The following is a 52,425-nucleotide window of genomic DNA, read 5'->3' as shown; positions in this document are numbered from 1 at the left end:
CCGACGATGCCGTCCAGCACCAGGTCCGCGCGCGAGAAGTCGGCCAGGCCGACTTCCTGCTCCACCGTCACCCGCCCACGGGCGGCCCGCAGCGCGGCCAGCCCGCCCGGGTGCGCCTTCTCCGGCACCAGCAGCACCGCCGTCACCCGCGCCCCGCGCCGGGCCAGCGCGGCCCCCGCGTACAGGGCGTCACCCCCGTTGTCCCCGCTGCCCGCGAGCACCGTCACCCGACTGCCGTACACCCGCCCCCGACGCCCGGTCAGCAGCCGCGCACAGGTCGCGGCCAGCCCCGCGGCCGCCCGCTGCATCAGCGTGCCCTCCGGCAGCCGCGCCATCAGCTCGGCCTCCGCGGCCCGGACGGTTTCCACAGGGTGTGCATGACGCATGGGGAGAACTCCTTCAGCGGTCGGCTACCGCCGACGCTAGCCCGCGTCACCGCCCCACGGGAGCCGGGCCTGCGGCACACTTTCGAGTGACACCCACTTCGATCCCCCGCCGGCTCCGGTCCGTACGCCTACTTTGTCGCTCGGTACAGACCAGCAGGAGGGAGAAGGGCCATGGTCGCCATGCCGGCAGTCGAGCACCCGCTGGGCGAGGAGAGCCTCCTCCAGGCGTTTCTGGGGCTGGACACCCCGCTGGGAAGCAAGGCCGAGTTCATCGAAGGGGAGATCGTCGTGACACCACCGCCGGACGGCGAACACGAGACCGCGTTCTCCCTGCTGAACAGGCAGTTCATGCGCAAGGCCGAGGCCGAGTTCGATCTGTCCGGGAACAAGGGACTGATCACGCCCAAAGGACGGTTCATCCCCGACGGCACCCTGAGCCCGGTCGGCCATTTCGAGCACGCCGACTCGTGGGCTTCTGCAGAAGGGGTCTTGCTGGTCTTCGAGATCACGTCGATCAACCCGCACAAGGACCGCGAGCCCAAGCGCAGGGGCTACGCCGCTGCGGGGATCCCCTGCTACCTGCTGATCGACCGCGGCGAAGGCATGATCACCCTGTTCACTGAACCCGACGGCGAGGACTACATCACCCAGACCAAGGTCGAGTTCGGCAAGGCGATCGACCTGCCCGCCCCGTTCTCGTTCGCACTCGACACGGCGCCCCTGCGGTAGGACGCAGCCACCGCAGGGGCGCCGTACGGCCGAGCGGCTACTCGACGGTGACCGACTTCGCCAGGTTGCGCGGCTGGTCGACCTCGTGGCCCTTGGCCGTGGCCAGCTCGCAGGCGAAGACCTGCAGCGGGACGGTGGAGACCAGCGGCTGGAGCAGGGTCGGGGTGGCCGGGATGCGGATCAGGTGGTCCGCGTACGGGACGACGGCCTCGTCGCCCTCCTCGGCGATCACGATCGTGCGGGCGCCGCGGGCCCGGATCTCCTGGATGTTGGAGACGATCTTGTCGTGCAGGATCGACCGCCCGCGCGGCGAGGGCACGACCACCACGACCGGCAGCCCCTCCTCGATCAGCGCGATCGGGCCGTGCTTGAGCTCGCCCGCCGCGAAGCCCTCGGCGTGCATGTACGCCAGCTCCTTGAGCTTGAGCGCGCCCTCCAGGGCCACCGGGAAGCCGACGTGGCGGCCGAGGAACAGCACCGAGCGGGCGTCGGCCAGCGAGCGGGCCAGCTCGCGCACCGGCTCCATGGTCTCCAGGACCTGCTCGACCTGCTTCGGCGCGTCGCCGAGCTCCTTGATGACGGCGAAGATCTCGTCGCCCCACTTGGTGCCGCGCACCTGGCCCAGGTACAGGGCGACCAGGTAGCAGGCGACCAGCTGGGTCAGGAACGCCTTGGTGGAGGCGACCGCGACCTCCGGACCGGCGTGGGTGTACAGCACCGCGTCCGACTCGCGCGGGATGGTGGAGCCGTTGGTGTTGCAGATCGCCAGCACCTTGGCGCCCTGCTCGCGGGCGTGCCGCAGGGCCATCAGGGTGTCCATGGTCTCGCCGGACTGCGAGATGGCGATGACCAGCGTGCCCGGGCCCATGATCGGGTCGCGGTAGCGGAACTCGGAGGCGACCTCGACCTCGCAGGGGATGCGGGTCCAGTGCTCGATCGCGTACTTGGCGATCATGCCGGCGTGGAAGGCCGTGCCGCAGGCCACGATGACGACCTTGTCGACCGAGCGCAGGTCGGCGTCGGAGATCCGCAGCTCGTCGAGGGTCAGCCGGCCGTCGGTGCCGATCCGGCCGAGCAGGGTGTCGGCGACCGCCTTCGGCTGCTCGGCGATCTCCTTGAGCATGAAGTAGTCGTAGCCGCCCTTCTCGGCGGCGGAGGCGTCCCAGTCGACGTGGTACTCGCGCACGTCGGCCGGGGTGCCGTCGAAGTTGGTGACGGTCACGCCCTCCCGGCGCAGCTCGACCACCTGGTCCTGGCCCAGCTCGATCGCCTCACGGGTGTGGGCGATGAAGGCGGCGACGTCCGAGGCGAGGAAGTTCTCGCCCTCGCCGCGGCCGACCACCAGCGGCGAGTTGCGGCGGGCGCCGACGACCACGTCCGGCGCGTCCGCGTGCACGGCGACCAGGGTGAAGGCGCCCTCCAGCTGACGGCAGACCGCCCGCATGGCCTCGGCGAGGTCGCCCGTGTAGGCCTCGCCCAGCAGGTGGGCGACGACCTCGGTGTCGGTCTCGGACCGGAGGGTGTGGCCGCGCTCGGCGATCTCGGCGCGCAGCTGGGCGAAGTTCTCGATGATGCCGTTGTGCACCACAGCGACCCGCTCGCGGTCGTCCAGGTGGGGGTGGGCGTTGGCGTCCGTCGGGCCGCCGTGGGTGGCCCAGCGGGTGTGGCCGATGCCGGTGGTGCCGCCGGGCAGAGGGGTCTCGGCGAGCGACTTCTCCAGGTTGGCGAGCTTGCCCGCCCGCTTGTCGGTGGCCAGGCTCCACTGCCCTTCGGAGTCCTGGACCTGCACCGCGACACCGGCCGAGTCGTAGCCCCGGTACTCCAGTCGCTGCAAGCCTGCGATTACTACGTCGAGGGCGGTCTGAGCGCCCACGTATCCAACAATTCCGCACATGCGTGCCAGCATAAGGGCGGTTCTGTGGCCGTTTTCCCGCCGCGCGGGAACACTGCGTGACCGACACCACAGCCACCGTGAACGCCGCGACGGCTCACAATGGAGCATGTGCTGACCGAACTCTGTACGCCGGGCGCCGCCACGCCCGGCCCGTCCCCGTCCCCCTACGTGGACCTCAGCCGGGCCGAGTGGAGCGCGCTGCGCGAGCGTACGCCGCTGCCGCTGACCGCCGAGGAGGTGGAACGGCTGCGCGGCCTCGGGACCGCCCTCGACCTGGACGAGGTCCGCGACGTCTACCTGCCGCTGTCGCGCCTGCTGAACCTGTACATCCACGCCACGCACGAGCTGCGCGGGACGCTGGGCACGTTCCTGGACACCCCGGACACCGAGCGCACCCGCACCCCGTTCATCATCGGCGTGGCCGGCTCCGTCGCGGTCGGCAAGTCCACCACCGCCCGTCTGCTGCAGGCGCTGCTGGCCCGCTGGCCCGAGCACCCCCGGGTCGAACTGGTCACCACCGACGGCTTCCTGCTCCCCAACGCCGAGCTGCGCCGCCGCGGCCTGATGGCCCGCAAGGGCTTCCCGGAGTCGTACGACCGCCGGGCGCTGATGCGCTTCGTCGCGGACGTGAAGGCGGGCAAGGAGCGGGTCAGCGCGCCGGTCTACTCGCACCTGGTGTACGACATCGTGCAGGGCGAGCGGCTGACCGTGGAGCGCCCGGACATCCTGATCGTCGAGGGCCTGAACGTGCTCCAGCCGGCCCTGCCCGGCAGCGACGGCCGCACCCGCCTCGCGGTGGCCGACTACTTCGACTTCTCGATCTACGTCGACGCCCGGACCGACGACATCGAGCACTGGTACCTGGACCGCTTCCGCAAGCTGCGGCAGACCGCCTTCCAGGACCCGAACTCCTACTTCCGCCGCTTCACCGAGGTGCCGGAGGAGGAGGCGATGGAGTACGGCCGGCAGGTCTGGCGCACCATCAACAAGCCCAACCTGCTGGAGAACGTGCTGCCGACCCGCGGCCGGGCCACCCTGATCCTCCAGAAGGGCCAGGACCACAAGGTCCGCCGGGCCCTGCTGCGCAAGCTCTGAGCGCACCCCGACGAGCCCACCCCGACGAGCCCACCCCGAAGAGCCCACCCCGAAGAGCCCACCCCGAGGGGCGCGCCCGGGGAGGCACCTCCGGAGGAGCGCACGACACGAAGGGCCCCCGCGACGCGCGGGGGCCCTTCACCGTGTCTCCGGGGCTCAGCCCAGGTGGGTGCGCACGGCCTCGGCCAGGCGCTGCCCGACCGTCTCGGCCTGTGCCGGGTCGGCGGCCTCGACCATCACCCGGACCAGCGGCTCGGTGCCCGACGGGCGCAGCAGCACCCGGCCGGTGGAGCCCAGCTCGGCCTCGGCCTCGGCGACCGCGGCGGCCAGCTCGGTGCTGGTCCTCACCCGGGACTTGTCGACGCCCTTGACGTTGATCAGCACCTGCGGCAGCCGGGTCATCACGGCGGCCAGGTCGGCCAGCGGCTGCTTGGTGGCGGCCAGCCGGGCGCCCAGCATCAGGCCGGTCAGGGTGCCGTCACCGGTGGTGGCGTGGTCCAGCAGGATCACGTGGCCGGACTGCTCGCCGCCCAGCGCGAAGCCGTGCTCCTTCATCGCCTCCAGCACGTAGCGGTCGCCGACGGCGGTCTCCACCAGCTCGACGCCCTCGCGCTCCATCGCCAGCTTGAAGCCGAGGTTGGACATCACGGTGGCCACGGCGGTGTTGCCGCGCAGGGTGCCGGCCTCCTTCATGGCGATCGCGAGGATGGCGATGATCTGGTCGCCGTCCACCTCGTTGCCCTCGGCGTCGGCGGCCAGGCAGCGGTCGGCGTCCCCGTCCAGGGCGATGCCGAGGTCGGCCCGGTGCTCCTTCATGGCGACGCGCAGCCGGTCCAGGTGGGTGGAGCCGACGCCGTCGTTGATGTTGAGGCCGGTGGGCTCGGCCCCCAGGGTGTGGACCACCTCGGCGCCGGCCCGGGCGAAGGCCTCGGGGGCGACGTAGGCGGCCGCGCCGTGGGCGCCGTCGATGACGACCTTGATGCCGTCCAGGCGGTTGGGCAGCACGCCGATCAGGTGGGCGACGTACTTGTCGAAGCCCTCGGTGTACTCGCGCACCCGGCCGACGGCCGCGCCGGTCGGACGGTTCCAGTCCTCGTCGCCGAGGGTGTGCTTGCGGTAGTGGGTCTCGATCGCGTCCTCGATGCGGTCGTCCAGCTTGTGGCCGCCGCGGGCGAGGAACTTGATGCCGTTGTCCGGCATGGCGTTGTGGCTGGCGGACAGCATCACGCCGAAGTCGGCGCCGAGCGCGCCGGTGAGGTACGCCACGGCCGGGGTGGGCAGGACGCCGACCCGCAGGACGTCGACGCCGGCGCTCGCCAGACCGGCGATGACGGCGGCCTCCAGGAACTCGCCCGAGGCGCGCGGGTCACGGCCGACCACCGCGACCGGCCGGTGGCCGTCGAAGGCGCCGGCCTCGCCGAGCACATGGGCCGCGGCGACCGACAGGCCGAGCGCCAGCTCCGCCGTCAGGCCCTCGTTGGCCACCCCGCGCACGCCGTCCGTACCGAAGAGTCGTCCCACTGTCCCGTCCTCCATCACCACTGCTCGGAACCCAAACCGATGATCCCGGCCGCCGCGCAGTAGCCGGGGAACACGTCGCCCCGGAGTACGCGAGGTACTCCGGGGCGACGGTTTTTCGCGCAACCAGGGGGTGCGCCGCCAGGGCGGACCGCACCCCCGGGGGAGGCGATTAGCGCTTGCTGTACTGCGGCGCCTTGCGGGCCTTCTTCAGACCGGCCTTCTTGCGCTCGACGGCGCGGGCGTCACGGGTCAGGAAGCCGGCCTTCTTCAGCGCGCCGCGGTTGTTGTCCACGTCGGCCTCGTTCAGGGCACGGGCGACGCCGAGGCGCAGCGCGTAGGCCTGGCCGGAGACGCCGCCACCGCTGATGCGGGCGACGACGTCGTAACGGCCGTCCAGCTCGAGGAGCTTGAAGGGCTCGTTCACGGTCTGCTGGTGCACCTTGTTGGGGAAGTAACCCTCGAGGGTGCGACCGTTGATCTTCCACTGGCCGGTGCCGGGGACGATGCGCACGCGGGCGATCGCCTCCTTGCGACGGCCCAGGCCGGCGCCGGGGACGGCCTCGCCGAAGCGGCCGGCCAGCGACTCGGAGGTGTAGCTCTCCTCGGAGGTGTACTCGCCCTCGACGGCCTCAACGGCCTCGTCGAAGTCGACCTCAAGGGTTTCAGTGGTCTCGGCCACGGTGTTCCTCAGCTCTTTTCAGTGTTGGGGGGCTTGGTGGCCGAATTACTGCGCGACCTGGGTGATCTCGAACGGCACCGGCTGCTGGGCAGCGTGGGGGTGCTGGTCGCCCGAGTAGACCTTCAGCTTCGAGAGCATCTGGCGGCCCAGGCTGTTCTTGGGGATCATGCCCTTGATGGCCTTCTCGACGGCCTTCTCCGGGTTGTTCGCCAGCAGGTCGTCGTAGCGCACCGAGCGCAGACCGCCCGGGAAGCCCGAGTGGCGGTAGGCCAGCTTCTGGGTCTTCTTGTTACCGGACAGGTGCACCTTGTCGGCGTTGATGATGATGACGAAGTCACCAGTGTCAACGTGCGGCGCGTAGATCGCCTTGTGCTTGCCCCGGAGGAGGTTGGCGGCCTGGGAGGCCAGGCGGCCGAGCACGACGTCGGTCGCGTCGATGACGTGCCACTGACGCTGGACGTCGCCGGGCTTGGGGCTGTACGTACGCACGGTCGTAGCCTTCGCTTTTCAGTGAGTGAGTCCTGACAGGAGCACCCGGACGGCAGAGCAGCCTGGCCAACCTTGGACGCAATTCAAGGGTGACCGCTGGTCGACGACCTGATGTCTCCGGCGTACCGACCTCTCACGTGAGATAGAGCGAGCCAATACGCACATCAAGCGTCCAGGTTACCGGCCGGATCCGAAGGGGTCAAAAATGGGTCGGCTCCGTCCGGCCGGAGGCCCGGCCCGCGGCCCGGCCGTCACTCAGCGTTCGCGCTCCACGCGGGTCACGTCCCAGACCGGTTCCGGCGACTCGAACACCCGGCCGTCCGCGCCGAACACCAGGAAACGGTCGAAGGTCTTGGCGAACCAGCGGTCGTGGGTGACGCACAGCACGGTGCCGTCGAAGGCCTCCAGACCGGCCTGCAGCGCCTCGGCGCTCTCCAGGTCCAGGTTGTCGGTCGGCTCGTCCAGCAACAGGGCCGTGACACCGGAGAGTTCGAGCTTGAGGATCATCAGCCGGGCCTGCTGCCCGCCGGACAGCGACTCGAACTTCTGCTCCTCCTGGCGGTCCAGCTCGTACCGGCGCAGCGCCCCCATCGCGGCGCCGCGGCTGAGCGCGTGCTCTTCCTCGACGATCGACCGCACGGTGCGGCCGAACAGCTCCGGGTGGGCGTGGGTCTGCCGGAAGTGGCCGGGCACGACCCGGGCGCCGAGCTTCCAGGCGCCGGTGTGCTCGACGGTCTCGTCCCCCGCGAGCAGCCGCAGCAGGTGCGACTTGCCGGCGCCGTTGGCGCCGAGCACCGCGACCCGCTCGCCGTAGAAGACCTCCAGGTCGAAGGGCCGCATCAGGCCGGTGAGCTCCAGCTGCTCCAGGGTGAAGGAGCGCACACCGGTGCGCCCGCCCTTGAGCCGCATGGTGATGCTCTGCTCGCGCGGGGGCTCCTCCGGCCGCCCGGCCTCCTCGAACTTCTTCAGCCGGGTCTGGGCGGCGGCGTAGCGGGTGGCCAGGGCGTGGCTGACGGCGGCGGCCTGGCGCAGGGTGACGACCAGCTTCTTGAGCTTGGCGTGCTCCTCGTCCCAGCGCCGGCCGAGCTCCTCGAACCGCGCGAAGCGGTCCTTGCGGGCCTCGTGGAAGGAGTCGAAGCCGCCGCCGTGCACCCAGACGCTGCTGCCCGCCGCGCCGGACTCCACGGAGATGATCTTGTCGGCGGTCTTGGAGAGCAGCTCGCGGTCGTGCGAGATGAACAGGACGGTCTTCGAGGTGGCCTTGAGGGCCTCCTCCAGCCAGCGCTTCGCCGGGACGTCCAGGTAGTTGTCGGGCTCGTCGAGCAGCAGCACCTCTTCGGGGCCGCGCAGCAGCGCCTCCAGCACCAGCCGCTTCTGCTCGCCGCCGGAGAGGGTGTTCAGGCCGCGCCACTGGGCCTTGTCGAAGGACACCCCGAGGGCCGCCATCGTGCAGACGTCCCAGTCGGTCTCGTAGTCGTAGCCGCCGACGTCGGCCCAGTCCGAGAGCGCCTGGGCGTAGGCCATCTGCGTCTTCTCGTCGTCCTGGGCGATCATCGCCAGCTCGGCGGCGTCCACCGCGCGGGCGGCCTTGGCGATCCGCTCGGGGGCGACGGAGACCAGCAGGTCGCGCACCGAGGCGTCGGCCGGCAGCGCGCCCGGGGTGGACTGCTGGTCCTCGCGGCCGGTGGTGCCGACGAACTGGCGCATCACGCCGAGCCCGCCGCTGATCGTCACCGTGCCGCCGTGCGGCTGGATGTCCCCCGCGATCATCCGGAGCAGGGTGGTCTTGCCGGCGCCGTTGGCGCCGACCAGGGCGACCGCGGCGCCCTCTCCGACCCGGAAGGACGCGTCGTCGAACAACACGCGCCCGTCCGGCAGGTAGTACTCCAGGTGCGAAATCTCGACGTGTCCCATGGGAACGATTCTCCCAAGCGGACGCGCCGGGCCAAAACGGATTAACCGATGGCCGGCTGACCGGGCAGGGTCCGCATCCGCCGGGCCGCCCGGTTGCGCTCGGCCAGCTGGTCGTCCGGCGGGTAGCCGACCTCCTCCAGCGTGAGCCCGTACGGCCGGATCACGTTGACGGCGGAGTTGCGCACCCCGCCGGCCAGCACCTCGCCGGGGAACTCCACCGGCCGGTGCCCGTCGCCGACCAGCAGCATCGCGCCGACCAGCGCCCGGACCATGTTGTGGCAGAAGGCGTCGGCCCGCACGGTGGCGACCGCGAGCGAGCCCTCCTGGGCGGCGTACGGGTCCACCGGGACGCGGTCCCAGTGCAGCTCCAGCAGGGTGCGGATGGTGGTGGCGCCCTCGCGCTTCTTGCAGTACGCGGCGAAGTCGTGCTCGCCGAGCAGCAGCTTCGCGGCGGCGTTCATCTTCTCCACGTCCAGCGGCCGGTCATGCCAGAGCACGTGGCCGCGCAGCAGCGGGTCCACCCCGCCGGGGTGGTCGGAGACCCGGTACGCGTACCGGCGCCAGACGGCCGAGAAGCGGGCGTCGAACCCGGCCGGCGCCTCGCCGACCCGGTAGATCCGGACGTCCCCGGGCAGCCGGCCCGCCAGCCGGCGCAGCAGCTTCTCCCGGTGCTCCGCCCACAGCTCGGCCGGCAGGTCGACGTGGGCGACCTGGCCGCGGGCGTGCACCCCGGCGTCGGTGCGGCCGGCCACGGTCAGCGGGAACGGCTCCGGGCTGCGGGTGACGACCTGCAGCGCGCTCTCGATCTCCTCCTGGACCGTCCGGCGGCCGCCCTTCTGGCGGGCCCAGCCGGAGAACTCGGCACCCTGGTAGGCGAGGTCGAGCCGGACCCGGACGTACCCGTCGGCCGGGCCGTCCTTCACCGGCGGCTGCTCGGCGCACTCGTTGACCACTGCTTCTCTTCTCCCGGGACCTCGAAGAACAAGGAACGGGCCCGCTCCCCCATCACTGGGGAAGCGGGCCCGCAACACACCCAGAGGTGTCAGGCCTGCTCGGCCTCGGCGGCGTCGGCCTTGGTCTCCTCGACCTTGGCGTCGGCCTCCTTGACGGCACGCTTGGTGGCGGCCTCGGCCTCGCCGACGGCGGTCTGCGCGACGGTCAGCGCCTCGACCAGCTCGATCACGGCCATCGGGGCGTTGTCGCCACGACGGGGACCGATCTTGGTGATACGGGTGTAACCACCCGGGCGGTTCTCGTAGCGCGGCGCGATCTCGGTGAAGAGGGTGTGCAGCACCGACACGTCGGTGATGGTCTTGCGCACCAGGCGACGGTTGTGGATGTCGCCCTTCTTCGCCTTGGTGATCAGCTTCTCCGCCAGCGGGCGCATCCGACGGGCCTTGGCCTCGGTCGTGGTGATGCGGCCGTACTGGAACAGCTCCCGGCACAGACCGGCGAGCAGCAGCGGCTCGTGGTGCGGGCCGCCGCCGAGGCGGGCACCCTTGGTGGGACGCGGCATGGATTACTCCTTGGATCTCCGACTACGGCCGTATCAGGTACCGCAGCGGGCGTACGGGCACTGTTGCCCGTACGACTTTCACGACGACGGGGGCGGTTCGTGGAACCGCCCCCGCGGCCAATTCTCTCAGTACTGCTCGGTCTCGGCGAAGTGCGAGTCGTCGAGGTCGTCGGCGCCGAAGGCGTCGGCGGCGGCGGTCGGGTCGAACCCGGGCGGGCTGTCCTTGAGGGCCAGGCCCATGCCGGCCAGCTTCGCCTTGACCTCGTCGATCGACTTCGCACCAAAGTTGCGGATGTCGAGCAGGTCGGCCTCGGAGCGGGCGACGAGCTCACCCACGGTGTGGATGCCCTCGCGCTTGAGGCAGTTGTAGGAGCGGACCGTGAGCTCCAGCTCCTCGATCGGCAGCGCCAGGTCGGCGGCCAGGGCGGCGTCCGTCGGGGACGGGCCCATGTCGATGCCCTCGGCGTCGATGTTCAGCTCGCGGGCGAGGCCGAACAGCTCCACCAGGGTCTTGCCGGCCGAGGCCATGGCGTCGCGCGGACGCATGGCGGGCTTGGTCTCGACGTCGACGATCAGCTTGTCGAAGTCGGTCCGCTGCTCGACACGGGTGGCCTCGACCTTGTAGGTGACCTTCAGCACGGGGCTGTAGATCGAGTCGACCGGGATGCGGCCGATCTCCTGGCCGGAGGCCTTGTTCTGGACGGCGGAGACGTAGCCGCGACCGCGCTCGACGGTCAGCTCCATCTCCAGCTTGCCCTTGCCGTTCAGCGTGGCGAGGACCAGCTCCGGGTTGTGCACCTCGACACCCGCCGGCGGGGCGATGTCGGCGGCGGTGACGACACCCGGGCCCTGCTTGCGCAGGTACATCACGACCGGCTCGTCGTGCTCCGACGAGACGACCAGCTGCTTGATGTTGAGGATGAGGTCGGTCACGTCCTCCTTGACGCCCGGCACGGTGGTGAACTCGTGCAGGACGCCGTCGATGCGGATGCTGGTGACAGCGGCACCCGGGATCGACGACAGGAGCGTGCGGCGCAGGGAGTTGCCGAGGGTGTAGCCGAAGCCCGGCTCCAGCGGCTCGATCACGAACCGCGAGCGGAACTCGTCGACGACCTCTTCGGTCAGCGAGGGGCGCTGAGCGATAAGCATGGGGGGAATCCTCCAGTTGTCTTCGGCACCCACTATTTGATGCCGACAGGACCAAGCGTACGGGCTCCCGTAGGCAGCGACCAATCACTGCGTGGGAGCCCGTACGAGGTTAAAACATCACCCGCGTGCCCGAAGGCGCTGCGTCAGACGCGGCGGCGCTTCGGCGGACGGCAGCCGTTGTGCGGGGTGGGGGTGACGTCCTGGATCGAGCCGACCTCCAGGCCGGTGGCCTGGAGCGAACGGATCGCGGTCTCGCGGCCGGAGCCCGGACCCTTCACGAAGACGTCGACCTTGCGCATGCCGTGCTCCTGCGCGCGACGGGCAGCGGCCTCGGCGGCCATCTGCGCGGCGAACGGGGTCGACTTGCGCGAGCCCTTGAAGCCGACGTGGCCGGCGGAGGCCCAGGAGATCACGTTGCCCGCGGGGTCGGTGATCGAAACGATGGTGTTGTTGAACGTGCTCTTGATGTGCGCGTGGCCGTGAGCGACGTTCTTCTTTTCCTTGCGGCGGATCTTCTTCGCGCCGGCAGCCTGACGACCCTTGGGGGGCATAAGTCTGTTCTCCTACTGAGGTGGTCGGTCCGCTGACCCGCGGGCCGGAGGGATGTCCGGTTACGGGACGGACTACTTCTTGCCCGGCTTCTTCTTACCGGCGATCGCGCGACGCGGGCCCTTGCGGGTACGCGCGTTGGTGTGGGTGCGCTGGCCGCGGACCGGCAGGCCGCGGCGGTGACGCAGACCCTCGTAGCAGCCGATCTCGACCTTGCGGCGGATGTCGGCGGCCACCTCACGGCGGAGGTCACCCTCGACCGTGTAGTTGGCGTCGATGTACTGGCCCAGCTTGACGAGGTCGTCCTCGGAGATGTCGCGAACGCGGACATCCGGGTTGACACCGGTCTCGGCCAGGGTCTGCTGGGCGCGGGTACGGCCGATGCCGTACACGTACGTAAGGGCGATCTCGATCCGCTTCTCACGGGGGAGATCAACGCCGGCGAGGCGTGCCATTCAAGGCTCCTGTGGTTCTTCAGAGGTCTTGCGTGCTACCTACTCCGACACCTCACGGTGAGGGAGCCCCGGCCTCTGACCGGGGGTGGCAGTCCGTCCGGGAACGGACGGATCGGGTAGCCCGCTTATGACGTTTTCGCGTCGCGCGAAGTACTACGAGAAATGCTGAAGAGTGATCAGCCCTGGCGCTGCTTGTGGCGCAGGTTGTCGCAGATCACCATGACCCGGCCGTGGCGGCGGATCACCTTGCACTTGTCGCAGATCTTCTTGACGCTCGGCTTGACCTTCATGTTTCAGGTTCTCCGGGTCTAGATCTGACGTTCTTACTTGTAGCGGTAGACGATCCGCCCGCGCGTGAGGTCGTAGGGGCTGAGCTCCACGACGACCCGGTCGTCCGGCAGGATGCGGATGTAGTGCATGCGCATCTTGCCACTGATGTGCGCGAGGACCTTGTGACCGTTCTGCAGCTCGACCTTGAACATCGCGTTCGGCAGAGACTCGATCACGGTGCCCTCGATCTCAATGGCGCCTTGCTTCTTAGCCATGAACTGCGAGATCCACCTTCCGGGACCGGCTACCGTATGCGGAACGCTCGTGCGAACCTGGGTTCACCCCTTCCCCGGGGGGAAGAGGGCGCGCTGAAGCACGCTACGAGTGAGCCGACGGTCCATCCTACGCCAGCGCGTCCGGTGCACCAAAACGGGGGTCCCGGAAAGCGGTCGCCGTCACATCTGCTACGTCAGGCCTTGCTGAGGACCGTCAGCGGCTCGACGTGGGCGGTGCAGGCCGAGCAGCGGCGGGCGGCCTCGGGGATGTCGGTCAGGCACTCGGGGCACGGGCGCTTCGGCGTCTTCGGCTTCTTCGGCATGTAGCGCGCGGTCGCCTTGGTGATCGGCAGCACCACGCAGAAGTACAGCACCGCGGCGGTCATGAAGAACGCGATCAGCACGTTGAGGAACTGCCCGTACGGGAAGGTCACCCCCGCGATGTGCGCCTTGTACGAGCTGAAGTCGCCGGCGGCGCCGACCACCACACCCACCAGCGGGGTGAGGAAGGCGGACACGAAGCCGGTCACCACCGCAGTGAACGCGGCACCGATGACCACACCGACCGCCATGTCGACGACGTTGCCGCGCATCATGAAGTCGCGGAATCCCTTGAGCACGTGCTCTCTCCTGCATCGCTCGTAACCGGACCGGCCGGAGCCGACCACTGCCAGCGCATAAAAATAGGACAAAAGCCCTGGAGGTCCAAACCTCCAGGGCCCTGATCCCTTGTCAGCAGCGGCAGTTGAGCGCCGTCAGGACTACGCGAGGGGGTCCGGAGCTGCGGTGATGCCCAGCTTGGCCAGCTCCGCCCTGCCGCCGTCGAAGGCGGTCAGCACCAGCGGGCCCTGCTCGGTGACGGCCACCGAGTGCTCCCAGTGCGAGGCCCAGGTGCCGTCGTTGGTGACGACCGTCCAGTCGTCCTCCAGCACGGTGGTGTGCGGGGTGCCGAGCGACACCATCGGCTCGATCGCCAGCACGGTGCCGGGGACGAGCTTCGGGCCCTTGCCGCGGCCGCGCTCGACGTAGTTCAGCACGTGCGGCTCCATGTGCATCGCGGTGCCGATGCCGTGGCCGCCGTAGCCCTCGGTGATGCCCCACTTGCCCTTGGGCGGGAGCGGCTGGCGGCGGATGAAGCCCTCGATCGCCTTGGAGACGTCCACCAGGCGGTTGTTCTTCTTCATCTGGGCGATGCCGGCCCACATCGAGCCCTCGGTCACCCGGCTCAGCATCTCGACCTCCGGGCGGACCTCGCCGACCGCCACGGTGATGGCCGAGTCGCCGTGCCAGCCGTCCAGGATGGCGCCGCAGTCGATCGAGATGATGTCGCCCTCCTGGAGGGCCCGGTCGCCGGGGATGCCGTGCACGACCTCGTTGTTCACCGAGGCGCAGATCACGCCCGGGAACCAGAGCCCGCCGTGGTTGGCCCGGAAGTTCGAGGTGGCGCCGTGGTCGGTGATGACCTTGTCCGCGACGTCGTTGAGCTCCTGGGTGGTCACCCCGGGGGCGACCGCCTCGCGGCAGGCCTTCAGGGCCTCGGCGACGACCAGCCCGGCCGCTCGCATCTTCGCGATCTGCTCGGGGGTCTTGATCTCCACCATCTGGTCACGCCTTCCAAGTCCGGATTACCACTGCTACCACCGTACGACGCCGAAACGGCCGGGCCACCCGCGTGGGGCGGGCGACCCGGCCGTACCGTCGTACGTTCGCCGAGAGACTCAGCTGTCCTGCTTCAGCGCCTCGATCGAGCGGGCGGTGACCTCGTCCACCTTGCCGAGGGCCGAGATGGTCGCCACCAGGCCCTGCTGGACGTAGTAGTCGATGATCGGCTCGGTCTCCGTGTGGTAGACCTCCAGGCGCGTGCGCACCTTGTCCTCGGTGTCGTCCGAGCGCTGGTACAGCTCGCCGCCGCACTCGTCGCAGACGCCGTCGACCTTCGGCGGGTTGTAGTCCACGTGGAAGACGTGGCCACCGTCGTTGCGGCACAGGCGGCGGCCGGCGATCCGGCGGACGACCTCGTCCTCGGGGACCTCCAGGTCCAGCACGCCGTCCAGCTTGATGCCCTGCTCGGCGAGGAACTCGTCCAGCGCCTTGGCCTGCCCCAGGTTGCGGGGGAAGCCGTCGAGCAGGAAGCCGTTGACGGCGTCCGCCTGGAGCATGCGGTCCTTGGCCATCCCGATGGTGACCTCGTCCGGCACCAGGCGCCCCGCGTCCATGTAGGACTTGGCCTCGAGGCCCAGCGGGGTGCCCTGGCTGATGTTCGCACGGAACAGGTCGCCGGTGGAGATGTGGGGGATGGACAGGGTCTTGGCGAGCAGGTGCGCCTGAGTACCCTTCCCGGCCCCGGGAGGACCAACGAGGACGATACGCATCAGCGGAGGAACCCTTCGTAATTGCGCTGCTGGAGCTGGCTCTCGATCTGCTTCACAGTTTCGAGTCCGACGCCGACGACGATGAGCACGCTGGTGCCGCCGAACGGGAAGTTGGTCTGCTGTCCGAAGGCGACCAGGGCGATCATCGGGATCAACGCGATCAGGCCCAGGTAGAGCGAACCCGGCCACGTGATTCGGGTCAGCACGTAGTTCAGGTACTCGGCCGTCGGTCGGCCGGCCCGGATGCCCGGGATGAACCCACCATACTTCTTCATGTTGTCGGCAACTTCTTCGGGGTTGAAGGAGATGGCGACGTAGAAGAAGGCGAAGAAGACGATCAGCAGGAAGTACGTGGCCATGTAGATCGGGTGGTCACCCTTGACGAAGTTCGTCCGGATCCACGTGGCCCAGCCGGCCTGGCTGTTGGTCAGCTGGACCACCAGGGCGGGGATGTACAGCAGCGACGAGGCGAAGATGACCGGGATGACACCGGCCTGGTTCACCTTGAGCGGGATGTAGGTCGAGGTCCCGCCGAACGCGCGGCGGCCGATCATCCGCTTCGCGTACTGGACCGGGATCCGGCGCTGGGCCTGCTCGACGAAGATGACCAGCATCACGACGATGACGCCGACCGCGACCACGGAGAGGAACTCGACCCAGCCGCCGCCGATGGTGCCGGAGGTCTTGATCGCCCACATCGAGGACGGGAACTGCGCCGCGATCGAGGTGAAGATCAGCAGCGACATGCCGTTGCCGATGCCGCGGTCGGTGATCAGCTCACCGAGCCACATGATGACCGTGGTGCCGGCCGTCATCGTGAGCACCATGACGGCGATCCGGAACACGCTGGTGTCCGGGACGATCTGGTTGGCCAGCGGGCAGCCGGAGAACAGCGCGCCGCTGGAGGCCGTCGCCACGATGCCGGTGCCCTGGAGCACGGCGAGCGCGATGGTCAGGTAACGGGTGTACTGGGTGATCTTGGCCTGGCCGGCCTGGCCCTCCTTCTTCAGCATCTCCAGTCGCGGGATCACGACGGTGAGGAGCTGGAGGATGATGCTCGCCGTGATGTACGGCATGATGCCGAGGGCGAAGATCGTCAGTTGGAGGAGCGCGCCGCCGCTGAACAGGTTGACGAGCCCGAAGAGACCGCTGTTCTTGGTCTCCTTCACGCACTCGTTCACGGCCGTGAAGCTCACGCCCGGCATCGGAATGTGCGAGCCCAGGCGGAACAGCACCATGATGCCCAGCGTGAACAGCAGCTTCTTGCGCAGGTCGGGCGTCTGGAACGCCCGCGCGAACGCACTGAGCACGGTGCCTCCTGCGCCTCCCGCGCGTCGTCGGCGGGAGGGTCGGTCCTGAATGGGGAGTTTGCGGTTCGGGCCCCCGTACAGACGGCACAGGCGAGCCTACGCGCAGCCTACAAGGGAACTCCACGGACTCTAACAGTGCGCAGCCACTCGGAAGAAGCGCGTACCGCCCCTCCCCCACTCACGGGGTACGGGATGCCCGGGTTTGCCACACAAAAGAACGAGCGCCTTCCGGCCCGATGTCCCCGGAAACGGCACGAGCCCCGCACCTCCTGGAGGAGGTGCGGGGCTCGAAGGCGGATCTCAGCGGGCTCAGACGAGCTCGGTGACCGTACCGCCGGCGGCCTTGATCTTCTCGGCGGCGGAGCCGGAGACGGCGTCGACCGTCACCTGCAGCGCAACCGAGACCTCGCCGGTGCCGAGCACCTTGACGAGGGAGTTCTTGCGAACCGCGCCCTTGGCGACCAGGTCCTCGACAGTGACCTCGCCACCCTGCGGGTAGAGCTCGGCCAGCTTGTCGAGGTTGACAACCTGGAACGTGATCTTGAACGGGTTCTTGAAGCCCTTCAGCTTCGGCAGGCGCATGTGGAGCGGCATCTGGCCACCCTCGAAGCGCTGCGGAACCTGGTAGCGGGCCTTCGTGCCCTTGGTACCACGACCGGCAGTCTTACCCTTGGAGCCCTCACCACGACCCACGCGGATCTTGTCGGTCTTGGCACCCGGGGCGGGACGCAGGTTGTGGATCTTGATCGGGTTGTCGCCCATGATCAGTCCACCTCCTCAACCGTCACCAGGTGACGGACCGTGTGGGCCATCCCGCGGATCTCGGGACGGTCCTCCTTCACCACGACGTCGTGCATGCGCTTGAGACCAAGCGTACGCAGGGTGTCACGGTGGTTCTGCTTGCTGCCGATGTACGACTTGGTCTGCGTGATCTTCAGGCGAGCCATCAGGCGCTCACCCCAGCAGCACGCGCCCGCAGCAGAGCGGCGGGGGCCACGTCCTCCAGCGGCAGGCCACGACGAGCGGCGATCTCCTCGGGGCGCACGAGGCCCTTCAGAGCAGCCACGGTGGCGTGCACGATGTTGATCGCGTTGTCCGAGCCGAGCGACTTCGACAGGATGTCGTGAATGCCGGCGCACTCCAGGACGGCGCGCACCGGACCACCGGCGATAACACCGGTACCGGGGGCGGCGGGCTTCAGGAGCACGACGCCGGCGGCCTTCTCACCCTGGATCGGGTGCGGGATGGTGCCCTGGATACGGGGGACCTTGAAGAAGTTCTTCTTGGCCTCCTCAACACCCTTGGCGATGGCGGCCGGAACCTCCTTCGCCTTCCCGTAACCGACACCCACGGTGCCGTCACCGTCGCCCACCACGACCAGCGCGGTGAAGCTGAAACGACGACCACCCTTGACAACCTTGGCGACACGGTTGATCGCGACAACGCGCTCGACGTAAGCGGTCTTCTCGACGGCGGGGGCGTTGCCCCGGTCGTCACGCTTACGGTCGCGCCGCTCGCCACCGCCGGTGCCGCCGCCGGCGCCGCTACCGCGGCGCTGGGGTCCAGCCATTGGAATTACCTCTCTCGATTACGTCCGTCGACTGAGCCGACGAGCGGCTTAGAAGTCGAGCCCGGCCTCACGAGCCGCGTCCGCCAGGGCGGCGATGCGGCCGGCGTACCGGTTGCCCGCGCGGTCGAAGACGACCGACTCGATGCCGGCGGCCTTGGCGCGCTCGGCGACCAGGCTCCCGACCTTCTTGGCCAGCTCGGTCTTGTCGCCCTCGGCGCCCTTGATGGACACGTCGAGGGTGGACGCCGACGCCAGGGTGTGACCCTTGGCGTCGTCGATGACCTGGGCGACCATGTGACGGTTCGAACGCGTCACGACGAGGCGCGGACGCACCTCGGTGCCGACGACGCGCTTGCGAACGCGGATCGCGCGGCGCTTGCGAGCGGCGCTCTTGTAGGCGTTGCCCTTGCCGATCTTGACAGAGACACTCATCGCTTACTTACCACTCTTTCCGACCTTGCGGCGGATGACCTCGCCCGCGTACTTGACACCCTTGGCCTTGTACGGGTCCGGCTTGCGCAGCTTGCGGATCTTCGCGGCGACCTCGCCGACCTTCTGCTTGTCGATGCCGTCCACGTGGAACTTGGTGGCCGACTCGACGACGAAGGAGATGCCCTCGGGGGCCTCGACGAGGATCGGGTGGCTGTAGCCCAGCTGGAACTCCATGTTGGAGCCCTTCGCCAGAACTCGGTAGCCGACACCGCTGATCTCCAGCGACTTGCGGTAGCCCGCGGTCACGCCGGTGATCATGTTCGCCACCAGCGTGCGGGAAAGGCCGTGCAGGGCCTTCGACAGACGCTCGTCGTTGGGGCGGGTGACGAGCAGCGTGCCGTCCTCGCCCTTACCGATCTCGATCGGCGCGGCGACAACGTGGGTGAGGGTGCCCTTCGGGCCCTTCACCGAGACCGCCTGGCCATCGATGGTGACGTCCACGCCAGCGGGGACCTGGATGGGCAGCCGTCCAATGCGCGACATTGCTGTACCTCCGTTTCCCGAATTACCAGACGTAGGCGAGAACTTCTCCGCCTACGCCCTTCTTGGCGGCCTGCTTGTCGGTGAGGAGACCCGAAGACGTGGAGATGATCGCCACGCCCAGGCCGCCGAGCACCTTCGGCAGGTTGGTGGACTTTGCGTAAACGCGCAGACCCGGCTTGCTGATGCGCTTGATGCCGGCGATGGAGCGCTCACGGTTGGGGCCGAACTTGAGCTCGATGGTCAGCTTCTTGCCGACCTCGCCCTCGACGGGCTCCTCAACCTTGTAGGAGGAGATGTACCCCTCCTGCTGCAGGATCTCGGCGACGTGCGCCTTGATCTTGCTGGCCGGCATCGCCACGGAGTCGTGGTACGCCGAGTTCGCGTTACGCAGACGCGTGAGCATGTCTGCGATGGGGTCGGTCATGGTCATGATGGCCTCAGGCCTCTCTCGCCGCGGTTTCTCCGCGCCAGGTCCCCCTGCCGCACTCTTGCGAGTTCGTCAGGGGCACAAGCGCAGGGGACCTGCGACGTCGTAAGACTGGGTGCGAGCCCTCCAGAAGGGCCACGGGCGTCCATGGGGAAGCCGTGGCAGGGGGCCCGACCCCACTACCTTACGGGAATCCGTACGGTAGGCCCAAAACGGGCCGGTGTGGGATCGGGCACCTCTGCTTCGCTGTGTGCCTAAAGTGCCTGGTCCCTCTGTTGGGAGAGGACTACCAGGAGCTCTTGGTCACGCCCGGCAGCTCGCCGCGGTGCGCCATCTCACGAAGGCAGACACGGCACAGGCCGAACTTGCGGTACACCGAGTGCGGACGGCCGCAGCGCTGGCACCGGGTGTAGGCCCGGACGCCGAACTTCGGCTTGCGCTCGGACTTCGCGATGAGGGACTTCTTCGCCATGTGTTACGCCTCCTTGAACGGGAAGCCCAGAGCGCGCAGGAGCGCCCGGCCCTCGTCGTCGGTCTGGGCGGTGGTCACGACGGTGATGTCCATACCGCGCTGACGGTCGACCTTGTCCTGGTCGATCTCGTGGAACATGACCTGCTCGGTCAGACCGAAGGTGTAGTTGCCACGGCCGTCGAACTGCTTCGGGGAGAGGCCACGGAAGTCACGGATACGCGGCAGGGCCAGCGACACCAGACGGTCCAGGAACTCCCACATGCGGTCACCACGGAGGGTGACGTGGGTGCCGATCGGCTGGCCCTCGCGCAGCTTGAACTGCGCGATGGACTTGCGAGCCTTGGTCACGGCCGGCTTCTGACCGGTGATCGCGGTCAGGTCGCGGATCGCGCCCTCGATCAGCTTGCTGTCACGGGCGGCCTCGCCGACACCCATGTTGACGACGACCTTGACCAGGCCGGGCGTCAGCATGACGTTCTCGTACGAGAACTGCTCCTGCAGCTGACCCTTGATCTCGGAGTTGTAACGCTCCTTGAGACGGGGGGTCACCTTCTCAACAGTCGTCTCAGACATCAGATGTCCTCACCGGTTCGCTTGGCAACGCGGATCTTGTTGCCCTCGTCATCGAAGCGGTAGCCAACGCGGGTGACGACCTTCTTGCCGTCCTTCTCCACGACCAGCTGGACGTTGGAGACGTGCACCGGGGCCTCGACGGTGACGATGCCACCCTGAGTGCCCGGGCCCGGCTTGGTGTGCTTCTTGACCCGGTTCACACCCTCGACCAGGACCTTGTTCTCGGCGGGCATGGCCTGGATGACCTTGCCCTGCTTGCCGCGGTCCTTGCCGGTGATGACCTGAACCAGGTCACCCTTCTTGATCTTCATGCTGTTCGCCATGAGTTAGAGCACCTCCGGCGCAAGCGAGATGATCTTCATGAACTTCTTGTCACGCAGCTCGCGGCCCACCGGGCCGAAGATGCGGGTACCACGGGGGTCACCATCGGTGTTCTTCAGAACGACCGCGGCGTTCTCGTCGAAGCGGATGTACGAGCCATCCGGACGACGGCGCGACTTCACGGTACGGACGACGACGCACTTGACGACGTCACCCTTCTTCACCGAACCGCCGGGGATCGCGTCCTTGACGGTCGCGACGATGACGTCCCCGATACCGGCGTAGCGGCGACCGGAACCACCGAGAACGCGGATGCAAAGGATTTCCTTCGCGCCCGTGTTGTCGGCGACACGCAGTCGCGACTCCTGCTGGATCACAGCTTTCTCCTGATCGTCAACGAGAGCTGACGGGCCGGCCGCTGCTCACACCAGCGCCCGCGAGGGACCTGGTGCACATACGGCCGTACCGCATCAACTTCGTTACTTGGCCTTCTCGAGGATCTCGACGACGCGCCAGCGCTTCGTCGCGGACAGCGGGCGGGTCTCCGCGAGGAGGACCCGGTCGCCGATGCCGCAGGCGTTCGCCTCGTCGTGCGCCTTCAGCTTGTTCGTACGGCGGATGACCTTGCCGTACAGAGCGTGCTTGACGCGGTCCTCGACGGCGACGACGACGGTCTTGTCCATCTTGTCGCTGACGACGAGACCCTCACGGGTCTTGCGGAAACCGCGCGTCTCGTTGGTGTTCTCAGTCATCAGGCGCTCTCCACCGTCTCGATGCCCAGCTCGCGCTCGCGCATCAGGGTGTAGATCCGCGCGATGTCCTTACGGACGAGCTTGAGCCGTCCGTGGTTGTCGAGCTGCCCGGTCGCCGCCTGGAAGCGGAGGTTGAACAGCTCCTCCTTGGCCTCACGGAGCTTGGCAACGAGACCCTCGTTGTCCAGCTCGCGGAGGTCAGCAGCCTTGGTGCCGGCCGACATCAGCTCTCACCTGCCTCGCGCCGGATGATCCGGCACTTCATCGGGAGCTTGTGAGCTGCGCGGGTCAGCGCCTCACGAGCCACCTTCTCGTTGGGGTACGACAGCTCGAACATGACCCGACCCGGGTGCACGTTCGCGATCCACCACTCGGGCGAACCCTTACCGGAACCCATGCGGGTCTCGGCCGGCTTCTTGGTGAGCGGACGGTCCGGGTAGATGTTGATCCAGACCTTGCCGCCACGCTTGATGTGACGGGTGACGGCGATACGAGCGGACTCGATCTGCCGGTTCGTCACGTAGGCCGGGGTGACGGCCTGGATGCCGTACTCGCCGAAGGCGAGCTCGGTGCCACCCTTGGCAGCGCCACGACGCTTCGGGTGGTGCTGCTTGCGGTGCTTGACCCGACGGGGGATCAGCATGGGAGTCAGGCCTCCGTTCCGGTGTTCTCGGCAGCCGGCGCCTCAGCGGCCGGGGCCGCGGGGGCCTCGGCAGCGGCGGGACGACGGCCACGGCCACCGCGCTCGCCACCACGGCGGTCGCCACCGCGGGCGGGACGACCACCCTCGGGACGGGCCGGGCGGTTGCCCGAGCGGGCAGCGGCGTTCTCAGCGCGGACCTCGGCGATGTTCTTGACGTCGCCCTTGTAGATCCAGACCTTCACGCCGATGCGGCCGAAGGTGGTCTTGGCCTCGAAGAAGCCGTAGTCGACGTTCGCACGCAGGGTGTGCAGCGGCACACGACCCTCGCGGTAGAACTCCGACCGGCTCATCTCGGCGCCGCCGAGACGACCGGAGCACTGGACCTTGATGCCCTTGGCGCCGGACTTCATGGTGCCCTGCATCGACTTGCGCATGGCACGGCGGAAGGAGACGCGGGAGGACAGCTGCTCCGCGACGCCCTGAGCCACGAGCTGGGCGTCCAGCTCGGGGTTCTTGACCTCGAGGATGTTCAGCTGGACCTGCTTGCCGGTCAGCTTCTCGAGGTCGCCGCGGATGCGGTCGGCCTCGGTGCCACGGCGACCGATGACGATGCCGGGGCGGGCGGTGTGGATGTCGACGCGGACGCGGTCGCGGGTGCGCTCGATCTCAACCTTCGAGATGCCGGCGCGCTCCATGCCCTTCGTCATCATGCGACGAATGGCAACGTCTTCCTTGACGTAGTCCTTGTACAGCTTGTCGGCGTACCAGCGGGACTTGAAGTCCGTGCTGATGCCGAGGCGGAACCCGTGCGGGTTAACCTTCTGGCCCATTACCGGGTCCCTTCCTTGCTGCTGACGACCACGGTGATGTGGCTGGTCCGCTTGCGGATCCGGTAGGCGCGGCCCTGGGCACGCGGGCGGAACCGCTTCAGGGTCGGACCCTCGTCAACGTACGCCTCGCTGATGACGAGGTCGTCCACGTTGGAGTGGTTGTAGTTGTGCGCGGCGTTGGCAATGGCGCTGTCGAGCACCTTGCCGACCGGCACGGTGGCGGCCTGCGGAGCGAAACGCAGGACGGCCTGGGCCTCCGTGGCCGGCAGGCCACGGATGAGGTCCACCACGCGGCGGGCCTTCATGGGCGTGACGCGGATGTACCGCGCCTGGGCCCTGGCTTCCATGGTTGTCCCCTTAATGGAGTAAGTCATTGAGTCGTTCTGGCGGTGAAGCTCAGGCGACTAGCGACGCTTCGACTTGCGGTCGTCCTTGACGTGGCCGCGGAAGGTGCGGGTCGGAGCGAACTCGCCCAGCTTGTGGCCGACCATCGACTCGGTGACGAACACCGGGACGTGCTTGCGACCATCGTGAACCGCGATCGTGTGGCCGAGCATGGCCGGGAAGATCACGGAGCGGCGGGACCAGGTCTTGATGACGTTCTGGGTACCCGCCTCGTTCTGCGCGTCCACCTTCTTGAGAAGGTGGCCGTCGATGAAGGGGCCCTTCTTGAGACTGCGCGGCATCTGACCTGCTCCTAGCGCTTCTTGTTGGTCTTGCGGCGGCGCACGATGAGAGCGTCCGACGCCTTCTTCGGGCGACGGGTACGACCCTCCTTCTGGCCCCACGGCGAGACCGGGTGGCGACCACCAGAGGTCTTACCCTCACCACCACCGTGCGGGTGGTCGATCGGGTTCATGGCGACACCACGCACGGTCGGGCGAACGCCCTTCCAGCGCATGCGGCCGGCCTTGCCCCAGTTGATGTTCGACTGCTCGGCGTTGCCGACCTCGCCGACGGTGGCGCGGCAGCGCGCGTCGACCAGGCGGATCTCGCCGGAGGGCATGCGCAGGTGCGCCATCTTGCCCTCACGCGCCAGCAGCTGGATGCCGGAGCCGGCCGAGCGGGCCAGCTTGGCACCGCCGCCGGGACGCAGCTCCACCGCGTGGATGGTGGTACCGACCGGGATGTTGCGCAGCGGCAGGTTGTTGCCCGGCTTGATGTCGGCGCCAGCGCCGTTCTCGATCCGGTCGCCCTGCGTGATGCCGCGCGGCGCGATGATGTAGCGCTTCTCGCCGTCCGCGTAGTGCAGCAGCGCGATGCGCGCGGTGCGGTTCGGGTCGTACTCGATGTGCGCGACCTTCGCCGGCACGCCGTCCTTGTCGTGACGACGGAAGTCGATCACGCGGTAGGCGCGCTTGTGACCGCCACCCTGGTGGCGAACGGTGATCCGACCGGCGTTGTTACGGCCGCCCTTGCTGTGCAGGGGGCGAACCAGCGACTTCTCCGGGGTGGACCGCGTGATCTCTACGAAGTCGGCCACGCTGGAGCCACGACGGCCCGGCGTAGTCGGCTTGTACTTGCGGATGCCCATTTGGCTCTCTCGTCCTCGTCCTTATCGACGATCACGATCTCCGTTAGGAGACCGGACCACCGAAGATGTCGATGCGGTTGCCCTCGGCCAGCGTCACGATGGCGCGCTTGGTGTCCTTGCGCTTGCCAAAGCCCGTCTTGGAGCGCTTGCGCTTGCCCTGACGGTTGATCGTGTTGACAGCCTCGACCTTGACCGAGAAGACCGCCTCGACGGCCTGCTTGATCTGGGTCTTGTTGGCGCCCGGCGACACGATGAACGTGTACTTGTTCTCGTCGAGAAGGCTGTAGCTCTTCTCGGAGATGACCGGCTTCACCAGGACGTCACGGGGGTCCGTGAACGTCTTGCTCGTAACGTCGCTCATCAGGCGGCGCTCCCTTCGAGCTCGCCCTCAGCGGCAACGGCCTTGGCGGACGCGGCCGGACCGGCCACGAAACGCTCGAAGGCGGCCTGGGTGAAGACCACATCGTCGGAGACGAGCACGTCGTAGGTGTTCAGCTGACCGGCGTCCAGGATGTGCACGTGCGGCAGGTTGCGAGCGGACTTCAGGCCCAGCTCGTCCTCGCGCTCGACGACCAGGAGGACGTTCTTGCGCTCGGTGATCTTGCCGAACAGGCTCTTGGCGGCCTTGGTCGACGGCACCTCGGCCGCGACCACGTCGGTGACGACGTGGATGCGGTTGTGGCGGGCCCGGTCGGTGAGCGCACCGCGCAGAGCGGCGGCGATCATCTTCTTCGGGGTCCGCTGCGAGTAGTCGCGCGGCACGGGACCGTGCACGACGCCACCGCCGGCGAACTGCGGCGCACGGGTCGAGCCCTGACGGGCGCGGCCGGTGCCCTTCTGGCGGTACGGCTTCTTGCCGCCACCGCGGACCTCGCCACGAGTCTTGGTCTTGTGGGTGCCCTGACGGGCCGCAGCGAGCTGCGCCACGACGACCTGGTGCATCAGCGGAACGCTGACCTTCGCGTCGAAGATCTCGGCCGGAAGCTCGAGGCTGCCGGTCTTGTCGCCCGAGGGCGACAGGATGTCAATGGTGCTCATATCCTCACAGCCCCTTCGCCGCGGTGCGGACGAGGACGAGGCCGCCGTTCGGGCCCGGGATTGCGCCCTTGATCAGGAGCAGCCCCTTCTCCGCGTCAACGGCATGGATGGTCAGGTTCTGGGTGGTCACACGCTCGTGGCCCATCCGGCCGGCCATCCGTACGCCCTTGAACACGCGACCCGGGGTGGCGCAGCCACCGATCGAGCCGGGCGAGCGGTGCTTGCGCTGCACACCGTGACCGGCGCCGAGGCCCCGGAAGTTGTGGCGCTTCATGACACCGGCGAAGCCCTTGCCCTTGGAGGTGCCGGTCACGTCGACCTTGACACCCGCCTCGAACAGCTCGGCGGTGATCTCCTGGCCCAGGGTGTACTCGGAGGCGTCCGAGGTACGGAGCTCGACCAGGTGGCGGCGCGGGGTGACACCGGCCTTGGCGAAGTGGCCCGCGAGGGGCTTGTTCACCTTGCGGGGGTCGATCTCGCCGAAGCCGATCTGGACGGCGTCGTAGCCGGCCGGGCTGTCGGCGGTGTGGACCTGGGTCACGACATTGGGCCCAGCCTTGACGACGGTCACCGGGACGACCCGGTTGTTCTCGTCCCAGACCTGGGTCATGCCGAGCTTCTCGCCCAGGATGCCCTTAATCTGCTTAGCCATCTTCGGTGCGCCTCTCAGAGCTTGATCTCGATGTCGACGCCAGCCGGCAGGTCGAGACGCATGAGCGAGTCAACCGTCTTCGGCGTGGGGTCGAGGATGTCGATCAGACGCTTGTGAGTACGCATCTCGAAGTGCTCGCGCGAGTCCTTGTACTTGTGCGGCGAGCGGATGACGCAGTACACGTTCTTCTCAGTGGGCAGCGGCACCGGGCCCGCGACCTGCGCACCAGTACGAATCACCGTCTCGACGATCTTCTTCGCCGAGGAGTCGATGACCTCGTGGTCGTAGGCCTTGAGCCGGATGCGGATCTTCTGTCCCGCCATGGCTACTCAGTAGTCCTTTGTCCTTAGTCACTTCGCGACTCCCCCTCCGACCCCCGCGCTCGGGCGTGTCGCACTCGCGCTTGCAAAAAACCGGCGAAGTAATTCGTCGGTTTAAAACTTTCGGGGTGAGGGGTGCCGGGTCGAGGCCCCGCACACGCTTCCCGGAAGATTCCCGTACTTTCGCCCCGCAGCTGCCGTGGCGTAGAACTCACGCTTGACGGCCATCACGGGAACGACGAGTACATGGGACTCGCTTCCGGTCCTCCCGGCGGGAGGCGCGCAGCATCGGCACTCAACCGAGCAACTTGGACATACTGCCACATGGAGCAGCCCGGATGCCAATCGGGGCCGGTGAGGCGCTCCTCACCGGCCCCGATGGGGTGACGTCCCCGCTCAGTCCTTGCGCCAGAGCACCCAGCCCCGGTCCTTGTTGAACTTCGCGACGTGCCAGCCGGGCCGCGCGTCCGGCCAGCTGGTCTGCGGCAGGTCGCCCTTGCTCCAGCCGGCCAGGTACGCGGTGGCCGCCTCCGGCGGGGCGGAGCCGTCCTTCAGGTCGTCCGACCAGACCCGGCCCCAGTAGACCTCGTAGGCCATCGACATCCGGGTGTCCCAGTCGAGGTCCATGTCCAGGACGACGTTGTCGCCCTTGCGCAGGCCCGCCTCCTTGGCCACGCCCACCGCCTGGTACTTGCGGGCCTTGGCGTGCGGCTCGGAGACGTTGTCGGTGACGGCGACCGTCGCGTAGGCGGCGAACAGCGTCACGCACCCCACCACCGCGGCCACCACCCGGCGCCCGCCGGCCACCCGCAGCAGCAGGCAGGCGCCCAGCACCGCCAGCGCGCCGAAGCTCGTCCGGACCATGTGCAGGTCGTCCCAGGTCGAGGCCAGGAACATCGCGTCCGGCACCGTCCACGGACTGACCCAGAGCTTGAGCGCGGCGCCCGCGTACGCGCCGACCGACAGCTGGATGATCCCGATCGCCGCCACGCCGGCCAGCGCCGTCCACAGCAGCGCGCGGACCCCGGCCCGCCACAGCGCGGCCAGGCCGACCACCATGAACATCGGCACCAGCACCGCGCAGTACCGGGCGTACACCCAGTTGTCGGTCCGGTCGTTGTCCGCCAGCCCGGCCGCCGAGGCCAGCGCGGTGCCGAACAGCAGGGCCACCATGGTGAAGGCCACCACCCGCTCGGCCACCGTGTACCGGCGCCGGAACACGACCACCACGCACAGCACCAGGGCGACCGCCCCGAAGCCGTACGTCGAGGTCATGAAGTACCAGAGCTGCCCGAAGGTGCGGGCGATGATCGTGCCGATGTACTTGCTGTCCCCGAGGTTCTCGAAGACCTTGTTGCCGACGGTGCTCGGCGGCACGTCCTTGAACTGGTTCTCGACGAAGCGCGCCAGCAGCTTCGCGCCCAGGTACGACAGCCCGAGCCCGCCGACGCCGGCCAGCGAGGCGAGCCGCGGCGCCCAGCCGACGGCCAGCACCACCACCAGGACCAGCGCGGTCAGCGCCACGACCACGCCGCCGCGGTCGTGGGTGGCCATCGAGAAGCCGGCCGCCAGGCCCGTCCCGGCCGCGTACAGCGCGCGCCGGCGCGTCGTGCCGGGCGAGAGCCAGCCGTGCATCGCGAGCAGCCAGGCCAGCAGGATCACCGGCAGCACGGTGTCCGACATCACGAACTGGGAGTAGAAGACCACCGGCGGCACCAGCGCCACGGCGGCGCCCACCAGGTACGCGTGCGGCCGGGACAGGCCCACCCGGCGCGCCGCCGCCACGGCGAGCGGGAACACCAGCGCGTTGAGCAGCGCGTTGATGCCCATGATCAGGTGGTACGCGGCGGCCGGGGTGTCGGCGATCCGCAGCGCCGGCGAGATCAGCAGCGGGTACCCGCCGGGGATCACCACGCCGACCGGCATCTCGGTGGTCGGCCGCCCGGCCAGCACCCGCGCGATCACCAGGTAGGAGTCCTCGTCGGCGTGCACCGACGGGAAGTAGTTGTGGATCGACAGCACCAGGCGGAACGCCACCTGGCCGCCGTACCCGAGCAGCAGGACCACCGGCCAGAACCAGCGGTGGGCGGCCAGCGCCCGCAGCCGGGGCGGCACGGCCAGGGCCCGGGTGGCGGGCGCGCTCCCGCCGCCTTCCTCACCCCGGCCCGGCCCGTCGGACGTGTGGGCAGAGTCGATCAGCGGCTGCACCGAGACACTTCCCTACTTGTATGAGTTGACGATCTCGTCATGGCCGGCTCCGGACGGCGCGCCACGGTTCCCACCACTCGTCGAAGCGCATCGGCAGTGTGCCACGCGGTGATCGGCCGGAGCCAACGCGCGCCTCCCCCGTTGACGACAACGGCCCGTACGGGAACGGTGGTTCGGCCCGTGCGGATCCCCCGACCGAGGTGCTGGCAGAATCGCGGTGTCCGGCCACCGAAACCACACACCCCCCCCGCATCCGAACCGCTGCGGGAGAGCAGAAGGACCGAACAGTGACGACGAGCGTCCAGCCCGCCCCCGCCGAGGGCAGGCATCAGGGCATACCGCCCAGTCAGAGGAGACGGGCCGCCGCTCTTCGCCTCCCCGCCGTCCTCTGGACCGCGGAGATCCTGACCGCGGCCACGGCGGCGCTGCTGATGACCGGGCTGGCCTGGTCCGTCCGGCTGAACCCCATGTCGAGGGTCGGCCAGGTCAGCGGCCTCGCCGCGCTTCAGCTCCGGCTCCTGCTGCTGATCGGCGTCGTCGTCCTGGTCCTGGTGCCGGCGATGCGCCGCTGGGCGGACCTCCCGGTGCGGTTCGCCGCCGCCGCGGTCGCCGGCCTGTCCTCCGGCGTCCTGGCCGCCGGCATCTCGCTCGCGCTGCGCGACACCAACTGGCCGCTGTACGCCCAGCAGGGCGACTCCGGCAGCCTCCAGGCCTGGGTCGGCGCCCTGATGGACGGCAAGTCCCTCGACGGCGCCTACCCGCCGCTGTTCCCGCACATCGTCGCCTTCGTCGCCGAGCACGTCACCCACGGGCAGGTCGGCTACGCGCTCAAGCTCGTCGACCTGCTGTTCGTCGCGATGCTCGGCCCGCTCGCCTACCTGTCCTGGCGCCTGCTGCTGCCCCCGCTCTGGGCGCTCGGGATCGGCGTCACCGCCGCCCTGCCGATGGCGCAGCCGTACAAGCCGTACACCACCTTCGTGCTCGTCGCCTTCCTCCCCGTGCTGGCGAAGCTGATGCAGCTCCTCCAGCGCGCCCCGGAGCTCCCGCGCCGCACCGCGGCCGTCCGCGGCGCCGTGCTCGGCCTCGGGATCGGGCTGCTGTTCCTCCTCTACTCCGGCTGGTTCGTGTGGTCCGCGGCCGGAGTGGTGGTGCTCACCGTGGTGCTGCTGCTGCGCGCCCGCCGGACCGGCGGCACCCGCGGCCTGCTCAACGGCCTGTGCGCGATCGGCGCCGCCGGCGGGGTCTTCCTGCTCGTCTCCGGCGTCTACCTGGTCCGGCTGCTCGGCTCCGCGGGCAGCACCATCGACCGGTACTGCTACTTCGACACCTACACCGAGCCGACCTACTTCGCGATGTGGCGCGACGACCTCCCCGGCACCGACGGCCAGAGCACCTGGCCGGTCCCCGGGGAGATCGGCGGGGTCGGCCTCTTCACGATCCTGCTGCTGGTCGGCCTGGGCGTGGCGCTGGCCCTCGGGATCGGCCGGACCACCGTCCTGACCGCCGCCGCCTGCACCGCGAGCGCCCTGCTGATGCGCTACTGGTACGCCTCCCACATGGAGCGCGACCAGGCCGTCATGCTCTACCCGCGCACCAGCGCCCAGCTGCTCTACTGCCTGCTGGTCCTCGTCGGCCTGGCGTGCTACCTGGTCGTCCGCCGCCGCCAGGGCCCCGCCGCGGCCCCCGCCGCCGAGTCGGCCGAGGACACCGGCCGCCGGCTGCCGCTGCGCCTCAACCCGCGCGGTGTGGCCGTCGGCGCCATCTGCGCGCTGGGCCTGCTCTTCGGCATGGCCGGCTCCGCCACCGCCAGCAAGTACATGCCGGACCCGCACTGGGGCCCCGGCGCGCTGGCCTGGATCGCGCAGAGCACCGCCGACACCAAGGGGCACTGCTCGCGCTACGCGCCCAACGGCCAGTGCAAGCAGCCGCGGGACATCAGCGACCTGCTCGTGCCGCTGCCCGACCCCGGGAAGCTGATGTGCCCGAAGGTCAACCCGTACCCGCCCCGGCAGCCCGACCCGCTGGGCCCCTCCGGCTTCGGCGAGTAGCCCCCGGCGGGCCGCCCGCGAACGCCACTGGGCCGGTAGTCCGAACTCGGACTACCGGCCCAGTGCCGTACCAGTGGGTGCGAGCGGTCAGTGCCGGTCGCCGCCGGTCAGCGCGTGGCGGACCAGCACCTTGGCGCCGGCCCGCTCGCCGCGCTTCAGGGCGCCCGGCAGCATGGTCAGCGCGTGCAGGCGGGAGGCGCTGCGGAACCGGGCCGCACGGGCGGCCTTCGGCCAGCCGCGGGCGTCCATCCGCTCCGCCACCGCGTTGAAGTACCGCTCCGCCTCGGTGAACCGGGTGCCGGAGAAGGCCTGCACCGAGGACTCGCTGACGGCGTGCCGCCGGTACTGGAAGACGACGGTGGTGTTGTCCACCAGCATCTGCTCGCCGCGCTCCAGCAGGTCGACGACCAGGGCCAGGTCCTGGATCACCGAGTACTCGTCGCGGAAGTTGACCGCGCGCAGCGCCTCGCCCCGCCAGCAGATCGACGGGAAGTAGAGCCAGTTGCCGCGCAGCACGCTCGCGGCCAGCTCCTCGCCGCCCATCAGCCGCCGGCCCTTGACGGTCGGCGCGTAGATCTTCTCCTTGACGTTGTCCGCCAGGCCGGAGCGGCTGACCTCGCCGTTGCCGTCGATGACCTCGACGCCCGGCTGCACCATGCCCAGGTCCGGGTTGTCCTTGACGATCGCCCGGACGGTCTCCAGGTAGTGCGGGTGCAGCAGGTCGTCGCAGCCCATGATGACCACGTGGTCGGCCGTGGACAGCTCCACGCACTTCTGGAAGTTCTTGGTGATGCCGAGGTTCCGCTCATTGCGCAGGTAGCTCACCCGGTCGTCGCCGAGCGAGGCGAACCAGCCCGGGACGTCCGGCTCCTTGCCGTCGTCTATGACGGTCAGCCGGAAGTCCCGGTCGGTCTGCGCGAGGATGCTCCGCACCGCGGCCTGCATCAGCGCCACGTCGCCGTAGTACGGCAGCATGAACTCGAAGGTCGCCACGGGATCAGGCCTTGCTGCGGTCGACCGGCGCCGAGACCGGCAGGTCCAGGTCGAAGCGCTCCTCGTTCAGACGGGCGCCCTCGTTGATCGCCACGGTCCGCGCCAGGTCGGTGAGCTTCTTCTCCAGCGAGCGGAAGCGCAGGAAGGTGTTCAGGGTCAGGAAGCCCATCCCCAGCACCATCCCGTACAGCACCAGGTCGGTGCCGCGGCCGACGCCGAGCTGGTGGGCCAGCCAGGTCACGTCGGTGGGACGCAGCACCGCGTAGATGTTCACGACCACGAAGACCGAGAACGCGATGCGCTTCCAGGCGCGGGTGTTGGCACGGTCCCAACGCCGGATGAACATGAAGGCGAGAGTGACCGAGCCGAGAATGAGAACCAGCTGGATCCAGAAGAATTTCATCGGCGGCTACGCTCCCGCAGCGAGATGTCGAAGATGATGTTGACGCCGTTGATCAGGGACTGACCCTTGGCGCGTGAGTAGTCGGTGTACAGGATGTCCACCGGGAGTTCGGCGACCCGGAGGTCCGAGCCGGCGAGGAAGCTGACGATCTCCGACGCGTGCGCCATGCCGTTCATGGTGATCCGCAGCCGGCCGGCGGCCTCGCGGTTCAGCACGCGCAGACCGTTGTGGGCGTCGGTCAGCTTGAGCTTGCGAGCGGTCGGGCTGACGGTCGCCGCGGTGCGCAGGACGACCCGCTTGATCCACGGCACCTGCCCGTTCTGCTCGATGAAGCGCGAGCCGAGGACGACGTCCGTGTCGCCCTCCCGCAGCAGGGCGACCATCTTCTCGACGTCGGCGGTCTGGTGCTGGCCGTCCGCGTCGAAGGTGGCGAAGTACTTGGCGCCCGGCTGGGCCAGGGCGTAGGCGAGGCCGGTCTGGAGGGCGGCACCCTGGCCGAGGTTGACCGGGTGGCGCACCAGGTGCGCGCCCGTCTCCATGATGTGCTTGGCCGAGTCGTCGCCGCTGCCGTCATCGACGACCACGATGTTCGGGAACGTCTTTCGCGCCCCCTCCACAACGTCGGCGATCACCTGGCCCTCGTTGTAGGCCGGGATCACCAGCCAAACATCGTCGTACTGGGACACGGAGGCTCCATGAATGGGGTCTGGCCCGCGCTGCTGCGCGGCGATCTGAAGATGAGGGGCGGACACGGTCAGTCACCGGCCGTCCGGCTGCTCAACACCGCGGCGTTCGGGTCCCCCGACTGCTGGACGAGGCCGGCGGAGTTCGTCGCCGAACGGGCGAAACTCTGCCTCAGGACCGCCAGCATACCGAGGACGGTGGCCACGGAACCCGCCGTGTACGCAACGACCACGCGGGTGGACACGTCGCCCGGCATGAAGGTGATCGCGGCGAGGACCGCCGTGCCGACCGCCCAGCAGAGCAGCTGAAGGTTGTGCCGCTTGAATACCATCAGCGCCTGGCCGAGCACCATCGCGAACATGTACGCCACGGTTCCGGCGGACATCCAGAAGAAGTCGAGGCAGCCGAGCACCGGCTTGGCGCCGAACAGCACCTGGATCAGCCAGGGGCCGAGGGCGACCGCCGGGATGCCGCCGAGCACGCCGAGCCCGCCGACCACGGCGCCGATCTTCTTGAGCATCCCGGTGAAGGCGGCCCGGTCCCCGACCGCGATCGCGGCGGAGAGGCCGTTCAGCAGCGAGGCCTGGAGCGAGCCGAAGACGAACAGCGGCACCCGGGCCAGCACCAGCGCGTTGAGCAGGGCGGCGATCAGCGCGGAGTCGGAGGGCGCGAGCAGCTTGGTGCTCACCACGGCCGCGTTCACCACGACCTGGGAGAGCAGCGTCGAGCAGATCAGCAGGCCGAGCCCGGAGCAGAGTTCGGACCAGCCGACCTGCTCGCCGGGCTTCACCGCGCGCAGCAGCGGCGGCAGCGTGACGATCGTGGCGATGATCGGCGCGACGGCCAGGATCAGGCTGAACGCGAGCGCCGAGTGCACACCGGCCACGGCGAAGGCGAAGGCCAGGCCGATCCGCAGGCCGCCGTCCAGGCCGAGCTGGGTGCCGTACGCGCCGAAGCGGCCGAGGCCGGCCAGCACGCCGCGGGTGAGGTAGCAGACGGCCATGCCGGTGAAGGCCCCGCCGAGCGCCAGCACCAGCGAGCGGTCGCCGTGGAACATCGACCGGGCGATCGGGCCGGAGGCGGCGCCGAGGGCGACCAGGGTCGCCGCGAGGATCCCGCCGGTGAGCAGGGTCGCCCGGCGCAGCACCGGCGCGGCGCCGTGGCCGAGCGCCGCGCGCGCCGAGACGATCCGGGTGAGCTCCTGCTCGATCGGGAAGAAGACGCCGATGCCGACCGACATCACGATCGTCCACAGCAGCGAGACGTTCGCCATGTCGTCGACCGACAGGCTGTGGCCCGCCACTCCGAGGTGGATGTAGGAGGCGGCACCCAGTACGACGGTGCCGCCGGCCACCGCCAGGGTTCCCGGCGGTAGCGCGGCAGCCACCTTCGTCAGTGCGTTCTTCACTGAGGTCTGTCGCTCTCCGTGGTCCGGGCCGTGGCGGCCAGTTCGGCGAAGACGGGCGTGGCCAGGGCCTCGGCCAGCATGGTCCGCCACTCGGGCAGCGGCGCCAGCCCGGCGGCGGCCCAGCGGTCGTGGGCCAGCACGCTGAAGGCGGGGCGGGCGGCCGGGCGGACGAAGGCCTCCGACGTGGTCGGGCGGATCCGCTCCGGGTCCAGCCCGCTCAGCGCGTAGGTCTCGCGGGCCAGTCCGCACCAGGTGGTCCGGCCGCTCGCGGTGCCGTGGTAGACCCCGGCCGGGGCCTGCCCGGCGAGCGCGGCCCGGCCGAGCTCGACCAGGCGGCCGGCCAGCGCGTACGACCAGGTCGGCTGGCCGTGCTGGTCGTCCACCACGTCCAGGGTGTCGCGCTGGGCGGCGAGCTTGAGCATCGTGGCCACGAAGTTCGGGCCGTGCTCGCCGTACAGCCAGGCGGTGCGCACGACGTAGCCGTGCTCGGGGAGCAGTTCGGCGACCGCCCGCTCCCCCACCAGCTTGCCGCGGCCGTACGCGTTCACCGGCGCGGTCGGGGCGTCCTCCGGGCAGGGCTCGGTGGCGTCGCCCGGCAGGACGTAGTCGGTGGAGACGTGCAGCAGCCGCGCGCCGCTCTTGGCGCAGGCCTCGGCCAGGTGGCGCACACCGGTGCCGTTGACGGCGGTGGCGGCGTCCTCCTCGGCCTCCGCGGCGTCGACGTTCGTCCACGCGGCGCAGTTGACCACGATGTCGTGGCCCTCGACGGCGGCCTGGACGGCCGCCGGGTCGGTGATGTCGAGGTCCGCCCGGCGCAGCGCGGTGATCTCGGCGGTCCCGTCGGCGCCCAGCACCGAGAGCAGGTCCTGCCCGAGCATCCCGGCCGCGCCGGTGACCAGCCAGCGCACGGGCGCGGCGGCGTTCGCGGTCACTTGGCCAGGGCCGCCTTCTGCTTCAGCGGCTCCCACCAGGCGCGGTTCTCGCGGTACCACGCGATGGTCGCGGCGAGGCCGTCCTCGAAGCGGACCTGCGGCTCGTAGCCGAGCTCCTCACGGATCTTGCTGATGTCGATCGAGTAGCGGAGGTCGTGGCCCTTGCGGTCCTCGACGTGCTCGACCATGTCCCAACCCGCGCCGGCGGCCTCCAGCAGCAGGCCGGTCAGCTCCTTGTTGGTGGCCTCGGTGCCGCCGCCGATGTTGTAGACCTCACCCGCGCGGCCGCCGCGCATGACCAGCTCGATGCCCCGGCAGTGGTCGGAGACGTGCAGCCAGTCGCGGACGTTGCCACCGTCGCCGTACAGCGGCACCTTCTTGCCGTCGATCAGGTTGGTGGTGAACAGCGGGATGACCTTCTCCGGGAACTGGTAGTGCCCGTAGTTGTTGGAGCAGCGGGTCACCACGACGTCCATGCCGTGGGTGCGGTGGTACGCCAGCGCCAGCAGGTCGGAGGAGGCCTTGGAGGCCGAGTACGGGGAGTTCGGCTCCAGCGGCCAGGTCTCGGTCCAGGAGCCCTCGCTGATCGAGCCGTACACCTCGTCGGTGGAGATGTGCACGAAGCGGCCGACGGCGTGCTTGCGCGCGGCGTCGAGCAGGACCTGGGTGCCGACGACGTTGGTCAGCACGAACGGGCCCGCACCGGCGATCGAGCGGTCCACGTGGGACTCGGCGGCGAAGTGCACCACCACGTCGTGGCCCGGCATGACCTGGTCGACGGCGTCCGCGTCGCAGATGTCGCCCTGGACGAAGGTGTAGCCCTTGTGGTCGGCCACCGGGGCGAGGTTCTCCAGGACGCCCGAGTAGGTGAGCTTGTCAAAGACCGTGATCCGGGCGTTCTCGTCAGCCCCGAGGAGCTGACGGACGAACTCCGAACCGATGAACCCGGCGCCGCCGGTCACGAGGATGCGCATAATGCGCGTAGTCTACCGCCGCCCGAACGCCCCTCCGACCCGGCCCCTCCCGCGTTCACCGATCTCGAATAGGGTGCTCCCATGCGTGGAATCCTCCTGGCCGGCGGCACCGGCTCGCGGCTGTGGCCCCTGACCCGTGCGGTGTCGAAGCAGCTCCTCCCGGTCTTCGACAAGCCGATGATCTACTACCCCCTCTCGACCCTCGTGATGGCCGGGATAAGCGAAATCCTGATCATCACCACCCCGAACGACCGGGACCAGTTCGAACGGCTGCTGGGCGACGGTTCCCAGTTCGGCCTGAAGCTGCAGTACGCCGTCCAGGAGAAGCCCGAGGGCATCGCCCAGGCCTTCGTGCTCGGCGCGGACTTCATCGGCGACGAGCCGGTGGCCCTGATCCTCGGCGACAACATCTTCCACGGCACCGGCCTGGGCACCTCGCTCACCGAGCACTCCGACATCAAGGGCGGCCGGGTCTTCGCCTACCCCGTGGCCGACCCGACCGCGTACGGCGTGGTCGAGTTCGACGAGAGCGGCCAGGTCATCTCCATCGAGGAGAAGCCGACCGAGCCCAAGTCCCGCTACGCCGTCCCCGGCCTGTACTTCTACGACAACCGGGTCGTCGAGATCGCCCGCACCCTGGAGCCGAGCGCCCGCGGCGAGCTGGAGATCACCGCCGTCAACGACGCCTACCTGCGCACCGGCGACCTGCACGTGACGACCCTCGACCGCGGTACCGCCTGGCTGGACACCGGCACGTTCGTGTCGATGGTCCAGGCCTCGGAGTTCGTCCGGGTCATCGAGGAGCGCCAGGGCTTCAAGATCGGCTGCATCGAGGAGGCCGTCTGGCGGGCCGGGCTGATCGACGACGCCCAGCTGCGCGAGCTCGCCGAGCCGCTGCTGAAGAGCGGCTACGGCCAGTACCTGGTGGACCTGCTCGACGAGGCGGCCGCCAAGTGAAGTTCCGCGAGCTCTCCATCGAGGGCGCCTTCGAGATCACCCCGCAGGTGCACGGCGACGCCCGCGGCCACTTCACCGAGTGGTACCGCTTCGACCTCCTCGCCGAGGTCGTCGGCCACCCGCTGGACCTGGCCCAGGCCAACCTGTCGCTGTCCGCCAAGGACGTCGTCCGCGGCATCCACTTCGCCGACGTCCCGCCCGGCCAGGCCAAGTACGTGGCCTGCACCCGCGGCGCGGTGCTGGACGTCATCGTCGACCTGCGGGTCGGCTCGCCGTCCTTCGGCAAGTGGGAGTTCGTCCGGCTGGACGACACCGAGCGCACGGCCGTCTACATCCCGGAGGGCCTCGGCCACGGCTTCTGCGCCCTGAGCGACGACGCCACGCTGACCTACCTCTGCTCGGCGACGTACAACCCGACCGGCGAGCACGGCGTGCACCCGCTGGACCCGGACCTCGGCATCGAGTGGCCGACCGACGCCCCGCAGCTCTCGGCCCGTGACGCGGTCGCGCCCACCCTCGCGGAGGCGCTCGCCACCGGCCTGCTGCCGGACTACCAGGCCTGCAAGGCCTACACGGACTCGCTGAAGCAGCAGTAACGGCGGGGCCCGACCCACGGAGGGGACGCGTGCAGCGGCACGCGTCCCCTCCGTCGTCGTACCGGCCGCCGGCCGCGCGCCGGGCTCAGCGCCTCCGGAAGACCCACAGCTTGAGCAGCACGAACCGGGCCACCGTGGCGAGGCCGTTGGCCGCCACCAGCCCGGCCACCTCGACCACCCGGGAGGCGTGCGGCAGCGCCGCGTCCAGCAGCGCCAGCGCGCCGCTGCTGAGGCCCAGCCCGATCAGGAACGCGACCGCGCCCTGGAGCTGGTGGCGCACCGCGCCGTCCGAGCCGGTGATGCCGAAGGTGAAGCGGCGGTTGGCCGCGGTGTTGGCCACCGCGCTGACCGCCAGGGCCACCAGGTTGGCCGCCTGCGAGGAGGCGACCAGCCGCAGCAGGACGAACAGGGCCAGGTAGAAGAGGGTGCTCAGCACCCCGATGACCAGGAAGGACGGCAGCTGCCGGCGGACCGGCCGGGCCGCCCCGGCGGGCTCGTCGCGCTCGCCCCGGTCCGCGGAGAGGGTCTCGTTCACGCGCCCGTACCGTACCGGTCCTGCTCCTCGGCGGAGTCGTAGCCGACGAAGTACGCGGGCCGGGCCTGGACCGCCGAGTAGATCCGGCCGACGTACTCGCCGAGCAGGCCGACGCAGACCAGCTGCACGGCGCCGATGAAGAGCATCCCTATGAACAGCGAGGACCAGCCGGGCACGGTGGAGCCGACGGCGTACGCGACCGTGGTGTAGATCGCCAGCAGGAGGCAGACCAGGAAGCTGAACAGCCCCAGCCAGGTGGCCAGCCGCAGCGGGGCGGCGGAGAAGTTGGTGACGCTGTCCAGCGCGAGCCGGAGCATCTTCGAGAGCGGGTAGTGGGTGCTGCCCGCGACCCGCTCCTCGCGCACGTAGACCACCTCGCCGCTGGGGAAGCCCAGCCACGGCACCAGCAGCCGGTAGACCGGCTGGTGCTCGGGCATCGCCTTGAGCGCGTCCACCGCCGCCCGGCTGAGCAGCCGGAAGTCGCCGGCCTGGTTGGGCATCCGCTTGCCGACCAGCTTGCGCATCAGCCAGTAGTAGCCGCCGGCGGTGTGCCGCTTGAAGAAGGTGTCGGTGCCGCGGTCGCCGCGCACGCCGTAGACGATGTCCAGGTGCTGCTCGCGGGCGAGCTCCAGCATCTCGGGGATCTTCTCCGGCGGGTCCTGGAGGTCGGCGTCGATGGAGACCACGTAGTCGCCGTGGGCGCGGTGGATGCCGGCGGTGAGGGCGGCCTGGTGCCCGGAGTTGCGGGCGAAGCGGACGATGCGGAACTCCGGCCAGTCCTGGCGGATCTTCTGCATCAGCACCGGGGTGACGTCGGTGCTGCCGTCGTCCACCCCGACCACCTCGTAGGCCACGTCGAGCCCGTCGAGGATCGGCCGCAGCCGTTCGACGGTCAGCGGGAGCGCCTCCTGCTCGTTGTAGATCGGCATCACGACCGACAACAGCGGTGCCGTTGACATGCGTTGGTCCCACTTTCCGCGACGGCGGGCTGGATGGTGGCCCGACCATAACAGTCTGCGATGAGCGGCCGCTGAAAGGCGGTGCGCTCCGGTGAACTGCCCATGAGACGCCGAAGGGCCCCGCGCACCGTGCGGTGCGCGGGGCCCTTCGGACGAGCCTGTACGAGGCAGGCAGGTCAGATCGTCAATTACTTGATGATCTTGGTGACCTGGCCGGCGCCGACGGTGCGGCCACCCTCACGGATGGCGAACTTCAGGCCCTCCTCCATGGCGATCGGCTGGATCAGCGCGACCGTCATGGCGGTGTTGTCGCCCGGCATGACCATCTCGGTGCCCTCGGGGAGGGTCACGACGCCGGTCACGTCCGTGGTACGGAAGTAGAACTGCGGGCGGTAGTTGTTGAAGAAGGGGGTGTGACGGCCACCCTCGTCCTTCGACAGGATGTACGACTGGGCCTCGAAGTCGGTGTGCGGCGTGACCGAACCCGGCTTGATGATGACCTGGCCGCGCTCGACGTCCTCGCGCTTGATGCCACGGAGCAGCAGACCGACGTTCTCACCGGCCTGGCCCTCGTCGAGCAGCTTGCGGAACATCTCGATGCCGGTGACCGTGGTGGTGGTCTTGGTCTCCTTGATGCCGATGATGTCGACAGTCTCGTTGACCTTGAGGATGCCGCGCTCGATGCGACCGGTGACGACGGTGCCACGACCGGTGATCGTGAAGACGTCCTCGATCGGCATCAGGAACGGCTGGTCCACGGCGCGGGCCGGGGTCGGGATGCTCTCGTCGACAGCCTTCATCAGGCCGAGGAGCTTCTGGCCCCACTCGGCGTCGCCCTCGAGGGCCTTCAGCGCGGAGACGCGGACGACCGGCAGGTCGTCGCCCGGGAACTCGTACTCGGAGAGCAGCTCACGGACCTCGAGCTCGACGAGCTCCAGGATCTCCTCGTCGTCCACCATGTCGGCCTTGTTCAGGGCGACAACGATGTACGGAACGCCGACCTGGCGGGCCAGGAGGACGTGCTCCTTGGTCTGCGGCATCGGGCCGTCGGTGGCGGCGACCACCAGGATGGCGCCGTCCATCTGGGCGGCACCGGTGATCATGTTCTTGATGTAGTCGGCGTGACCCGGGCAGTCGACGTGCGCGTAGTGACGGTCCTCGGTCTGGTACTCGACGTGCGCGATCGAGATGGTGATACCGCGCTGACGCTCCTCCGGGGCCTTGTCGATCTGGTCGAACGGCGTGAAGGGGTTCAGGTCCGGGTACGCGTCGTGCAGCACCTTGGTGATGGCCGCGGTCAGCGTGGTCTTGCCGTGGTCGATGTGACCGATGGTGCCGATGTTGACGTGGGGCTTCGTCCGCTCGAACTTCGCCTTCGCCACTGAGTCCTCCTGAGGACAGTTCCTGTACGCCGTGCTGACGCCAGTTGGTCTTTGATCGGTTTTGGTGCGGGTTGCCCGGAGGACATCCCGTGCCGTCCCGCTGGTGGGGGGGCCGGAGGCTCCCGGGAGGATCCGACCGGATCCTCCCGAGACGCCTCCGAATAGCCTAAGGCTTCGTAATCGTCCCGATTATCGGGACGTCACTCGCCCTTGGCCTTGGCGATGATGTCGTCCGCCACGTTCTTCGGAACCTCGGCGTACGAGTCGAACTGCATCGAGTAGCTCGCGCGACCAGAGGTCTTGCTGCGCAGGTCACCGACGTAGCCGAACATCTCGGAGAGGGGCACCAGCGCCGTGACGACGCGGGCACCGTGACGCTCGTCCATGGACCGGATCTGGCCACGGCGAGAGTTGATGTCGCCGATCACGTCGCCCATGTAGTCCTCGGGCGTGGTGACCTCGACGGCCATCATCGGCTCGAGGAGGACCGGCTTGGCCTTCCTCGCGCCTTCCTTGAAGGCCATCGAACCGGCGATCTTGAACGCGAGCTCGGAGGAGTCGACGTCGTGCGACTGGCCGTCCAGCAGGCTCACGCGGACACCCTGCAGCGGGTAGCCGGCGAGGATGCCGAACTCCATGGCCTCCTGGCAACCGGCGTCGACCGACGGGATGTACTCCCGCGGAACGCGGCCACCGGTGACCTTGTTGACGAACTCGTAGCCCTCGGCCTGCTCGAGCGGCTCGATCGCGATCTGCACCTTGGCGAACTGACCGGAACCACCGGTCTGCTTCTTGTGGGTGTAGTCGATGCGCTCGACCGCCTGGCGGATGGTCTCGCGGTACGCGACCTGCGGCTTGCCGACGTTGGCCTCGACCTTGAACTCACGGCGCATACGGTCGACCAGCACCTCGAGGTGCAGCTCGCCCATACCCGCGATGATGGTCTGGCCGGTCTCCTCGTCCGTGTTGACCTGGAAGGACGGGTCCTCCTCGGCGAGACGCTGGATGGCAACACCCAGCTTCTCCTGGTCACCCTTGGACTTGGGCTCGATCGCGACGCGGATGACCGGGGCCGGGAAGTCCATGGACTCCAGGATGACCGGGTTCTTCTCGTCGGACAGCGTCTCACCGGTGGTGGTCTGCTTCAGGCCCATGACGGCGATGATGTCGCCGGCGCCCACCGAGTCGATCTCCTCACGCTTGTTCGCGTGCATGCGGTAGATCTTGCCGATGCGCTCCTTCTTGCCCTTGACGGCGTTCAGCACCGAGGTGCCGGACTCCAGGCGGCCCGAGTAGACCCGGACGAAGGTGAGCTTGCCGAGGTGCGGGTCCGACATGATCTTGAACGCGAGCGCGGCGAGCGGCTCGTCGTCCGAGGCCTTGCGGGAGATCTTGACGCTGTCGTCGCCCGGCTTGGTGCCCTCGATGGACTCGATGTCCAGCGGGGACGGCAGGTACTTGACGACCGCGTCGAGCAGGGGCTGGACGCCCTTGTTCTTGAAGGCGGTACCGCAGAAGATCGGGGTGAAGTCCGAGTTCAGGGTGCCCTTGCGGATCGCGGCCTGCAGCAGCTCGACCGGGATCTCCTCGCCCTCGAGGGCGAGCTCCATGATCTCGTCGCTGACGTTCGAGACCGTGTCGATGAGCGCCTCGCGGTACTCGTCGGCCTGCTCCTGCAGCTCGGCCGGGATGTCGACGATGTCGTACATCTCGCCCTTGGCGGCCTCGGCGGACCAGACCAGCGCCTTCATGCGGACCAGGTCGACAACGCCCTGGAAGTCCGACTCGGCACCGATCGGGAGCTGCATGACCAGCGGGGTGGCGCCGAGGCGGTCCACGATGGTCTTGACGCAGAAGAAGAAGTTCGCGCCCGTGCGGTCCAGCTTGTTGATGAAGCAGATGCGCGGGACGCCGTAGCGGTCAGCCTGCCGCCACACGGTCTCGGACTGGGGCTCGACACCGGCGACACCGTCGAACACCGTCACGGCACCGTCGAGGACGCGCAGCGAACGCTCCACCTCGACGGTGAAGTCGACGTGACCCGGGGTGTCGATGATGTTGATGGTGTGGTCGGCGTCGTCGACCGTCCAGTGACAGGTCGTCGCGGCCGACGTGATCGTGATGCCGCGCTCCTGCTCCTGCTCCATCCAGTCCATGGTGGCAGCGCCATCGTGGACCTCACCGATCTTGTACGACACACCGGTGTAGAACAGGATCCGCTCGGTGGTGGTGGTCTTGCCCGCGTCGATGTGCGCCATGATCCCGATGTTGCGGACCTTGGCGAGGTCAAGGGAGGTTGCAGCCATTGTGGCTCGTTCTCTCTCTGTCTAGTGACGGGGTACGGACTACCAGCGGTAGTGCGCGAAGGCCTTGTTGGACTCGGCCATCTTGTGGGTGTCCTCGCGACGCTTCACGGAAGCGCCCAGACCGTTGCTGGCGTCGAGGATCTCGTTCATCAGGCGCTCGGTCATGGTCTTCTCGCGACGGGCGCGGGAGTACCCGACCATCCAGCGCAGCGCCAGGGTGCTGGCGCGGCCCGGACGGACCTCGACCGGAACCTGGTAGGTCGCGCCACCGACACGGCGGGACTTGACCTCGAGGGCCGGCTTGACGTTCTCCAGCGCGCGCTTCAGCGTCACGACGGGGTCCGAGCCGGTCTTCTCACGGACGCCCTCGAGGGCGCCGTAGACGATCCGCTCAGCGGTGGAACGCTTGCCGTGCAGCAGGATCTTGTTGACCAGCTGGGTGACGACCGGGGAGCCGTAAACCGGGTCGATGATGACCGGGCGCTTCGGGGCGGGGCCCTTACGAGGCATTCTTACTTCTCCTTCTTGGCGCCGTAGCGGCTGCGAGCCTGCTTGCGGTTCTTGACACCCTGGGTGTCAAGCGAACCGCGGATGATCTTGTAGCGGACACCAGGAAGGTCCTTCACACGACCACCGCGCACCAGCACGATGGAGTGCTCCTGCAGGTTGTGGCCCTCGCCCGGGATGTAAGCGGTGACCTCGATCCCGCTGGTGAGGCGCACACGGGCGACCTTGCGGAGAGCCGAGTTCGGCTTCTTCGGGGTGGTCGTGTACACACGCGTGCAGACCCCACGGCGCTGCGGGGAACCCTTCAGCGCGGGAGTCTTGTTCTTCTCGACCTTGTCCTGCCGGCCCTTTCGGACCAGCTGCTGGATCGTAGGCACCGTTTCTCCGTTTTCTGTGTGCCAAGGCTTGGTGGAACTAACCTGCGGTGTCTCCCCTCACACACGGCCCCGTGGTCGACCCACGCGGTCGGGTGTGTTGGGCTTGTTACGACACGGAATCCCATGGCTGCTGTACAGCGACGGCGCTCTACGCGCGGGACGCTGGGAAGCGCTCCGGCTCGGCGCGGCGACCGGTGTGCATGCACGCACAAGGACCCGGGGACACCCCAGGCACAAGGTCAGAGCGTACCTAGCGCATCGGGCTCGGTCAAAACAAATGCAACGCCGCAGGTCGCGGGGCCGGCACCGGAAGCGGCCCGGGAACCGGGCCGGGGCGGGGCTCCCTACCACAACCGGGCAGCCCCCGCACCGCGACCCTACGCCTCCGCGTGGGCCCCGGCGAGCCGGGGCGGATCCTGCGCGGCACCGCCGTCGGCCGCCCCGGCCGACTGCGGCAGCGGACGGTCCCGGTTGTCCGACACCGCCGCGAACAGCCCCAGCGCGAGCGCGGCCAGGGTGTACACGGCCAGCCACAGCATCCAGGTGCCGGGCGGGGACCAGTGCGCCGGGTTGATCAGCAGCGGGCCGGTGCTGCCGACCGTGTTGCGGCGCAGCGCCCAGAGGAAGGCCGCGGCGTTGACCAGGGACAGCGAGAAGCCGGAGATCACCAGCAGCCGGCGCCAGGCGAAGCCGCCCCAGGGCAGCCGCTCGTGGCAGATCGCGGCGCACAGGATCGGCAGCCCGACGGCGAACGGCAGCAGGTAGCGGCCCTGCCAGATCATGCCCAGCTGGCGCGCCTGCATGGCCTGAGCCGCTATCGGTATCACCACGATGCCGACCATCACCCCGACGATCGCCAGGGCGTCCCGGAACCGGGCGTAGCACAGCGCGAACATCGCCAGGGCGAGCACCACCCCGCACCAGACCAGCAGCGTCGCGGCCGGCGCCTCGGCGTCCAGCCAGCCGAAGTAGCCGATCATCTGCTTCATGTACAGCAGGCCGAAGTCGAAGGTCTTCCGGGCCGCGGCCAGCGGGGTGAGGTCGCTCGGGGTGTTGATGATCGAGTTGTCCGGGTGGCTCGACGACCAGGCCAGGGCCGCGACGGCGGACGCGGCGCCCAGGCCGCCCCAGAGCCAGGTCACCTTGCGGCGGACCACTTCCCGCACCGCGCCCTTCTGGCTCAGCAGCAGCGCGAAGAACAGGGCCCCGGCGAACCAGATCATGCCCAGCGGGCGGATGCTGATCAGCACCAGCGCGCCGATGCCCAGCCGGGCCAGCCGGCGGTTCAGCAGGTGCGGGTCCGGGTTCATCAGCATCGGCAGCCCGGCGCTCCAGACCAGGATGCCCGCCGCGATCTCCGGACCGCTCGGGTTCACCATGCCGAACAGGAACAGCGCCATCGGCGTGGCCGCGGTGACCGTGCCCAGCAGGGTGAAGGACCGCCGCCGCCACTCGGCCGCCGAGACCACCGCGCTCGCCACCAGGGCGGAGCAGATCAGCGCCGACATCAGGCGCATCAGGTAGAAGCCCTTCGCCCCCGGGACCAGGAGGCTGGGCCAGCCCACCGCGAAGTAGTACGCCGGGTGGTAGCGGCCGGCCGCGGTGGTCACCAGGGCCTCGCCCGGCCGGTCGATGAGCCGCGGCGCGCAGGACGCCGGGGTCTCGGGCTTGAAGACGTAGCAGGAGTTGACGTCCTTGAGCTCCTGGTAGATCCGCGGGAGCTCGACCCCGGTCTCGGCGAACTGGCCCTCGATGCCGCCCACCAGGTGCGGGACCATGACCTCGCGGCCCTCGACCTGCCCCCGGGCGACGGCCGCGGCCCGGATGAGGTGGGCGTGCTCGTCCGGCGAGGCGCCGATCGGGGTGGCGATCGACCAGGACGCACTCAGGGCGAACAGGATCGCGAAAGCCACTGCCCACAGACGCCTCGGCGAGGAGACGAGCCGGTCGGCGAGGCTCTTGACGGCGGTGATCATCATCAGGATTGGGCCTTCGGGGTCAGTTCGGGCTCATGGGCGGGAACTGGTTACTTGATCATGCTGAGCCATGACTGGTCACCGGTCTTGGAGCAGTGCCCACCCGGCGCGAACTTCGGGCAGGTGCCGTCGAGGTTCTGCACGGTGTGCGACACCCACGGCAGGATGCGGTAGGTGTTCTCCTTGGCCGGCAGGTAGCGGTCCGACATCGACGACGAGACCGTACCGAACAGGAAGAGGAGAGCGAACAGCGTACCGACGACGGCCGCCTGCGGGCCCGGCAGGGGCGTTCCGGCGAGTCCCCCGGTCCCGGCGGCCTCCCCGGTCCCGTCGGCCCCCGCGACCCGGCGGTGCTCGGCCAGCCGGAGCGACACCAGGTGGACCAGCAGGGCGCACAGCAGCAGGCCGCAGTACAGCAGCTGGTTGTTGGTCCGGGTGTAGAGCTGGACCGTCTGCGTCTCGTACATGTGCGAGGCGATGTACATCCGCATCACCCAGGCGCTCGCGAACATGCAGCTGATGGTGACGACCACCGGCTTGCGGATGCCCAGCCAGAGGGCGGCGCCCAGTGCGACGAACATCACCACGGCGAACAGGTCCATGCCGCCGAACTCGCCGGGGATCGGCCAGTCCCCCACCTTGCCCGGCATGTCCGTGCGCCACATCAGGAAGTACGCCGGGTCGGTGAAGTTGTCGAAGCGGAAGTTGGGGTCCTTGGTGTCCTGGCCGTCGGTCAGCATGGTCACCAGGTAGCTGCCGCAGACCAGCAGGAACGCGCCCACGGTGGCGGCCAGGTAGACCAGGCCCTTGAGCCGGCTGTCACGCCAGGGGAAGTACGCCAGCGCCGCGACCACCACGCCGATGGCGCTCCACAGGAACCACCCGGAGTAGGTGAGGAACAGCAGGCCCAGCAGCGCGCCGAAGCCGGCCGCCTTCAGCAGCAGCAGCCGCCAGCCGTCCGTCCCGCTCCGGCGCAGGTGCACCACCACGGCGACCAGAACGGGCACCAGGACGACCAGCACGGTCTGGCTGTACGGCTTGTAGGCGTCGATCAGGGCGAAGGCCGGCAGCACGCCGAAGGCGAGCGCCCGGACCGGGCTGAGCAGCATCCGCCACGACAGGTAGACCAGCGGGCCGAACGCGGCGGCGCCGAGGATCTGGAGGTCCTTGAAGGCGTACGCGGTGTTGCCGCCGCGGAACCACTCGGCGTAGTAGCCCAGGGTGTAGAGCGGCGCCGGCGGGTAGACCGCCGAGCCCGAGGGCTGGCCGTTCGCCAGGGCGTGGGCCCACTCGACGATGCGCCCGCTGTCGCCGTTCAGGCCGAACATCGGCCAGGGCGTGCCGAGCAGCGCCATCACCGCGCCGGCCGCCACGAAGCCGCTGGCGAGGCCCGCGATGGCGGCCGCGGAGAACCGGGCCACCAGGCCGAAGTGCCGGCCCGAGCGGAAGCGCATCGCGAGCACGACCGCGCCGAGCAGGAGGAAGCCGATGACCGCGAACCGCAGCTGCAGCGCGGCGAGACCGCTCACCTGGGCGATCCGGTCCAGCGGGTCCATGTGGAACTTGCTCGCCATCACGGGGAGCACCAGGGCGGCCAGGAAGGCGATCAGGGCCTCACCCGCGAGCAGTGCCGGGGCCGACGTCCAGAGCCGAGCCGCGGAGCGGCGCGCGGATCCCGGGATCAGCGGACGCCCTCCGATCGGCGGGATCCTGGAGGCCTCTTGGGCACTGACTGTCACTGGTAACGGTCCTCAGCTCGTGGTCGCTCGCTCGGCCCGCCCCACCCTTCGGCGTCGGCCGGTGACGGAGACCGTACTGCTTCCGGGCGCACGGCGGCAGCCCCGGGCATCATAGGTCCTACGCCTGAGGAAGACCCCATCGGGAAGATGGACGAACCGCCCCCGGGCCGCCCGGGCGGGCCCGCCTCAGGCGATGCCGATCAGGATCATCAGGGTCCAGAACGCGCAGCCCAGGTAGCCGATGACCAGGCCGAGGACGGCCGCCCAGTCGCCGTCCATGTTGCGGCGGCGGATCTCCGCGCGGGCGATGTGGCCGGTGACCACGGCGGGGGCGGAGAGGCCGACCAGGCCGGCCACCAGGGAGACCACGGCGAGCACGTTGGTCTGGCGGGCCTGGGGCGGCGGCGGGACCGGCATGAAGGTGGCCGGAACGGGCGTGGCCGCGGTGGGCGGCGGCGCCGTCATCGGCCCCGAGGGCAGGTCGGCCACCAGCACGGCCAGCTGGCCGTAGGTCTGCGCGGCGGCCACCGCCTCGTGGCGCTGCTCGTACTCCTGGACGGTGAGCCGCCCCTCGGCGAACGCGGCCTTGAGCACGTCCAGCGTGCGGTCCCGGTCCGCGTGGCCCGCCCGCATCGCGGCCTGCGACGCCACCGCGGGCGCGGGCGCCGGCTGCCAGCCACCCGCCGGCCTGCCGGGCGGATAGCCGGAACCAGGCTCGCCCCATGGTTGTACGGACATCCGCCACCTCCCGGTAGCGCGGCACCCCCGCGCACGTCACTGCTCCCTCATAGTGCAGGACGAACAGCCGAACTGAGTAGTTGCCAAATCGGCCCAGTAGTCGCCCGGACGAGGAAAACGGGCGGCGTGCCTCACCCGTTCGGCGGACACTCTCAGGGGATGCTCAACTCGGGCGACAGCCGGTCCGCACGGTGACAGGCTGAGCCCGGAGAGACCCGCACCACGACGACGTCCACCACCACGAGCAGAGAAGGCCGCCATGCAGGCGTCAGCGCCGCCGTCCCCCGACCTCTCCGGGCCGGGAACCCCGTCCGCCGTCAGCATCCAGGGGCTCTGGAAGCACTTCGGCCCCCAGGCCGCGGTGGCCGGGCTGAGCCTGGAGCTGCCGGCCGGGGCGTTCATCGGCCTGGTCGGGCCGAACGGTGCCGGCAAGACCACCACGCTGTCGATGGTCACCGGGCTGCTCCGGCCCGACCAGGGCACCGTCCTGGTGCACGGCGCCGACGTGTGGGCGGACCCGGTCACGGTCAAGGCCCGGATCGGCATCCTGCCCGAGGGCCTGCGGATGTTCGAGCGGCTCAGCGGGCGCGAGCTGCTCCAGTACACCGGGCGGCTGCGCGGCCTGCCCGGCGCCGAGGTGGACCGGCGGGCCGAGGAGCTGCTGGCCGTCCTGGACCTCGGCCGGGACGCCGACAAGCTGGTCGCCGACTACTCCACCGGCATGCGCAAGAAGGTCGGCCTGGCCGCCGCGCTGCTGCACAACCCGGACGTGCTGTTCCTGGACGAGCCCTTCGAGGGCGTCGACCCGGTCTCCGCCCAGACCATCCGCGGCGTGCTCAAGCGGTACGCCGCGGCCGGCTCCACGGTGATCTTCTCCAGCCACGTGATGGAACTGGTCGAGCAGCTCTGCGACTGGGTCGCGGTGGTCAACGCCGGCCAGGTGATAGCCCAGGGGCCGCTGGACTCCGTCCGGGGCGGGCGCAGCCTGCACGAGGCCTTCCTGGAGCTGATCGGCGTCCGCGAGGACGACGGGCAGGCGCTCGGCTGGCTCGGCGGCGGGCAGGCCGGGGGCACCCTGTGAACAATGCCCCGGTGCCCGACGGGCGGACGGTGGTCCGTGCCCTGGTGGCACTCAAGCTGCGGCTGCTGCGCAACGGGCTGCGGCGCAGCCCCGGCCGGACCACCGTCTACGTGATCGGCGGCGTCGCGGGCCTGGCCCTCGCGGCCGGCGTCGCCGTCGCCATGACCGCGCTGAACGGGCGCTACGCGGGCTCCGGGGACGCCGGGGTGATGCTGCTCGGCGTGCTGACCCTGAGCTGGGCCGCGCTGCCGCTGTTCCTCTTCTCCAGCGACGAGAGCGCCGACCCGACCCGGCTGACCATGCTGCCGCTGCGCCCCGGCCCGCTGCTGCGCGGCACCCTGCTGGCCGCGCTGATCGGACCGGGGCCGCTGGTCAGCCTGGTGCTGGTGACCGCCGCGGTGCTGGCCGGCGCGACCGGCGGCGCCTCGGCCGCGGTCGCGGTGCTCGGCGTGCCGCTCGCGCTGCTCTGCCTGGTCACGCTCTCCCGGGCGGTCGCGGCGGGCAACGCCCGGATGCTCTCCAGCCGGCGCGGCAAGGACTTCGCGATCTTCGGCGGCCTGGCCTTCGCCCTCCTGGTGCAGGTCGCCAACGTCGGCTCGCAGAGCATCCTCGGCCGCCGGGGCGGGCCGATCGACCTCAGCCCGCTCAAGCCGATCGCCTCCGTGCTGCGCTGGATCCCGCCGATCAGCGCGGCGGACGCGCCGCGCACCGCCGGCGAGGGCCGGTACGGGCTGGCGCTGCTCCAGCTCGCCGCGGCCGCCGCGCTGCTGGCGCTGCTGCTGCGCTGGTGGCGGCGGAGCCTGCAGGAGCTGATGGTGACCGCCGACTCCTCCACCCTGGAGGTCGCCCGCGGGGTGCAGGACTCGCGCGGCTGGCGGTTCCTGCCGCAGGGCCGGACCGGCGCGGTGATGCAGCGGCACCTGCGGTACGCCTGGCGCGAGCCGCGGGCCAAGGCGGCGCTGTTCACCAGCATCGGGATGACGCTGGTGATCTGCGTGCTGTCGATGGTCCAGGGCTGGGCGAGCGTCTACCTGCTGGCGATGACCGGGGTGTTCCTCGGGCTGCAGATGCTCAACCTGTTCGGCATGGACGGCTCGGCGTTCTGGATGGTCGCCGCCACCCTGCGCACCCCGGCCGACGCCCGCTCCGAGCTGCGCGGCCGGGCGTACGCGGTGCTGTCGTACGCCGTCCCCGTGACGCTGCTGCTCGGGGTGGTCCTGGCGGCCGTCACCGGCCGGTGGAGCGAGCTGCCGTCCGCGCTCGGCCTGGCGCTGACGCTGCTCGGCTGCGGGATCGCGCTGGGCGCGATGTTCAGCGTCCTGGCGCCGTACACCATGCCGGCCGACAGCAACCCGATGCGCAACGCCGCCCCGGGCCAGGGCGGGCTGATCCTGCTCAACCAGTTCGGCTCGATGCTCGGCGTCGCCCTGCTGGCGCTGCCGGTCGGCGGCTACCTCGCCTGGGCCCTGGTCTCCGACGGCCCGAGCTGGCCGGTGCTGCTGGTCGGCCCGCTGTACGGCGCGCTGGTCGCGGCCCTCGGCGTCCGCCTCGCGGCGGCCCGCCTGCTGGACCGCACCCCGGAGATCCTCGCCAAGGCCGTCGAGCGCTGAACCGCTCTCCCGTCGGTCCCCGCCGCCGCTCCGGCATCATGGGCAGGAGGAGCCGGGCCGTCGTGGCACCGTCGAGGAGAGCAGGGACACACCGTGGGCGAGCGCGCGCAGCAGGCCGGGACCGCCGGACCGCTGCTGGAGCAGGCGGTGCGGTCGGTGGTGACGGCGCCGGAGGAGGCGCTGGACCTCGCCCTGGACACCGGGGCCTCGCTGCTGGCCGCCTCGGCCGGGCAGTGGCCGGAGGTCGGCCGGGCGCTGCTCGGGTACGCGGACACGGCCGTCGGCCGCTGCTGGTCCGCCGGGTGGCGGCCGGCCGACCTGGCCCGGGTGGTGCGGCGCGAGCTGAAGCCCGTCCACCTGGCCCTCGCGGTGGACCTGATCGCCGCCGAGGGCCGCCGCCACCCCGCGGCCGCCCTGGACCGGCGCTGGCTGGAGCAGCTGCGCGAGCTGGAGGCCGAGGTGTGGTGGTCAGGCGACGACGAGTACCTCGGCGCCTTCGCCGACCGGCACCGGCTGGACCGCTTCGCGCTCGCCACCGCCGCCCTGGAGCTGCTGCGCACCTGGGGCCGGCTGCCGCCGATCGCCCCGGTGGGGCCCGCCCCCGGGCAGGCGGTGCGGCCGCAGCACGCGGGGCCGGTGAGCGGCGAGCCGCGGATGCTGGCGCGGATCCGGGCGCTGCTGGCCAAGGCCGAGTCCACCGAGTACCCGGAGGAGGCCGAGGCGCTGACCGCCAAGGCCCAGCAGCTGATGGCCCAGCACAGCATCGACGACGCGCTGCTGGCCGCGTCCGGTGCCGACCGCGACACCCCGGCGGCGCTGCGGATCGGGGTGGACAACCCGTACGAGGGCCCCAAGACGATGCTGCTGGACGCGGTCGCGGCGGCCAACCGGTGCCGGGTGGTGTGGGCGAAGGAGTTCGGCTTCTGCACCGTGGTCGGCTTCGACGGCGACCTGGACGGCGTCGAGCTGCTCTACACCTCGCTGCTGGTGCAGGCCACCCACGCGCTCAACAAGGCGGGCTCCCGCAAGGACTCGCGCAGCAAGGCGTTCCGGCAGTCCTTCCTGGTCGCGTACGCGGCGCGGATCCGCGAGCGGCTGACCGCCGCGACCGAGCGCGCCACCAGCGCCGCCGCGGCCGGACGGCACCTGCGCGAGGACGGCACCGAGGAGCAGCTGCTGCCCGACGCGCGGCTGCTGCCCGCGCTCGCCGCCCGCTCCGAGGCGGTGGACCAGGAGATCGGCCGGCTGTTCCCGAAGCTGGTCTCGCAGCGGGTGCGGGTCAGCGACGGCGTGGGCTGGGCG

The 52,425-nt window shown here is 69.7% G+C and carries 62 protein-coding genes; 8 read left to right on the top strand and 54 right to left on the bottom strand.

Annotated elements, in window-relative coordinates; all coding sequences use genetic code 11:
* Positions 1-386: NAD(P)H-hydrate epimerase (locus AE652_RS00720; RefSeq protein WP_304414257.1), on the bottom strand; the 386-nt coding region annotated here is incomplete at its 3' end.
* 180 nt (positions 387-566) lie between these two features.
* Between AE652_RS00720 and AE652_RS00715 the strand changes: the two genes are divergently transcribed.
* Positions 567-1,115 (top strand): Uma2 family endonuclease, encoded by a 549-nt coding sequence (locus AE652_RS00715; RefSeq protein ID WP_049649063.1) that lies wholly within the window; start codon positions 567-569, stop codon positions 1,113-1,115.
* 37 nt (positions 1,116-1,152) lie between these two features.
* On the opposite strand, the gene glmS is transcribed toward AE652_RS00715, so the two are convergent.
* Positions 1,153-3,009, bottom strand: coding sequence for a glutamine--fructose-6-phosphate transaminase (isomerizing) (glmS, locus tag AE652_RS00710; RefSeq protein WP_074003955.1), 1,857 nt, complete (start codon positions 3,007-3,009; stop codon positions 1,153-1,155).
* Positions 3,010-3,108: 99 nt separating this feature from the next.
* On the opposite strand from glmS, the gene coaA reads away from it, so the two are divergent.
* The gene (gene coaA, locus AE652_RS00705) at positions 3,109-4,104 is read left to right on the top strand and encodes a type I pantothenate kinase (RefSeq protein ID WP_049649055.1); all 996 of its coding nucleotides are present in this window, start codon (positions 3,109-3,111) and stop codon (positions 4,102-4,104) included.
* Positions 4,105-4,260: 156 nt separating this feature from the next.
* Here the strand turns inward: coaA and glmM are convergent, their stop codons facing one another.
* The 37 genes from glmM to AE652_RS00520 all read right to left on the bottom strand — a co-directional run bounded on the left by glmM (position 4,261) and on the right by AE652_RS00520 (position 28,918).
* Positions 4,261-5,625 (bottom strand): phosphoglucosamine mutase, encoded by a 1,365-nt coding sequence (gene glmM, locus AE652_RS00700; protein WP_049649054.1) that lies wholly within the window; start codon positions 5,623-5,625, stop codon positions 4,261-4,263.
* 169 nt (positions 5,626-5,794) lie between these two features.
* Complete coding sequence (rpsI, locus tag AE652_RS00695) at positions 5,795-6,304, bottom strand: 30S ribosomal protein S9 (protein ID WP_049649053.1); 510 nt, start codon at positions 6,302-6,304, stop codon at positions 5,795-5,797.
* Positions 6,305-6,349: 45 nt separating this feature from the next.
* A complete protein-coding gene (gene rplM / locus AE652_RS00690) occupies positions 6,350-6,793 on the bottom strand; it encodes a 50S ribosomal protein L13 (protein ID WP_030055846.1) in 444 nt (147 codons plus the stop codon).
* Between the two features lie 255 nt (positions 6,794-7,048).
* Positions 7,049-8,707: an ABC-F family ATP-binding cassette domain-containing protein gene (locus AE652_RS00685; RefSeq protein WP_049649052.1), complete on the bottom strand. Its 1,659-nt coding sequence runs from the start codon at positions 8,705-8,707 to the stop codon at positions 7,049-7,051.
* Between the two features lie 41 nt (positions 8,708-8,748).
* The gene (gene truA, locus AE652_RS00680; protein ID WP_049649051.1) at positions 8,749-9,660 is read right to left on the bottom strand and encodes a tRNA pseudouridine(38-40) synthase TruA; all 912 of its coding nucleotides are present in this window, start codon (positions 9,658-9,660) and stop codon (positions 8,749-8,751) included.
* An 89-nt stretch (positions 9,661-9,749) separates the two neighbouring features.
* Positions 9,750-10,223, bottom strand: a complete 474-nt coding sequence (rplQ, locus tag AE652_RS00675; RefSeq protein ID WP_049649050.1) for a 50S ribosomal protein L17 — start codon at positions 10,221-10,223, stop codon at positions 9,750-9,752.
* A 126-nt stretch (positions 10,224-10,349) separates the two neighbouring features.
* Complete coding sequence (locus AE652_RS00670; protein WP_049649049.1) at positions 10,350-11,372, bottom strand: DNA-directed RNA polymerase subunit alpha; 1,023 nt, start codon at positions 11,370-11,372, stop codon at positions 10,350-10,352.
* A 143-nt stretch (positions 11,373-11,515) separates the two neighbouring features.
* On the bottom strand, positions 11,516-11,923 hold the full coding sequence (rpsK, locus tag AE652_RS00665; RefSeq protein ID WP_030232513.1) for a 30S ribosomal protein S11: 408 nt from the start codon (positions 11,921-11,923) through the stop codon (positions 11,516-11,518).
* A 72-nt stretch (positions 11,924-11,995) separates the two neighbouring features.
* The gene (gene rpsM, locus AE652_RS00660) at positions 11,996-12,376 is read right to left on the bottom strand and encodes a 30S ribosomal protein S13 (protein ID WP_049649048.1); all 381 of its coding nucleotides are present in this window, start codon (positions 12,374-12,376) and stop codon (positions 11,996-11,998) included.
* A 176-nt stretch (positions 12,377-12,552) separates the two neighbouring features.
* The gene (rpmJ, locus tag AE652_RS00655; protein WP_003956441.1) at positions 12,553-12,666 is read right to left on the bottom strand and encodes a 50S ribosomal protein L36; all 114 of its coding nucleotides are present in this window, start codon (positions 12,664-12,666) and stop codon (positions 12,553-12,555) included.
* A 33-nt stretch (positions 12,667-12,699) separates the two neighbouring features.
* Positions 12,700-12,921 carry a translation initiation factor IF-1 gene (gene infA, locus AE652_RS00650; RefSeq protein WP_003956442.1) on the bottom strand — a complete coding sequence of 74 codons (222 nt, stop codon included), beginning with the start codon at positions 12,919-12,921 and terminating at the stop codon, positions 12,700-12,702.
* Between the two features lie 194 nt (positions 12,922-13,115).
* On the bottom strand, positions 13,116-13,541 hold the full coding sequence (gene mscL, locus AE652_RS00645) for a large conductance mechanosensitive channel protein MscL (protein ID WP_049649047.1): 426 nt from the start codon (positions 13,539-13,541) through the stop codon (positions 13,116-13,118).
* Positions 13,542-13,682: 141 nt separating this feature from the next.
* Positions 13,683-14,522 carry a type I methionyl aminopeptidase gene (map, locus tag AE652_RS00640; RefSeq protein ID WP_049649046.1) on the bottom strand — a complete coding sequence of 280 codons (840 nt, stop codon included), beginning with the start codon at positions 14,520-14,522 and terminating at the stop codon, positions 13,683-13,685.
* A 117-nt stretch (positions 14,523-14,639) separates the two neighbouring features.
* Positions 14,640-15,293, bottom strand: coding sequence for an adenylate kinase (locus AE652_RS00635; RefSeq protein ID WP_049649045.1), 654 nt, complete (start codon positions 15,291-15,293; stop codon positions 14,640-14,642).
* Positions 15,293-16,603: a preprotein translocase subunit SecY gene (secY, locus tag AE652_RS00630; protein ID WP_030055837.1), complete on the bottom strand. Its 1,311-nt coding sequence runs from the start codon at positions 16,601-16,603 to the stop codon at positions 15,293-15,295. The genes AE652_RS00635 and secY overlap by 1 nt, the downstream gene beginning before the upstream one ends.
* 309 nt (positions 16,604-16,912) lie before the next feature.
* A complete protein-coding gene (gene rplO / locus AE652_RS00625; protein ID WP_030280790.1) occupies positions 16,913-17,365 on the bottom strand; it encodes a 50S ribosomal protein L15 in 453 nt (150 codons plus the stop codon).
* A 2-nt stretch (positions 17,366-17,367) separates the two neighbouring features.
* The gene (gene rpmD, locus AE652_RS00620; protein ID WP_049649044.1) at positions 17,368-17,550 is read right to left on the bottom strand and encodes a 50S ribosomal protein L30; all 183 of its coding nucleotides are present in this window, start codon (positions 17,548-17,550) and stop codon (positions 17,368-17,370) included.
* Positions 17,550-18,173, bottom strand: coding sequence for a 30S ribosomal protein S5 (rpsE, locus tag AE652_RS00615; protein WP_030055834.1), 624 nt, complete (start codon positions 18,171-18,173; stop codon positions 17,550-17,552). The genes rpmD and rpsE overlap by 1 nt, the downstream gene beginning before the upstream one ends.
* 48 nt (positions 18,174-18,221) lie before the next feature.
* Positions 18,222-18,605 carry a 50S ribosomal protein L18 gene (rplR, locus tag AE652_RS00610; protein WP_030280785.1) on the bottom strand — a complete coding sequence of 128 codons (384 nt, stop codon included), beginning with the start codon at positions 18,603-18,605 and terminating at the stop codon, positions 18,222-18,224.
* A gap of 3 nt (positions 18,606-18,608) precedes the next feature.
* The gene (gene rplF / locus AE652_RS00605) at positions 18,609-19,148 is read right to left on the bottom strand and encodes a 50S ribosomal protein L6 (protein WP_049649043.1); all 540 of its coding nucleotides are present in this window, start codon (positions 19,146-19,148) and stop codon (positions 18,609-18,611) included.
* A 22-nt stretch (positions 19,149-19,170) separates the two neighbouring features.
* Positions 19,171-19,578 (bottom strand): 30S ribosomal protein S8, encoded by a 408-nt coding sequence (rpsH, locus tag AE652_RS00600; RefSeq protein WP_030055831.1) that lies wholly within the window; start codon positions 19,576-19,578, stop codon positions 19,171-19,173.
* Positions 19,579-19,861: 283 nt separating this feature from the next.
* On the bottom strand, positions 19,862-20,047 hold the full coding sequence (locus tag AE652_RS00595; protein ID WP_030055830.1) for a type Z 30S ribosomal protein S14: 186 nt from the start codon (positions 20,045-20,047) through the stop codon (positions 19,862-19,864).
* A 3-nt stretch (positions 20,048-20,050) separates the two neighbouring features.
* Positions 20,051-20,620, bottom strand: coding sequence for a 50S ribosomal protein L5 (rplE, locus tag AE652_RS00590; protein WP_030393302.1), 570 nt, complete (start codon positions 20,618-20,620; stop codon positions 20,051-20,053).
* Entirely contained in the window at positions 20,620-20,931 is a 312-nt protein-coding gene (gene rplX, locus AE652_RS00585; RefSeq protein ID WP_030055828.1) for a 50S ribosomal protein L24, read from the bottom strand. Before rplX ends, rplE begins: the two co-directional genes overlap by 1 nt.
* 15 nt (positions 20,932-20,946) lie before the next feature.
* A complete protein-coding gene (rplN, locus tag AE652_RS00580) occupies positions 20,947-21,318 on the bottom strand; it encodes a 50S ribosomal protein L14 (protein WP_030393301.1) in 372 nt (123 codons plus the stop codon).
* A gap of 102 nt (positions 21,319-21,420) precedes the next feature.
* A complete protein-coding gene (rpsQ, locus tag AE652_RS00575; protein ID WP_030055826.1) occupies positions 21,421-21,693 on the bottom strand; it encodes a 30S ribosomal protein S17 in 273 nt (90 codons plus the stop codon).
* Positions 21,693-21,917: a 50S ribosomal protein L29 gene (gene rpmC, locus AE652_RS00570; RefSeq protein ID WP_049649042.1), complete on the bottom strand. Its 225-nt coding sequence runs from the start codon at positions 21,915-21,917 to the stop codon at positions 21,693-21,695. The genes rpsQ and rpmC overlap by 1 nt, the downstream gene beginning before the upstream one ends.
* Complete coding sequence (gene rplP / locus AE652_RS00565; RefSeq protein WP_030055824.1) at positions 21,917-22,336, bottom strand: 50S ribosomal protein L16; 420 nt, start codon at positions 22,334-22,336, stop codon at positions 21,917-21,919. The genes rpmC and rplP overlap by 1 nt, the downstream gene beginning before the upstream one ends.
* A 5-nt stretch (positions 22,337-22,341) precedes the next feature.
* Positions 22,342-23,166, bottom strand: a complete 825-nt coding sequence (gene rpsC, locus AE652_RS00560) for a 30S ribosomal protein S3 (protein ID WP_049649041.1) — start codon at positions 23,164-23,166, stop codon at positions 22,342-22,344.
* Positions 23,166-23,513 carry a 50S ribosomal protein L22 gene (gene rplV / locus AE652_RS00555; protein WP_030055822.1) on the bottom strand — a complete coding sequence of 116 codons (348 nt, stop codon included), beginning with the start codon at positions 23,511-23,513 and terminating at the stop codon, positions 23,166-23,168. Before rplV ends, rpsC begins: the two co-directional genes overlap by 1 nt.
* Positions 23,514-23,570: 57 nt before the next feature.
* The gene (rpsS, locus tag AE652_RS00550) at positions 23,571-23,852 is read right to left on the bottom strand and encodes a 30S ribosomal protein S19 (protein ID WP_030055821.1); all 282 of its coding nucleotides are present in this window, start codon (positions 23,850-23,852) and stop codon (positions 23,571-23,573) included.
* An 11-nt stretch (positions 23,853-23,863) separates the two neighbouring features.
* A complete protein-coding gene (gene rplB, locus AE652_RS00545; protein WP_030393297.1) occupies positions 23,864-24,700 on the bottom strand; it encodes a 50S ribosomal protein L2 in 837 nt (278 codons plus the stop codon).
* 43 nt (positions 24,701-24,743) lie between these two features.
* On the bottom strand, positions 24,744-25,061 hold the full coding sequence (gene rplW / locus AE652_RS00540; protein ID WP_030280768.1) for a 50S ribosomal protein L23: 318 nt from the start codon (positions 25,059-25,061) through the stop codon (positions 24,744-24,746).
* Entirely contained in the window at positions 25,061-25,738 is a 678-nt protein-coding gene (gene rplD, locus AE652_RS00535; protein WP_049649040.1) for a 50S ribosomal protein L4, read from the bottom strand. The genes rplW and rplD overlap by 1 nt, the downstream gene beginning before the upstream one ends.
* A gap of 4 nt (positions 25,739-25,742) precedes the next feature.
* Positions 25,743-26,390, bottom strand: a complete 648-nt coding sequence (rplC, locus tag AE652_RS00530) for a 50S ribosomal protein L3 (protein ID WP_030055817.1) — start codon at positions 26,388-26,390, stop codon at positions 25,743-25,745.
* A 14-nt stretch (positions 26,391-26,404) separates the two neighbouring features.
* A complete protein-coding gene (gene rpsJ / locus AE652_RS00525; RefSeq protein ID WP_012785157.1) occupies positions 26,405-26,713 on the bottom strand; it encodes a 30S ribosomal protein S10 in 309 nt (102 codons plus the stop codon).
* A 393-nt stretch (positions 26,714-27,106) separates the two neighbouring features.
* A complete protein-coding gene (locus AE652_RS00520; RefSeq protein ID WP_049649039.1) occupies positions 27,107-28,918 on the bottom strand; it encodes a hypothetical protein in 1,812 nt (603 codons plus the stop codon).
* A gap of 287 nt (positions 28,919-29,205) precedes the next feature.
* On the opposite strand from AE652_RS00520, the gene AE652_RS00515 reads away from it, so the two are divergent.
* A complete protein-coding gene (locus AE652_RS00515; RefSeq protein ID WP_159028300.1) occupies positions 29,206-30,966 on the top strand; it encodes a hypothetical protein in 1,761 nt (586 codons plus the stop codon).
* A gap of 87 nt (positions 30,967-31,053) precedes the next feature.
* Here the strand turns inward: AE652_RS00515 and AE652_RS00510 are convergent, their stop codons facing one another.
* The 6 genes from AE652_RS00510 to rfbB all read right to left on the bottom strand — a co-directional run bounded on the left by AE652_RS00510 (position 31,054) and on the right by rfbB (position 36,360).
* On the bottom strand, positions 31,054-31,959 hold the full coding sequence (locus AE652_RS00510; protein WP_198959420.1) for a glycosyltransferase family 2 protein: 906 nt from the start codon (positions 31,957-31,959) through the stop codon (positions 31,054-31,056).
* Positions 31,960-31,963: 4 nt separating this feature from the next.
* Entirely contained in the window at positions 31,964-32,362 is a 399-nt protein-coding gene (locus AE652_RS00505; protein ID WP_049649037.1) for a DUF2304 domain-containing protein, read from the bottom strand.
* On the bottom strand, positions 32,359-33,048 hold the full coding sequence (locus AE652_RS00500; protein ID WP_049649036.1) for a glycosyltransferase family 2 protein: 690 nt from the start codon (positions 33,046-33,048) through the stop codon (positions 32,359-32,361). Before AE652_RS00500 ends, AE652_RS00505 begins: the two co-directional genes overlap by 4 nt.
* A gap of 68 nt (positions 33,049-33,116) precedes the next feature.
* Positions 33,117-34,433 carry a lipopolysaccharide biosynthesis protein gene (locus tag AE652_RS00495; protein WP_198959421.1) on the bottom strand — a complete coding sequence of 439 codons (1,317 nt, stop codon included), beginning with the start codon at positions 34,431-34,433 and terminating at the stop codon, positions 33,117-33,119.
* A 17-nt stretch (positions 34,434-34,450) separates the two neighbouring features.
* The gene (rfbD, locus tag AE652_RS00490) at positions 34,451-35,386 is read right to left on the bottom strand and encodes a dTDP-4-dehydrorhamnose reductase (RefSeq protein ID WP_074003961.1); all 936 of its coding nucleotides are present in this window, start codon (positions 35,384-35,386) and stop codon (positions 34,451-34,453) included.
* Entirely contained in the window at positions 35,383-36,360 is a 978-nt protein-coding gene (rfbB, locus tag AE652_RS00485; RefSeq protein ID WP_049649035.1) for a dTDP-glucose 4,6-dehydratase, read from the bottom strand. The genes rfbD and rfbB overlap by 4 nt, the downstream gene beginning before the upstream one ends.
* Before the next feature lie 81 nt (positions 36,361-36,441).
* Between rfbB and rfbA the strand changes: the two genes are divergently transcribed.
* Both rfbA and rfbC read left to right on the top strand, forming a co-directional pair.
* Positions 36,442-37,317, top strand: a complete 876-nt coding sequence (gene rfbA / locus AE652_RS00480) for a glucose-1-phosphate thymidylyltransferase RfbA (protein ID WP_049649034.1) — start codon at positions 36,442-36,444, stop codon at positions 37,315-37,317.
* On the top strand, positions 37,314-37,913 hold the full coding sequence (gene rfbC / locus AE652_RS00475; RefSeq protein WP_049649033.1) for a dTDP-4-dehydrorhamnose 3,5-epimerase: 600 nt from the start codon (positions 37,314-37,316) through the stop codon (positions 37,911-37,913). The genes rfbA and rfbC overlap by 4 nt, the downstream gene beginning before the upstream one ends.
* A gap of 85 nt (positions 37,914-37,998) precedes the next feature.
* Here the strand turns inward: rfbC and AE652_RS00470 are convergent, their stop codons facing one another.
* The 9 genes from AE652_RS00470 to AE652_RS00430 all read right to left on the bottom strand — a co-directional run bounded on the left by AE652_RS00470 (position 37,999) and on the right by AE652_RS00430 (position 48,345).
* Positions 37,999-38,448: a GtrA family protein gene (locus tag AE652_RS00470; RefSeq protein WP_053111918.1), complete on the bottom strand. Its 450-nt coding sequence runs from the start codon at positions 38,446-38,448 to the stop codon at positions 37,999-38,001.
* Positions 38,445-39,407, bottom strand: a complete 963-nt coding sequence (locus AE652_RS00465; protein WP_049649032.1) for a glycosyltransferase family 2 protein — start codon at positions 39,405-39,407, stop codon at positions 38,445-38,447. The genes AE652_RS00470 and AE652_RS00465 overlap by 4 nt, the downstream gene beginning before the upstream one ends.
* Positions 39,408-39,595: 188 nt before the next feature.
* Positions 39,596-40,789, bottom strand: a complete 1,194-nt coding sequence (gene tuf, locus AE652_RS00460) for an elongation factor Tu (RefSeq protein WP_049649031.1) — start codon at positions 40,787-40,789, stop codon at positions 39,596-39,598.
* 200 nt (positions 40,790-40,989) lie between these two features.
* Positions 40,990-43,095, bottom strand: a complete 2,106-nt coding sequence (fusA, locus tag AE652_RS00455; RefSeq protein WP_049649030.1) for an elongation factor G — start codon at positions 43,093-43,095, stop codon at positions 40,990-40,992.
* 39 nt (positions 43,096-43,134) lie between these two features.
* Positions 43,135-43,605: a 30S ribosomal protein S7 gene (gene rpsG, locus AE652_RS00450; protein WP_030055803.1), complete on the bottom strand. Its 471-nt coding sequence runs from the start codon at positions 43,603-43,605 to the stop codon at positions 43,135-43,137.
* Positions 43,606-43,607: 2 nt separating this feature from the next.
* Entirely contained in the window at positions 43,608-43,979 is a 372-nt protein-coding gene (rpsL, locus tag AE652_RS00445; protein ID WP_014144289.1) for a 30S ribosomal protein S12, read from the bottom strand.
* A gap of 377 nt (positions 43,980-44,356) precedes the next feature.
* The gene (locus AE652_RS00440; protein ID WP_049649029.1) at positions 44,357-45,958 is read right to left on the bottom strand and encodes a DUF2142 domain-containing protein; all 1,602 of its coding nucleotides are present in this window, start codon (positions 45,956-45,958) and stop codon (positions 44,357-44,359) included.
* Between the two features lie 47 nt (positions 45,959-46,005).
* Positions 46,006-47,694 (bottom strand): hypothetical protein, encoded by a 1,689-nt coding sequence (locus AE652_RS00435; protein ID WP_049649028.1) that lies wholly within the window; start codon positions 47,692-47,694, stop codon positions 46,006-46,008.
* Between the two features lie 186 nt (positions 47,695-47,880).
* Positions 47,881-48,345, bottom strand: a complete 465-nt coding sequence (locus tag AE652_RS00430) for a DUF1707 and DUF4190 domain-containing protein (RefSeq protein ID WP_369808242.1) — start codon at positions 48,343-48,345, stop codon at positions 47,881-47,883.
* A gap of 346 nt (positions 48,346-48,691) precedes the next feature.
* Here AE652_RS00430 and AE652_RS00425 point away from each other — a divergent pair, with 346 nt between their 5' ends.
* The 3 genes from AE652_RS00425 to AE652_RS00415 all read left to right on the top strand — a co-directional run.
* Positions 48,692-49,513, top strand: coding sequence for an ABC transporter ATP-binding protein (locus AE652_RS00425; RefSeq protein WP_049649026.1), 822 nt, complete (start codon positions 48,692-48,694; stop codon positions 49,511-49,513).
* 11 nt (positions 49,514-49,524) lie between these two features.
* Positions 49,525-51,123 carry a hypothetical protein gene (locus AE652_RS00420; protein WP_049649025.1) on the top strand — a complete coding sequence of 533 codons (1,599 nt, stop codon included), beginning with the start codon at positions 49,525-49,527 and terminating at the stop codon, positions 51,121-51,123.
* Positions 51,124-51,216: 93 nt separating this feature from the next.
* Positions 51,217-52,425, top strand: a 1,209-nt coding sequence (locus tag AE652_RS00415; RefSeq protein ID WP_234348163.1) for a DUF2786 domain-containing protein, incomplete at its 3' end; no start/stop codon positions are given.

This window comes from Kitasatospora sp. MY 5-36 (assembly GCF_001182915.1).
In the GTDB taxonomy this organism is placed as follows: Bacteria; Actinomycetota; Actinomycetes; order Streptomycetales; family Streptomycetaceae; genus Kitasatospora.
Note: the sequence above shows the minus strand (reverse complement) of the source record. Positions and strands in the feature narration are given on the sequence as shown.

Coding starts and splice junctions, on each gene's coding strand:
- AE652_RS00715 (WP_049649063.1), top strand. CDS start 567: ATGCCGGCAGTCGAGCACCCGCTGGGCGAGGAGAGCCTCCTCCAGGCG.
- infA (WP_003956442.1), bottom strand. CDS start 12,921: ATGGCTAAGAAGCAAGGCGCCATTGAGATCGAGGGCACCGTGATCGAG.
- rfbB (WP_049649035.1), bottom strand. CDS start 36,360: ATGCGCATCCTCGTGACCGGCGGCGCCGGGTTCATCGGTTCGGAGTTC.
- rplP (WP_030055824.1), bottom strand. CDS start 22,336: ATGCTGATCCCCCGTCGGGTCAAGCACCGCAAGCAGCACCACCCGAAG.
- glmS (WP_074003955.1), bottom strand. CDS start 3,009: ATGTGCGGAATTGTTGGATACGTGGGCGCTCAGACCGCCCTCGACGTA.
- AE652_RS00440 (WP_049649029.1), bottom strand. CDS start 45,958: ATGATGATCACCGCCGTCAAGAGCCTCGCCGACCGGCTCGTCTCCTCG.
- AE652_RS00425 (WP_049649026.1), top strand. CDS start 48,692: ATGCAGGCGTCAGCGCCGCCGTCCCCCGACCTCTCCGGGCCGGGAACC.
- rpsC (WP_049649041.1), bottom strand. CDS start 23,166: ATGGGCCAGAAGGTTAACCCGCACGGGTTCCGCCTCGGCATCAGCACG.
- rpsK (WP_030232513.1), bottom strand. CDS start 11,923: ATGCCCCCCAAGGGTCGTCAGGCTGCCGGCGCGAAGAAGATCCGCCGC.
- rpsS (WP_030055821.1), bottom strand. CDS start 23,852: ATGCCGCGCAGTCTCAAGAAGGGCCCCTTCATCGACGGCCACCTTCTC.
- rplR (WP_030280785.1), bottom strand. CDS start 18,605: ATGAGTGTCTCTGTCAAGATCGGCAAGGGCAACGCCTACAAGAGCGCC.
- rplO (WP_030280790.1), bottom strand. CDS start 17,365: ATGGGCGACAACCCGATCAAGATCCACAACCTGCGTCCCGCCCCGGGT.
- rplE (WP_030393302.1), bottom strand. CDS start 20,620: ATGTCTGAGACGACTGTTGAGAAGGTGACCCCCCGTCTCAAGGAGCGT.
- rpsQ (WP_030055826.1), bottom strand. CDS start 21,693: ATGACTGAGAACACCAACGAGACGCGCGGTTTCCGCAAGACCCGTGAG.
- AE652_RS00635 (WP_049649045.1), bottom strand. CDS start 15,293: ATGCGTATCGTCCTCGTTGGTCCTCCCGGGGCCGGGAAGGGTACTCAG.
- rpsE (WP_030055834.1), bottom strand. CDS start 18,173: ATGGCTGGACCCCAGCGCCGCGGTAGCGGCGCCGGCGGCGGCACCGGC.
- coaA (WP_049649055.1), top strand. CDS start 3,109: ATGGAGCATGTGCTGACCGAACTCTGTACGCCGGGCGCCGCCACGCCC.
- AE652_RS00505 (WP_049649037.1), bottom strand. CDS start 32,362: ATGAAATTCTTCTGGATCCAGCTGGTTCTCATTCTCGGCTCGGTCACT.
- rplV (WP_030055822.1), bottom strand. CDS start 23,513: ATGGAAGCCAGGGCCCAGGCGCGGTACATCCGCGTCACGCCCATGAAG.
- rpmC (WP_049649042.1), bottom strand. CDS start 21,917: ATGTCGGCCGGCACCAAGGCTGCTGACCTCCGCGAGCTGGACAACGAG.
- rpmD (WP_049649044.1), bottom strand. CDS start 17,550: ATGGCTCGCCTGAAGATCACGCAGACCAAGTCGTACATCGGCAGCAAG.
- rplC (WP_030055817.1), bottom strand. CDS start 26,390: ATGGCTAAGCAGATTAAGGGCATCCTGGGCGAGAAGCTCGGCATGACC.
- rplD (WP_049649040.1), bottom strand. CDS start 25,738: ATGAGCACCATTGACATCCTGTCGCCCTCGGGCGACAAGACCGGCAGC.
- fusA (WP_049649030.1), bottom strand. CDS start 43,095: ATGGCTGCAACCTCCCTTGACCTCGCCAAGGTCCGCAACATCGGGATC.
- map (WP_049649046.1), bottom strand. CDS start 14,522: ATGGTGGAGATCAAGACCCCCGAGCAGATCGCGAAGATGCGAGCGGCC.
- rplF (WP_049649043.1), bottom strand. CDS start 19,148: ATGTCGCGCATTGGACGGCTGCCCATCCAGGTCCCCGCTGGCGTGGAC.
- rpsG (WP_030055803.1), bottom strand. CDS start 43,605: ATGCCTCGTAAGGGCCCCGCCCCGAAGCGCCCGGTCATCATCGACCCG.
- rpsH (WP_030055831.1), bottom strand. CDS start 19,578: ATGACCATGACCGACCCCATCGCAGACATGCTCACGCGTCTGCGTAAC.
- rpsJ (WP_012785157.1), bottom strand. CDS start 26,713: ATGGCGGGACAGAAGATCCGCATCCGGCTCAAGGCCTACGACCACGAG.
- rpsM (WP_049649048.1), bottom strand. CDS start 12,376: ATGGCACGCCTCGCCGGCGTTGATCTCCCCCGTGAGAAGCGGATCGAG.
- rplX (WP_030055828.1), bottom strand. CDS start 20,931: ATGAAGATCAAGAAGGGTGACCTGGTTCAGGTCATCACCGGCAAGGAC.
- AE652_RS00670 (WP_049649049.1), bottom strand. CDS start 11,372: ATGCTTATCGCTCAGCGCCCCTCGCTGACCGAAGAGGTCGTCGACGAG.
- AE652_RS00465 (WP_049649032.1), bottom strand. CDS start 39,407: ATGTCAACGGCACCGCTGTTGTCGGTCGTGATGCCGATCTACAACGAG.
- AE652_RS00685 (WP_049649052.1), bottom strand. CDS start 8,707: ATGGGACACGTCGAGATTTCGCACCTGGAGTACTACCTGCCGGACGGG.
- rpmJ (WP_003956441.1), bottom strand. CDS start 12,666: ATGAAGGTCAAGCCGAGCGTCAAGAAGATCTGCGACAAGTGCAAGGTG.
- AE652_RS00595 (WP_030055830.1), bottom strand. CDS start 20,047: ATGGCGAAGAAGTCCCTCATCGCGAAGTCCGAGCGCAAGCCGAAGTTC.
- rplB (WP_030393297.1), bottom strand. CDS start 24,700: ATGGGCATCCGCAAGTACAAGCCGACTACGCCGGGCCGTCGTGGCTCC.
- rplW (WP_030280768.1), bottom strand. CDS start 25,061: ATGAGCGACGTTACGAGCAAGACGTTCACGGACCCCCGTGACGTCCTG.
- rfbA (WP_049649034.1), top strand. CDS start 36,442: ATGCGTGGAATCCTCCTGGCCGGCGGCACCGGCTCGCGGCTGTGGCCC.
- rplQ (WP_049649050.1), bottom strand. CDS start 10,223: ATGCCGCGTCCCACCAAGGGTGCCCGCCTCGGCGGCGGCCCGCACCAC.